The organism is Arthrobacter sp. P1_H7 (genome assembly GCF_056405215.1).
The window spans coordinates 55609-113279 of sequence record NZ_JBFUCO010000005.1; the positions used below are offsets into that span (position 1 = coordinate 55609).

At 65.1% G+C, this 57671-nt stretch carries 41 protein-coding genes, 2 tRNA genes and 5 pseudogenes (2 of these 48 only partly in view); 40 read left to right on the forward strand and 8 right to left on the reverse strand.

Going from position 1 to position 57671, the window contains the following annotated elements; genetic code table 11:
• The 11 genes from AC1DXI_RS06670 to AC1DXI_RS06720 form a co-directional block, all read left to right on the forward strand.
• Nucleotides 1-2018, forward strand: the 3' portion of a protein-coding gene (locus AC1DXI_RS06670; protein WP_476937962.1) for an ABC transporter permease. Its footprint begins 769 nt before the window's first position; only the last 2018 of its 2787 coding nucleotides appear in the window; its start codon lies beyond the left edge, outside the window; its stop codon occupies nt 2016-2018.
• Nucleotides 2015-2782, forward strand: a complete 768-nt coding sequence (locus AC1DXI_RS06675; protein WP_018773527.1) for an ABC transporter ATP-binding protein — start codon at nt 2015-2017, stop codon at nt 2780-2782. The genes AC1DXI_RS06670 and AC1DXI_RS06675 overlap by 4 nt, the downstream gene beginning before the upstream one ends.
• Nucleotides 2783-2791: 9 nt before the next feature.
• Nucleotides 2792-4351 carry a methionine--tRNA ligase gene (metG, locus tag AC1DXI_RS06680; RefSeq protein WP_476937963.1) on the forward strand — a complete coding sequence of 520 codons (1560 nt, stop codon included), beginning with the start codon at nt 2792-2794 and terminating at the stop codon, nt 4349-4351.
• 134 nt (nt 4352-4485) lie between these two features.
• The gene (locus AC1DXI_RS06685; RefSeq protein WP_476937964.1) at nt 4486-5538 is read left to right on the forward strand and encodes a 3-isopropylmalate dehydrogenase; all 1053 of its coding nucleotides are present in this window, start codon (nt 4486-4488) and stop codon (nt 5536-5538) included.
• Nucleotides 5539-5688: 150 nt separating this feature from the next.
• Nucleotides 5689-6801 (forward strand): branched-chain amino acid aminotransferase, encoded by a 1113-nt coding sequence (locus tag AC1DXI_RS06690; RefSeq protein ID WP_026538929.1) that lies wholly within the window; start codon nt 5689-5691, stop codon nt 6799-6801.
• A 124-nt stretch (nt 6802-6925) separates the two neighbouring features.
• Nucleotides 6926-7300 carry a DUF1304 family protein gene (locus tag AC1DXI_RS06695; RefSeq protein ID WP_476937965.1) on the forward strand — a complete coding sequence of 125 codons (375 nt, stop codon included), beginning with the start codon at nt 6926-6928 and terminating at the stop codon, nt 7298-7300.
• Nucleotides 7301-7325: 25 nt separating this feature from the next.
• Nucleotides 7326-8111 carry an MBL fold metallo-hydrolase gene (locus tag AC1DXI_RS06700; RefSeq protein WP_476937966.1) on the forward strand — a complete coding sequence of 262 codons (786 nt, stop codon included), beginning with the start codon at nt 7326-7328 and terminating at the stop codon, nt 8109-8111.
• A gap of 10 nt (nt 8112-8121) precedes the next feature.
• The gene (locus AC1DXI_RS06705) at nt 8122-8898 is read left to right on the forward strand and encodes a fumarylacetoacetate hydrolase family protein (RefSeq protein ID WP_026538927.1); all 777 of its coding nucleotides are present in this window, start codon (nt 8122-8124) and stop codon (nt 8896-8898) included.
• Nucleotides 8899-9044: 146 nt separating this feature from the next.
• Nucleotides 9045-10580: a glutamate--tRNA ligase gene (gene gltX, locus AC1DXI_RS06710; RefSeq protein ID WP_476937967.1), complete on the forward strand. Its 1536-nt coding sequence runs from the start codon at nt 9045-9047 to the stop codon at nt 10578-10580.
• A 1-nt stretch (nt 10581) separates the two neighbouring features.
• Complete coding sequence (locus tag AC1DXI_RS06715) at nt 10582-11304, forward strand: HAD family hydrolase (protein ID WP_476937968.1); 723 nt, start codon at nt 10582-10584, stop codon at nt 11302-11304.
• A 178-nt stretch (nt 11305-11482) separates the two neighbouring features.
• On the forward strand, nt 11483-14221 hold the full coding sequence (locus AC1DXI_RS06720; RefSeq protein WP_476937969.1) for a sialate O-acetylesterase: 2739 nt from the start codon (nt 11483-11485) through the stop codon (nt 14219-14221).
• 222 nt (nt 14222-14443) lie between these two features.
• On the opposite strand, the pseudogene AC1DXI_RS06725 reads toward AC1DXI_RS06720, so the two are convergent.
• Nucleotides 14444-15490, reverse strand: a pseudogene (locus AC1DXI_RS06725) (IS110 family transposase).
• Between the two features lie 419 nt (nt 15491-15909).
• Between AC1DXI_RS06725 and AC1DXI_RS06730 the strand changes: the two are divergent.
• The 4 genes from AC1DXI_RS06730 (at nt 15910) to AC1DXI_RS06745 (ending at nt 19778) form a co-directional block, all read left to right on the forward strand.
• Nucleotides 15910-15981 (forward strand) — tRNA-Gln (locus AC1DXI_RS06730).
• Between the two features lie 129 nt (nt 15982-16110).
• Nucleotides 16111-16183: transfer RNA gene (locus AC1DXI_RS06735), tRNA-Glu, on the forward strand.
• A 158-nt stretch (nt 16184-16341) separates the two neighbouring features.
• Nucleotides 16342-18114: a dynamin family protein gene (locus AC1DXI_RS06740; protein ID WP_476938116.1), complete on the forward strand. Its 1773-nt coding sequence runs from the start codon at nt 16342-16344 to the stop codon at nt 18112-18114.
• Entirely contained in the window at nt 18111-19778 is a 1668-nt protein-coding gene (locus AC1DXI_RS06745; protein WP_476937970.1) for a GTPase, read from the forward strand. Before AC1DXI_RS06740 ends, AC1DXI_RS06745 begins: the two co-directional genes overlap by 4 nt.
• A 34-nt stretch (nt 19779-19812) precedes the next feature.
• On the opposite strand, the gene AC1DXI_RS06750 is transcribed toward AC1DXI_RS06745, so the two are convergent.
• Nucleotides 19813-20349, reverse strand: coding sequence for a DUF1697 domain-containing protein (locus AC1DXI_RS06750; RefSeq protein WP_476937971.1), 537 nt, complete (start codon nt 20347-20349; stop codon nt 19813-19815).
• A 13-nt stretch (nt 20350-20362) separates the two neighbouring features.
• Complete coding sequence (locus tag AC1DXI_RS06755; RefSeq protein ID WP_026266447.1) at nt 20363-21082, reverse strand: IclR family transcriptional regulator; 720 nt, start codon at nt 21080-21082, stop codon at nt 20363-20365.
• Nucleotides 21083-21212: 130 nt separating this feature from the next.
• Between AC1DXI_RS06755 and leuC the strand changes: the two genes are divergently transcribed.
• Entirely contained in the window at nt 21213-22667 is a 1455-nt protein-coding gene (leuC, locus tag AC1DXI_RS06760) for a 3-isopropylmalate dehydratase large subunit (RefSeq protein WP_476937972.1), read from the forward strand.
• A gap of 103 nt (nt 22668-22770) precedes the next feature.
• Nucleotides 22771-23373, forward strand: a complete 603-nt coding sequence (gene leuD / locus AC1DXI_RS06765) for a 3-isopropylmalate dehydratase small subunit (RefSeq protein ID WP_476937973.1) — start codon at nt 22771-22773, stop codon at nt 23371-23373.
• A gap of 163 nt (nt 23374-23536) precedes the next feature.
• On the opposite strand, the gene AC1DXI_RS06770 is transcribed toward leuD, so the two are convergent.
• The gene (locus tag AC1DXI_RS06770; RefSeq protein ID WP_476937974.1) at nt 23537-25078 is read right to left on the reverse strand and encodes an HNH endonuclease; all 1542 of its coding nucleotides are present in this window, start codon (nt 25076-25078) and stop codon (nt 23537-23539) included.
• A gap of 82 nt (nt 25079-25160) precedes the next feature.
• Nucleotides 25161-25826: a hypothetical protein gene (locus AC1DXI_RS06775; protein ID WP_476937975.1), complete on the reverse strand. Its 666-nt coding sequence runs from the start codon at nt 25824-25826 to the stop codon at nt 25161-25163.
• A gap of 371 nt (nt 25827-26197) precedes the next feature.
• On the opposite strand from AC1DXI_RS06775, the gene murA reads away from it, so the two are divergent.
• The 5 genes from murA (at nt 26198) to AC1DXI_RS06800 (ending at nt 31557) form a co-directional block, all read left to right on the forward strand.
• On the forward strand, nt 26198-27523 hold the full coding sequence (gene murA, locus AC1DXI_RS06780) for a UDP-N-acetylglucosamine 1-carboxyvinyltransferase (protein ID WP_476937976.1): 1326 nt from the start codon (nt 26198-26200) through the stop codon (nt 27521-27523).
• Between the two features lie 10 nt (nt 27524-27533).
• Nucleotides 27534-28280: a lysophospholipid acyltransferase family protein gene (locus AC1DXI_RS06785; protein ID WP_476937977.1), complete on the forward strand. Its 747-nt coding sequence runs from the start codon at nt 27534-27536 to the stop codon at nt 28278-28280.
• Nucleotides 28277-29344: an NAD(P)H-dependent glycerol-3-phosphate dehydrogenase gene (locus AC1DXI_RS06790; RefSeq protein ID WP_476937978.1), complete on the forward strand. Its 1068-nt coding sequence runs from the start codon at nt 28277-28279 to the stop codon at nt 29342-29344. The genes AC1DXI_RS06785 and AC1DXI_RS06790 overlap by 4 nt, the downstream gene beginning before the upstream one ends.
• A gap of 17 nt (nt 29345-29361) precedes the next feature.
• Nucleotides 29362-30492, forward strand: coding sequence for a D-alanine--D-alanine ligase family protein (locus tag AC1DXI_RS06795; protein WP_476937979.1), 1131 nt, complete (start codon nt 29362-29364; stop codon nt 30490-30492).
• A gap of 105 nt (nt 30493-30597) precedes the next feature.
• A complete protein-coding gene (locus tag AC1DXI_RS06800) occupies nt 30598-31557 on the forward strand; it encodes an IS481 family transposase (protein ID WP_476937980.1) in 960 nt (319 codons plus the stop codon).
• A 46-nt stretch (nt 31558-31603) separates the two neighbouring features.
• Here AC1DXI_RS06800 and AC1DXI_RS06805 read toward each other — a convergent pair whose 3' ends face one another.
• The gene (locus AC1DXI_RS06805) at nt 31604-32104 is read right to left on the reverse strand and encodes a DUF3515 family protein (protein ID WP_476937981.1); all 501 of its coding nucleotides are present in this window, start codon (nt 32102-32104) and stop codon (nt 31604-31606) included.
• A gap of 571 nt (nt 32105-32675) precedes the next feature.
• Here AC1DXI_RS06805 and AC1DXI_RS06810 point away from each other — a divergent pair.
• The 15 genes and pseudogenes from AC1DXI_RS06810 to AC1DXI_RS06880 all read left to right on the forward strand — a co-directional run.
• A complete protein-coding gene (locus AC1DXI_RS06810; protein ID WP_476937982.1) occupies nt 32676-32981 on the forward strand; it encodes a hypothetical protein in 306 nt (101 codons plus the stop codon).
• A gap of 5 nt (nt 32982-32986) precedes the next feature.
• Nucleotides 32987-34246, forward strand: a complete 1260-nt coding sequence (locus AC1DXI_RS06815) for a glycosyltransferase family 4 protein (protein WP_476937983.1) — start codon at nt 32987-32989, stop codon at nt 34244-34246.
• Nucleotides 34243-35979, forward strand: coding sequence for a glycosyltransferase family 4 protein (locus AC1DXI_RS06820; RefSeq protein ID WP_476937984.1), 1737 nt, complete (start codon nt 34243-34245; stop codon nt 35977-35979). The genes AC1DXI_RS06815 and AC1DXI_RS06820 overlap by 4 nt, the downstream gene beginning before the upstream one ends.
• Nucleotides 35976-36887 (forward strand): ABC transporter permease, encoded by a 912-nt coding sequence (locus AC1DXI_RS06825; RefSeq protein WP_476937985.1) that lies wholly within the window; start codon nt 35976-35978, stop codon nt 36885-36887. Before AC1DXI_RS06820 ends, AC1DXI_RS06825 begins: the two co-directional genes overlap by 4 nt.
• Nucleotides 36874-37764, forward strand: a complete 891-nt coding sequence (locus AC1DXI_RS06830) for an ABC transporter ATP-binding protein (RefSeq protein ID WP_476937986.1) — start codon at nt 36874-36876, stop codon at nt 37762-37764. The genes AC1DXI_RS06825 and AC1DXI_RS06830 overlap by 14 nt, the downstream gene beginning before the upstream one ends.
• Nucleotides 37765-37767: 3 nt before the next feature.
• Nucleotides 37768-39690: a glycosyltransferase family protein gene (locus AC1DXI_RS06835; protein WP_476937987.1), complete on the forward strand. Its 1923-nt coding sequence runs from the start codon at nt 37768-37770 to the stop codon at nt 39688-39690.
• Between the two features lie 7 nt (nt 39691-39697).
• The gene (gene wecC, locus AC1DXI_RS06840; RefSeq protein WP_476937988.1) at nt 39698-41008 is read left to right on the forward strand and encodes a UDP-N-acetyl-D-mannosamine dehydrogenase; all 1311 of its coding nucleotides are present in this window, start codon (nt 39698-39700) and stop codon (nt 41006-41008) included.
• A 13-nt stretch (nt 41009-41021) separates the two neighbouring features.
• The gene (locus AC1DXI_RS06845) at nt 41022-41837 is read left to right on the forward strand and encodes a hypothetical protein (RefSeq protein WP_476937989.1); all 816 of its coding nucleotides are present in this window, start codon (nt 41022-41024) and stop codon (nt 41835-41837) included.
• Nucleotides 41838-41841: 4 nt separating this feature from the next.
• Nucleotides 41842-43800 (forward strand): glycosyltransferase family 2 protein, encoded by a 1959-nt coding sequence (locus tag AC1DXI_RS06850; RefSeq protein ID WP_476937990.1) that lies wholly within the window; start codon nt 41842-41844, stop codon nt 43798-43800.
• Between the two features lie 12 nt (nt 43801-43812).
• Nucleotides 43813-46104 (forward strand): glycosyltransferase family 2 protein, encoded by a 2292-nt coding sequence (locus tag AC1DXI_RS06855; protein ID WP_476937991.1) that lies wholly within the window; start codon nt 43813-43815, stop codon nt 46102-46104.
• Complete coding sequence (locus AC1DXI_RS06860; RefSeq protein WP_476937992.1) at nt 46101-47012, forward strand: hypothetical protein; 912 nt, start codon at nt 46101-46103, stop codon at nt 47010-47012. Before AC1DXI_RS06855 ends, AC1DXI_RS06860 begins: the two co-directional genes overlap by 4 nt.
• A gap of 168 nt (nt 47013-47180) precedes the next feature.
• On the forward strand, nt 47181-50222 hold the full coding sequence (locus AC1DXI_RS06865) for a glycosyltransferase (protein WP_476937993.1): 3042 nt from the start codon (nt 47181-47183) through the stop codon (nt 50220-50222).
• Nucleotides 50223-50845: 623 nt separating this feature from the next.
• Nucleotides 50846-51952: a glycosyltransferase family 61 protein gene (locus AC1DXI_RS06870; protein WP_476937994.1), complete on the forward strand. Its 1107-nt coding sequence runs from the start codon at nt 50846-50848 to the stop codon at nt 51950-51952.
• 550 nt (nt 51953-52502) lie between these two features.
• A pseudogene (locus tag AC1DXI_RS06875) lies at nt 52503-52850 on the forward strand (helix-turn-helix domain-containing protein); the annotation flags it as partial.
• Nucleotides 52851-53305: 455 nt separating this feature from the next.
• Nucleotides 53306-53458: pseudogene (locus AC1DXI_RS06880) on the forward strand (DDE-type integrase/transposase/recombinase); the annotation flags it as partial.
• 42 nt (nt 53459-53500) lie between these two features.
• On the opposite strand, the gene AC1DXI_RS06885 reads toward AC1DXI_RS06880, so the two are convergent.
• The gene (locus tag AC1DXI_RS06885; RefSeq protein ID WP_476937995.1) at nt 53501-53935 is read right to left on the reverse strand and encodes a transposase; all 435 of its coding nucleotides are present in this window, start codon (nt 53933-53935) and stop codon (nt 53501-53503) included.
• A gap of 192 nt (nt 53936-54127) precedes the next feature.
• Nucleotides 54128-55386 (reverse strand): annotated as a pseudogene (locus AC1DXI_RS06890) (IS256 family transposase).
• A 44-nt stretch (nt 55387-55430) separates the two neighbouring features.
• Here AC1DXI_RS06890 and AC1DXI_RS06895 point away from each other — a divergent pair.
• The 3 genes and pseudogenes from AC1DXI_RS06895 to AC1DXI_RS06905 all read left to right on the forward strand — a co-directional run.
• Nucleotides 55431-55592: pseudogene (locus AC1DXI_RS06895) on the forward strand (IS256 family transposase); the annotation flags it as partial.
• Between the two features lie 319 nt (nt 55593-55911).
• Nucleotides 55912-56727 (forward strand): hypothetical protein, encoded by an 816-nt coding sequence (locus AC1DXI_RS06900; protein ID WP_476937996.1) that lies wholly within the window; start codon nt 55912-55914, stop codon nt 56725-56727.
• A 901-nt stretch (nt 56728-57628) separates the two neighbouring features.
• On the forward strand, nt 57629-57671 hold the 5' end (the start) of the coding sequence (locus AC1DXI_RS06905; RefSeq protein WP_476937997.1) for a UDP-glucose dehydrogenase family protein. It continues 1334 nt past the right edge of the window; the window shows 43 of its 1377 coding nt (coding positions 1-43); its start codon is at nt 57629-57631; its stop codon lies beyond the right edge, outside the window.

Consider the following 57671-nt stretch of genomic DNA (forward strand, 5'->3'; position numbering starts at 1 on the left):
TGGAGAAGGCCCCGCCCGCGGACGCCCGCAACGCCGGCGCGATCGGCCGGCACTTCGAGAGCCTCTTCACCAACGGCATCAGCATGGACGAACTCAAGGAAGGCCCGGACTTCCTCGGCGTCAAGCTCAAGTACTGGGCACCGCTGATGACCCAGTACCAGCAGGCCAAGCGCGACGGCCAGCTCACCGACGATTCGCAGGCCATCCCGCTGATCGTGCGCTCGGGCACCGCCCTGGACCTGAAGTACTCGGTCAAAATCGAGGAAATCGACGACTCCGGCAACGTCACCAAGGACGTCGGGACCGTGACCCGCTCGCTGGACAAGGACTACCTGCCGTTCGTCTCCAAGTCCCCGTTCGCCCTCGCCTGGCCCGGATCCAAGGACCTCTCCCAGCTCATGGGCGACACCGGATCCTTCAGCCAGGGCCTCTACAACCCGGCCACCTGGACCACTAACTTCGCTGCCGCCCCGACGTACAAGGACGGCGAAACCGCCGCCAACGGCGCCGTGGACAAGAGCGCCACGCCCGGTGACTGGGTCACCGTGAACCGCCTGCCGGACAAGGCCGCCAACGGCGAAGCCGTCGACCAGACCCAGCGCGAGCCGGTAGACGAGCGCTCCTACCGCCAAAACCTCGAAACCGGCAAGAAGCTGGCCACGCCGCTGGCCATGGTCTACGGCACCTTCGACGCCGCGAACGTCAAGGAAGCTGCCGGCGACGTCAACCGGCTGCCCCTGGGCGGCTACGACCCCGCGCCGTTCACCCTGACCAAGGACGCGTCCGGCAAGGACGTCAACACCGAACTCAAGCCTTCGCTGAGCGCCACGGGCCTGGTCAGCCAGTCCGCCGGAGCCATCACCGACTACTACGGCCTTGCGGCCGCCCGCGGTTACGACACGAACGCCAACGTGATCGACGCCGTCCGGGTCCGCGCCAAGGTCCCCGGCAGCTGGAAGCAGGCGCAGCCCGAGGTCGAGAAGCTCGCCAACGAGATCCGCGACATGGGCCTGCAGGCCACCGTGGTGGCCGGTTCGGCCCGCGAAGACGCCAGCATCGCCGTTCCCGGCTACTCCAAGGACGACGCCGGGAAGGAATCGCCGCTGGGCACCGTGCAGCAGTCGTGGGTCCGCCAGGACGCCGCGGACGCCGTTTCCGGCTCCCTGACCGCCACGAACCTGACCCTGCTGTTCCTGACCCTCTGCGGCGCCGCCCTCCTGACCGGCGCCTCCACCGTCAGCTACATCCGTAAACGGCGCAGCGAGGCCGGAACCCTCCGCGCCATGGGCTGGACCCAGCGCAAGATCCGTTCCTGGGTGCTGGCCGAATTCGGCGTCGGCGCCGCGCTGCTGGCCGTCGTCGGAATCGTCCTGAGCCTGATCAGCTGGAGCACCGCCACCGCGGTGGTCTCGGCGTCGGTCCTGGCGCTGTACGCCGGTGCGGCGTTCGTCGCCGCGCAGCAGCTGCGCCACCGCGACGTCGTGGACCAGGAGCCGCAACACGATGAACGGCTCATCGCGGTTGATTCCCCGCTGACCTTCGCCAACCGGCAGCTGAGCACGAACAAGTTCAACACCATCTCGCTGGCCGTTGCCGTCGGTGTCTTCGCCGCGGCCGTCGGCGGACTTGTCGCCCTGCTGATCGATATTCCGCGGGCCGCGGGCGCCAGCGCCCTCAGCGGGCTGGCCGCGGCCAGCATCGCCCTGCCCAGCATCATCCTGGGCGTGTCCGGCGTCGCCGTAGGGCTGCTGCTGACCATGGTCACCGGGCGCTTCGAGCTGCAGGCCAAGCGCCAGTACCTCGGCACGCTGCGGGCCATGGGCTGGAACCCGGACATGCTGGGCCAGGTCCGCTTCTTTGAAAACGCCATGGTGGGAACCGTCGCGCTGCCGCTGGGTGTTGTGGGCGCCCTCGGCATCGGCCTCCTCCTGGCCCCTTATGCCGCGCTGTGGGCCGCAATTGCCGGTCTCGTAGCTGTACTTTGCTGGATTCCGATTGCAACGAAAGTGGTCCAATGACTAACGAGCTGAACCTTGACCGGGAGGCACACGACCGGATGACCGCCAGCACCCGTCGCGGTGCGCACAAGACCCGCGCCAACACGATCGTGAAGGCCACGGACCACGCCACCCCGCTGGAACTGAGCAACATCACCATCCACTACGGCGGCGGCAAGGGTGGTGCCGAGGCCGTCAACGTCGTGGACGACTTCAACATGACGCTGCATGCCGGCGAAATGCACTGCGTCGCGGGCCGCTCCGGCTCGGGCAAGACCAGCATCCTGACCGTCGGCGCGGGGCTGACCCTGCCGACGTCGGGCCGGGTGTTCTGGGAGGGCGACTCGCTTGAGACCATGGGCGACGACGAGATCGCCGACCGCCGCCGGGCCCTGATCGGCTACGTTGACCAGGGCGGTGCCCTGATCGACGGGATGAGCGCGCTCGAGAACGTCCTGCTGCCGGCCGTGCCGGACGGTGAGGTCGAGAAGCGCCGCGACATGGCCAAGGACCTCCTGGACCTCGTGGGCCTGGGCCGGCGCATGCGCCACCGCCCCGCGCAGCTTTCCGGCGGTGAACGCCAGCGCGTCGCGATCGCCCGGGCGCTCATCCTCGGCACCCGCGTCCTGGTGGTCGACGAGCCCACGGCCAGCCTGGACCGTGCCGCGGCCAACCGCATCATCAGCATCCTCAAGGACACCACCTCGGACGGCATTGCCGTGCTGGTGGCTTCACATGACCACGAACTGGTCCGCCAGAGCGATACCCTCACAGAACTGATCTAGATTTAGACCGTGACTTCAACTGACAAGACCCCGTTCTACATCACCACGGCCATCACGTACCCCAACGGGGTACCGCACATCGGCCATGCGTACGAGTACATCGCCACCGATGCGATGGCCCGGTTCAAGCGCCTGGACGGGTACGACGTCTTCTTCCTGACCGGCACTGACGAGCACGGCATGAAGATCGCCCAGACCGCCGAGAAGGAAGGGCTGGCGCCCAAGGAACTGGTGGACCGGAACGCCGAGATCTACAAGGCAGCGCACGCGGCCCTGGGGGTCTCGTACGACCGCTTCATCCGCACCACGGACGCCGACCACTACGCGGCGTCGCAGGCCATCTGGAAGAAGATGGAAGCCAACGGGGACATCTACCTGTCCAAGTACGAAGGCTGGTACTCGGTCCGCGACGAGGCGTTCTACGTTGAGGACGAGACCGTGGTCAAGGACGACGGAATCCGCTACTCGTGCGAATCCGACACCGAGGTCACCTGGACGGCCGAGGAGAGCTACTTCTTCCGGCTCTCCGCCTATCAGGACAAACTGCTGGCGCTCTACGAGGCCCACCCCGAATTCGGTGCCCCGCAGTCCCGCTTCAACGAGGTCATCAGCTTCGTCCGGCGCGGGCTGGAGGACCTGTCCATCAGCCGCACCACGTTCGACTGGGGCGTTCCCGTGCCCGGCAACGACAGGCACGTCATGTACGTATGGGTCGACGCGCTGACCAACTACCTCACCGGGGTCGGCTACCCGGACGTCGACTCGGACTCCTTCAAGAAGTTCTGGCCGGCCGACGTCCACGTGATCGGCAAGGACATTTCCCGCTTCCACGCCATCTACTGGCCGGCGTTCCTCATGAGCGCCGGACTTGAGCTGCCGAAGCGGATCATGATCCACGGCTTCCTGCAGAACAACGGCGTCAAGATGTCCAAGTCGCTGGGCAACGTGGTGGCCCCCGCGGACTTCGTGGCCCAGTACGGCCTGGACCAGGTGCGCTACTTCTTCCTGCGCGAGGTCCCGTTCGGCGCGGACGGCAACTACAACCATGAGGCAATCGTGGGCCGGATGAACTCCGACCTCGCCAACAACTTCGGCAACCTGGCCCAGCGGTCGCTGTCCATGGTGGCCAAGAACTGTGAGGGCCGCGTGCCCGCGCCCGGCGCATTTTCCGCCGAGGACACCGCGATTCTGGCCCAGGCCAACGGACTGCTGGACACCGCCCGGGCCGCGTTTGAGAAGCAGGAGTTCAGCCGCGCGCTGGAGGCCATCTGGGCTGTCCTGGGCGACACCAACGCCTACTTCGCCGAGCAGGCCCCGTGGGTGCTGCGCAAGACCGACGTCGAACGCATGAACACGGTGCTCTACGTGACGCTCGAGGTGCTGCGGATCGTCGCGATCCTGGCCCAGCCGGTCATGCCGGTGGCGACGGCGGCGATCCTGCACACGCTCGGCCAGCCCGAAGGCGGGGCGCGCCAGTTCTCGGCCCTTGGCACGCCGATCGCCGCCGGCACGGAACTGCCCGCCCCTGCCCCGGTGTTCCCGAAGTACGAGGAACCCGCCGAGGCCTGAGCCCTCACAGCCTGACGCCCCCGCACCCCCTGATCCGGGGGAGCGGGGGCGTTTGCTTTTTTTCCCGGGAGGAGGGGTGATCGAATAGTGAGACAACTTGACCAGAATGTGGATCACTTGGCTACCCTGAAAATATGAGCGCATCCACGATTGATCTGGCAGTCATCCCGGGCGACGGCATCGGCCCGGAGGTCACGGCCGAAGCCCTGAAGGTCCTTGAAAAGGCCGCGGCCGCGGAGGGGATCGTGCTCCAGCAGACCCACTACAAGCTGGGTGCGGAGCACTGGCTCGCGACGGGCGAGACCCTGCCGGCGGCCACCCTCGCCGACCTCCGCACCCGCGACGCCATCTTGTTCGGCGCAGTCGGGGCGGCGCCCGGCGATACCCGGATCCCCTCCGGAATCATCGAACGCGAACTCCTGCTCAAGCTGCGCTTCAGCCTGGACCACTTCGTCAACCTGCGCCCCTCCCGCCTGTACGCCGGCGTCGGCAGCCCGCTCGCGAACCCCGGCGAGATCGACTTCATCGTGGTCCGCGAAGGAACCGAAGGCCCCTACGTGGGCAACGGCGGCACGCTGCGCGCCGGCACCCCCCACGAGGTGGCCACCGAAGTGTCCCTGAACACCGCCCACGGCGTGGACCGCGTGGTCCGCGACGCGTTCCGCCGGGCCAACGACCGCCCCCGCAAAAAGCTCACCCTCGTGCACAAGCACAACGTCCTGGTCTTCGCCGGCCAGCTCTGGAAGCGCACGGTCGAGGCCGTGGCCCAGGAGTTCCCCGACGTCACGCACGACTACCTCCACGTGGACGCCGCCACGATTTTCATGGTCACTGATCCGGCCCGCTTCGACGTGATCGTCACCGACAACCTGTTCGGCGACATCATTACCGACCTCGCGGCGGCCGTGACCGGCGGGATTGGCCTCGCCGCGTCCGGCAACCTCAACATGGACCGCACCGCGCCGTCCATGTTCGAACCGGTCCACGGGTCCGCCCCGGACATTGCCGGCCAGCAGAAAGCCGACCCCACCGCGGCCATCCTCTCTGCGGCGCTCCTGCTCGACCACCTCGGCTTCGCCGGGGCCGCCCGGAAGATCGAGGCGGCCGTTACGGCCGACGTCGAAGCCCGCGACGGCGCCGTCCGCACCACCAGCGCGATCGGCGACGCCATCGCGGCGGCGCTGTAGGACCTGGCTGCATTTCCTGCACTGCAGGCGCCGCCATCACCGCAAAACCCTGCTGCCAACGGGCGTAAGCTTGTTTCGAATCACCAATATGCTGCCGTGGTCCGAGGGGGAACCACGTTCCCACACCAGGCAGCCGATCGTGGAGGAACCATGACTCAGACTGCCCATGGCGTCGAATTCACCCAGCACCTGTCGGAGACCCCGAAGTCTGCTGAAGAGCGTGCCGCCATCCTGGCAAACCCGGGGTTCGGCGACTATTTCACCGACCACACCGCGATTGTGGACTACAGCGTCGACGCCGCCGGCAACGGCGGCTGGCACGACGCGCGGGTTGAGCCCTACGGCCCGATTTCCCTTGACCCGTCCGCCGCAGTGCTGCACTACGGCCAGGAGATCTTCGAGGGCCTCAAGGCCTACCGCCACGCCGACGGCTCGGTCTGGACGTTCCGGCCCGAGGCCAACGCCGCCCGGCTGAACAAGTCCGCGCGGCGCCTGGCCCTGCCCGAACTCCCGGAAGAATACTTCCTCGGCGCCATCCGCGAACTCGTCGCGGCAGACAAGGACTGGGTCCCCGCCGGCGACGGCGAAGCCCTGTACCTGCGGCCCTTCATGATCGCCACCGAGGCGTTCCTGGGCGTGCGGGCAGCGCGCGAGGTCTCCTTCCGCGTGATCGCCTCCCCGGCCGGCAACTACTTCGGCGGCGAACTCAAGCCCGTCTCCATCTGGATCTCGCGCGAATACGCCCGCGCCGGCCGCGGCGGAACAGGCGCCGCCAAGTGCGGCGGCAACTACGCCGCCTCGCTGATCGCCCAGCAGGAGGCCGAGGCCAACGGCTGCAAGCAGGTCCTCTTCCTGGACCAGTTCAACGACAACGCCGTCGAGGAACTCGGCGGCATGAACGTCTTCTTCGTCATGAAGGACGGTTCGCTCGTCACCCCCGCGCTCTCCGGCACCATCCTGGAGGGGATCACCCGGATGTCCGTGATCCAGGTGGCCCGGGACATGGGCCGGGAAGTCACCGAACGCAAGATCACCCTGGATGAGTGGCGCGACGGTGTTGCCTCCGGAGAAATTGCCGAGGTCTTCGCCTGCGGCACCGCCGCGGTCATCACCCCCATCGGCGTGCTCAAGGACGCCACCGAGTTCATCGGCTCCGAGGACGCCAAGGCGGGGGAGACCACCCTGGCCATCCGCGCCCAGCTGCTCGGGATCCAGACCGGCACCGTGGAGGACACCCACGGCTGGCTAACCCGTCTGGCTTAGCCACAGCATGTCATAGCGCACGACGGCGGTCCCCACCTTCCGGCGAGGGCCGCCGTCGGCGTCCGGGCGCGTCACGGTCCGGAAGCCCCTGTTCCCGCAGCACCGCCGGGGCCACACTGGGCCCATGACTGGACCGATACAGGTATTGGGTGTCGTCTTCGGGGTGGTCCTGCTTGCCGTCGGGATCCTCGAGTCCTTTTTCTACCGCGACCAGCGCTTCCACCGCCTCTTCCTGATCAAACCCGAAGACGTCGCGGCCGTGAGGATGTGGACCTTCAACCTGGGTTTCTACAACATGATCTGGGGTGTTGGCGCGATCGCCGGCGCCGTTATGCTGACTTCGGCGGAGGCCGCGGCCGGGCGCGCGCTCCTGCTGTTCACCGCCGTGGGCCACGTGCTACTTGGCATCATCCTGGTCCTATCCGAGCGTCGGCTCTGGGCCAGCGCCATCGCGGAGGCGCTGCTGCCCGCGGTGATTGTGGTCCTGCTGCTCCTTTGAGCGCCGCCGGTGGGAAGATGGAAGGGTGATCCCTGACGATGCCCGCGCCCTGGTCCGAAGCACGGAGTTGACCAGGTTCCGCCTTGCCCCGAACCCCGGCCCTATGAGCCTGCACGGCACCAACTCCTACGTGGTGGCGGCCCCCGGCTCGAACGGGGTCGTCGTGGTGGACCCCGGACCGCTCGACGAGGAGCACCTGCGGGAACTGACCCAGTACGGCGCCGTTGAACTGATCCTTATTACGCACCGCCATGCCGACCACACCGCCGCCGCGGCCCGTTTCGCCGAACTCACGGGTGCTCCCGTCCGAGCCGCGGACCCCGCGCATTGCCACGGGGGAGAACCGCTCCGGGAGGGCGAAGTGGTGCACGCCGCCGGGGTGGAAATCCGGGTGCTCGCGACGCCGGGCCACACCTCCGACTCGGTCTGCTTCCATCTGCCGGCCGACGGCGCCCACGGCGCAGTCCTCACCGGCGACACAATCCTGGGCGTCGGCACCACCGTCCTGGACTACCCCGACGGCAAGCTGGGGGACTACCTCGACTCCTTGGACCGGCTGGAACGCCTGGGCCCGGCCACCGTCCTGCCCGCCCACGGCCCGATGCTGCCGGCGCTCGACAGCATCGTGCGTGCCTACCGTGACCACCGGCAGGACCGCCTCGCGCAGATTCGCGCCGCCCTCACGCAGCTCGGGGCCGGAGCCGGCGTGGAGGAAGTGGCGGAAGCTGTTTACGCCGCAGTCGACCCCGCGGTGCGGCCCGCGGCCGAACTCTCGGTCGCCGCGCAGCTGGAGTATCTTCGCGGACGGTAGGCTGGGAACCATGCGTATCGCCCGGTTTGTAGTCGATTCTGATCCCCTCTACGGCATCGTGGAAGGTGAGCCCGGCAGTGAGGAAGTCACTGTCATCAAGGGCGACCCCTTCTTCCACGGCGTGGAACGAACCCCCATGAAGCACAAGCTGGAGGACGTCCGCCTGCTGGCTCCGATCATCCCGCGCAGCAAGGTGATCGGCGTTGGCCGCAACTTCGCCGAGCACGCCCGGGAACTCGGCAACGAGGTCCCGGCGCAGCCCCTGCTGTTCCTCAAACCCAACACGTCCGTGATCGGGCCCAACGATCCCATTGTCCTTCCGGAGTTCTCCGAGGACGTCTCCTTCGAGGCCGAGCTGTGCGTCGTCATTGGCCGGATCTGCAAGGACGTGCCCGAGGACCGGGTGGATGACGTGATCTTCGGCTACACCTGCGGCAACGACCTCACCGCCCGCGACGTCCAGAAGACGGACCTGCAGTGGGCCCGGGCCAAGGGCTTCGACACCTCGGCCCCGCTCGGGCCGTGGATCGAGACTGAGCTCGACACCGAGGACCTGCAGATCCAGGGCCGGCTCAATGGCGAACTGCGCCAGGACGGCAGCACGAACCAGATGATCCGCGGCGTCCGGGAGCTCGTCTCCATCGTCTCGCAGGCCTTCACCCTGCTGCCCGGCGACGTCATCATGACCGGTACCCCGGCCGGCGTCGGCGCCGTGCAGGCAGGCGACCGCTATGAGGTCGAGATCGAGGGCATCGGACGGCTCTCCAACCCGGTGGTCCGCCGCTAGAACCTTCCGCCGGGAAGAACCCGCGCCTTTTTCGGACAGCCGCACCGTGGATCTGGACTAGTTCAGATCCACGGTGCGGCTGTCTGTCTTGGTGGCGGAATTCCGGGCGGGTGGCGCTGGGAGAGATTGGTAATGTTGGTACCACTATGACTACTGCTTCCGCGGCCGACGCCGTTTCCAGCTCCGCCCTTGCTGCCTCCACCGGTGAAGTCACCGCTGACACCCCGGTCCGTGTCCGGTTCTGCCCGTCACCCACGGGCACCCCGCACGTCGGCCTGATCCGCACCGCCCTGTTCAACTGGGCCCACGCCCGGCACACGAAGGGCACCTTTGTGTTCCGGATCGAGGACACGGACGCGGCCCGCGACTCGGAGGAGAGCTATCAGCAGCTGCTCGAGGCCCTCAAATGGCTCGGCATCACCTGGGAAGAGGGCGTGGAAGTCGGCGGCCCGCACGAGCCCTACCGCCAGTCACAGCGGCTGGACCTCTATAAGGACGTCGTGGCCAAGCTGATCGACGCCGGCTACGCCTACGAGTGCTACTCCTCGCCGGAGGAAGTCGAGGCCCGCCACCGCGCCGCCGGCCGCGACCCCAAGCTCGGCTACGACAACTTCGACCGCGAACTCTCCGAGGACCAGCTCGCCGCGTTCAAGGCCGAGGGCCGCCAGCCCGTGCTGCGCGTCCGGATGCCCGACGAGGACGTCACGTTCACGGACATGGTCCGCGGCGAGATCACCTTTAAAGCCGGCAGCATCCCGGACTACGTCATTGTCCGCGCCGACGGTTCCCCGCTCTACACGCTGGTCAACCCGGTGGACGACGCTCTCATGGGCATCACCCACGTGCTCCGCGGCGAGGACCTGCTTTCCTCCACGCCCCGCCAGGTGGTGCTGATCCAGGCGCTGATGGACGTCGGCGTCGCCAGCTACATGCCGGTCTTCGGCCACCTGCCGTACGTCATGGGCGAGGGCAACAAGAAGCTCTCCAAGCGCGACCCCCAGTCCAACCTGTTCCTGCTCCGGGACCGCGGCTTCATCCCCGAAGGCCTGCTGAACTACCTGTCCCTGCTCGGCTGGAGCCTCTCCGCCGACGAGGACATTTTCACCGTGGACCAGCTGATCGAGCACTTCGACGTCAATGACGTGCTGGCCAACCCGGCGCGCTTCGACATCAAGAAGGCCGAAGCCATCAACGGCACCCACATCCGCATGCTCGGCGCTGAGGACTTCCGCGGCCGCCTGGTGCCCTACCTGCAGGCCGCCGGCTTCGTCGGGGAGAGCCTCACGAAGCGCGAGGAGGAGATCCTGTCCGAGGCCGCACCGCTGATCCAGGAACGCATCTCGCTGCTGGGCGAGGCCCCAGAAATGATCGCGTTCCTGTTCAAGGCCGACGACGCCATCGACGTCGCCGACGACGCCCGCAAGGGCCTGCCGGAGAACCTCACCGAGGTGCTCGACGCCGCCCTGGCCGCCCTCGAGCCCGTTGCCGACTGGACGGCCGAGAACATCCAGGCCGCCCTGAAGGAAGCCCTCGTGGAAGGCCTCGGCGTCAAGCCGCGCCTGGCCTTCGGCCCGGTCCGCACGGCCGTCTCGGGCCGGCGGATCTCCCCGCCGCTGTTCGAGTCCATGGTCATCCTGGGCAAGGATTCATCCCTGGCCCGCCTGCGCGCCTTCCGCGGCTGACATGCTGGCGGCAGGCCTTGGCGGCGGCGCAGTCCAGGGGGTTCTGTTCGACATTGACGACACCCTCGTGGACCTCGAATTCGCCATGACGACGGCCCTCCGCGACGTCAGCGAGCACCTCCTGCCCGGCCTGGACGAGGCCGGGTGGGAGAGGTTCGGGCGGATCTTCACCCGCGAGACCACCCACTTCTACGACCGCTACCTGGCCGGCGAGATCAGCTTCAATGAACAGCGCCTGCTCCGCGGCCGGGCGGCACTGGGGTACTTCGGCGTCGAACTTGCCGACGGCGAACAGGCCCATCACTGGGTGAGCTCCTACGCGAGCCGCCAACACGGCTACATCCGGGCGTTTGACGACGTCGGACCCCTGCTGGACGCCCTGGACGCCGCCGGCATTCCCTACGGGGCCGTGAGCAACAACGTCCACGACTACCAGCGCGTGAAGCTGGACGCGGCCGGGCTGGCACGGATTACCGTTCTGGTCGGCACCGACACCGTCGGCGCCGCAAAGCCGGACCCGGCCATCTACCTCGAGGGTGTCCGGCGGATCGGTACCGGCCCCGGCCAAACGCTGTACGTCGGGGACAACCGGCTGCTCGACGCGGAAGGCTCGACGGCGGCCGGCCTCCTCGGCGTCTGGCTGAACCGCGGCGGGGAACCGGCCCGGGGCTTCCTGGGCCGCGAGGTGGGCTCCCTGCTGGACCTGCTGGCGCAGTTGGCCTAGATGCCATGTGCGGGACCCGGCGCCGGGAACGGTGCCCTTGGCTGTGCGGCACGGTTCCTTGGGGAAAAGCCGCTGCGTTTCCAGAAATTGTCCACACAATGTAGTATGCCAGGGACTTTAAATATGATTAAGTCAATAGCGGGACGGGCGGGCACGCCCAACAACGGATGGGGGATCCGTGTTTAAGGTTATCGCCAAAAATCTTCGAGGGTTCGTGATCGGCCTTGCGGTGGTCGGACTGATGCTGGCAGGTGTCGCGCCCGCGCAAGCACTGAAGTCCGTCAAGGTCTTACACGTCTTCCTGGCGGCAGGCCAGTCGAATATGTCCGGCCGTGGGCTTCCAGTAGGTGGCCCGCCGGACGCGCCGGATCCGCGGATCTTCCAGTACGGCGCAAAGGAGCGCACTTTGCGGGCCGCGACGGTCCCATTGGACATGCATGACACGGCCACTGGGCTCTCGCCCGCTACCGCCATGGCCCGGAATTACCTGAAAACCCAGCCCGACAATGTCGGGGTGCTCATCATTCCCGCCGCGCACGGCCAGACCGGATTCACTTATGCCCCGGCCACACTCACCTGGACTCTCGGCGCGGCCTCTGCTCCGGAGTTCGATCTTCCCACCTTGGCCGTCAATCAGGCTCTCGAGGGAATCGCGGCGGCGAGGGCGGCCGGCTACATTGTTGAGCTCAAAGGCATCCTGTGGCACCAGGGCGAAAACAACTCGGGGATGTCCACGGTGGCATACAGCGCAAAACTGGATCAGCTGATCGCCTTCTTCCGGACATCGCTCGCTGTGCCGGAACTACCGTTCGTGGTCGGGCGCATGTCACCGGAGGGAATCGCGGCGTCACCGGGTCGGATTAACGTGGACACGAGCCACCAGGACACTCCCGCCCGTGTTCCCTACACAGGATTCGCGCCCTCCATGGTCGGCGGAGTATATGCGAACGACACGACTCATTTCTCCAGGGTCGGGGTGGAGTATCTGGGGGAAACGTACCTTTCCGCTTTCTGGCAGGCGTCGCACATTAGCGTGATTCCAGTCAGCGCCGGAGAGGTTGCGATCAGCGGGGCGGCGAAAGTGGGGTCGATACTGACCGCGGTGCCGGGGGGTTGGAAACCCGAGGATGTTTCGCTGGCTTATCAGTGGTATCGCTCGGACGTCGCGATCAGCGGAGCCGCCGGCCCCACGTACGCTCCTGGAGTTGCTGATCTGGGTGGAACGATCTCGGTGACGGTGACCGGCTCCAAGGCGGGCTACACATCTGTTTCGAGGACTTCTGCCGACACGAGCGCGGTCGCCAACGGCACCCTCACGCCCGCGGTTCCCGTCATTCTGGGCACCGCGCAGGTTGGGTCCGCGCTCACTGCGGTTCCCGGTGTGTGGGGTCCTGGAAAGGTCGCCCTGGCTTATCAGTGGTACCGGTCGCAGGTCGCAATTACAGGTGCAACGAGTGCCATCTACACTCCCGTGGCTGCTGATGCGGGCCGAACGATTACGGTGAAAGTCACAGGCTCCCAGCCGGGCTACACGTCCMTRTCGAAGACTTCGGCCGGCACAAGCCTGATCGCCAACGGAACCCTCACACCCTCGGTTCCATTGATTCAGGGCACCGCGMAGGTGGGGTCCACACTCACTGCGGTACCTGGCACGTGGGGTCCGGGAACTGTCACGCTGGCTTATCAGTGGTACCGGTCACAGATCGCAATTACAGGTGCCACCGGCGCCACCTACACTCCCGAGGCAGCTGATGCGGGCCGAACGATTACGGTGAAAGTCACAGGCTCCCAGCCGGGCTACACGTCCCTGTCGAAGACTTCGGCCGGCACAAGCCTGATCGCCAACGGARCCCTCACACCCTCGGTTCCATTGATTCAGGGCACCGCGCAGGTGGGGTCCACGCTTACGGCGGTGCCGGGTGTATGGGGTCCGGGAACTGTCACGCTGGCTTATCAGTGGTACCGGTCGCACGTCGCGATCGTCGGTGCCACCAGCGCCATGTACAGTCCCCGGGCCGCCGATGTGGGTGGCACGATCTCGGTGACGGTCACCGGCTCCCAGGCGGGCTACACGTCCCTGTCGAAGACTTCGTTGGGCACAGGCCAGGTCTCTAAGGGCACACTGGACACTTCCGTTCCCTTGATTCAGGGCACCGCGCAGGTTGGGTCCAAGCTCGCAGCGGTGACGGGCGTTTGGGGTCCTGGAACTGTCACGCTGGCCTATCAGTGGTACCGGTCGCAGGTCGCGATCGTTGGAGCCACCGGTGCAACCTACAGTCCCGGCGCGAGTGATGTCGGGCAAACGATTACGGTAAAGGTCACAGGCTCCCAGGCGGGCTACACGTCGGCTTCGAAGACTTCGTTGGGCACAGGCCAGGTCTCTAAGGGCACACTGGACACTTCCGTTCCCTTGATTCAGGGCACCGCGCAGGTTGGGTCCAAGCTCGCAGCGGTGACGGGCGTGTGGGGTCCTGGAACTGTCACGCTGGCCTATCAGTGGTACCGGTCGCAGGTCGCGATCGTTGGAGCCACCGGTGCAACCTACAGTCCCGGCGCGAGTGATGTCGGGCAAACCATTACGGTAAAGGTCACAGGCTCCCAAACGGGCTACACGTCTGCTTTAAAGACGTCGGCCGGCACAAGCCTGGTCGCTAAAGGCATCCTCACCGCTCCGGTGCCCTCGATTCGGGGCACCGTGATGGTGGGGTCCACGCTCATGGCCGTGACGGGAGTGTGGGGACCTGGCACTGTCACGCTGAAGTATCAGTGGTACCGCTCGCACGTCGCGATTGTCGGAGCCACCGGTGCCACGTACACGGCCCGTACCAGTGACGCGGGACGAACGATCACGGTGAAGGTCACGGGCTTCAAGGCGGGCTACACGTCCGTTTCGAAGACGTCGGCCGGAATATCCTAAATCGCCCGATAGGGCTGGCCGCCGACCGTCCGGCGCGACTTCTCTGTGCCTGCCCGGCCGAGCTGTATTGCATCTGCAAGCGGACCACCGCTAATGCCCAAGCGGTCCTTTGTGTCGTGCAACTAACACCGCAAGGTAATCCAGACCTTCAGGCAGAGGACCAGCGGAGGGGTTGGCTGGAGACTGTACGCGTGCCGGTCCGGGGGTGTCCCTGTGCTTTGGTCAAGCGGCTTGGGGAGTCTTTTCCTGGTAGAGGGTTCCGTTTTGAGCATGGCGAAGATGACGTCGCAGCGGCGCCGGGCGAGGCAGATGACGGCGGCGTTGTGTTTCGTGCCTTGGGTGCGTTCCCGGTCGTAGTAGGCCTTGGACGCCGGGTCGTGGCAGGGGGGATCCAGGCCGGATCGGAAGAGCGCGTTCTTGAGTTGTTTGTTGCCGGAGCGGGCAGGGAATTCGCCGCGGAGGGAGGTGCCGGAGCGGCGGGTGACGGGTGCGATGCCGGCGTAGGCGGCGAGATGGCCGGAGGTGCGGAAACTGCTCGCGTCGCCGATGGTCAGGAGTACCGTCGCGGCGGTCTTGATGCCGACTCCCGGCATGGACATCAAGACCGTGGAAAGAGGGAAGTCATCGAGGAGCTTTTCGACTTCGGCGGCGACGATGGTGCGTTGGTGTTTGACTTCCTTGATCTGGGCGGCAACGCGGGGATGACGAGTTCGACGGCTCTGGTTCCGGTGACGGTCACGGTCTGCTCTCCGAGCGCGGTGAAGATGGGCGTCGATGAGGACCCCCGGGTCTTTGCGGCTGTGGTTGCGGGGCCCAGCGCAGCACGTTCGACTGTCCTGCGGCGCGCAGCCCGGTCGGGCCGGCGTATTTGACCAGCAGGTCCAGGACGAGGGGACGGGTAAAGACGGTGCCGGGAAAGGCGCGTTCCAGGGCCGGGAAGATCTGCAGCAGCAGGGACCGCAGCCGGTTGATGGCACGGGTGCATTCGTGGGTCAGGTCGGCATTGACCCCGGCGAGTACCTTCAGCGCGGAGAGGACCTCGCTGTCCCGGTCCACGGCCACGGGCAAGGCGCCGATGGTGTTCGGCTGGTCCACGACCATCAGCACCTTCCCGTGCTGCTGCAGCGTCGTGAAGAGCTCCCGCAGCCGGGCTTCATCCTGGGGGAGCGGTTTATCAAACAGGCGTTCGCCGGCGCGGTTCAGCGCGGTGGCATGGTGTTCGCTTTTGCCGACATCGAGTCCGCAGTAGACGTCGAATCCCTGGTCCATGCCGGCGCTCCTTTGCACCCCTATATGGCCGCAGTCACGACACACGCTGCCGGCACCCACGTTACGAAGGGACCTGGACCCGCTGGGCCGGCCTTGTCCCTATCATCGGTCAACAAGTGCCTCCGGACCCGGCGACAACACGCCCGGATCATCAGTGACAGGGCAGGAAAGTCATACCGGGTCCAGCGACCATGCCCCCGGCACTCGGGACCCAATAAATGTGACGGGCAGGTGCCGGATTCGCTGCGGTTTCCGGGGCGAACCGTCCTCGTACGGCCACATATGGAACTTTCGCCGGGGCACGCGACACCTCCCGACAGCCGATTTGTGTAAGTGAAAAGTCTCGGGTAAAGTAATTACTCGTGCTGAGGCGCCGGGAGCGAGGGTTTAGGCCCAAACATCCGGAGCGAAAGTGCCTTTGGGATATGGTGTAATTGGCAACACTACGGTTTCTGGTACCGTCATTCTAGGTTCGAGTCCTGGTATCCCAGCTCTGAAGTTCCGCGGGTTTCCGCTGAAATTCGGAAGTTTTGAATCGGCTGGTTCGATTTGAAACGGCGGCCAAATGTATGAAACAATCATTTGGCTTGAATGGCACAAATGCTGTTCAGGAAGTACGCGGCCCCATCGTATAGCGGCCTAGTACGCTGCCCTCTCACGGCGGTAACGCGGGTTCGAATCCCGCTGGGGTCACAATGGAAACGGTCCCGGGCATCAGCCCGGGGCCGTTTTTCGTTTCCCGGAATTGCTGGGCTGCCGGCCGCCGTCGATAGGCGGCGGCTGGCCGGGGGCGCCGACTCCCGATGCATGGCGCCTTGGTCCCGCGGAGCGGTGCCCGCAGTAACCCCGTCCTGAACTGGCATGATGATGCTGTGAGCTCCCATGAAACCGGCCCCGAGGCCGCAACCGGCGTGGCCCTCCTTGAAGCAGTGCGGCAGGACCTGGCGGCCATCCGGCTGCCGCTCGCGCTGCCCGGGACGGACCACACGCGCCTGGAGCTCCGGAGTGCCGTGGCTCAACTTGATGACTACATCCTGCCCCGGTACCGCAGCCTCGATGCGCCACTGCTGGCCGTGGTGGGCGGTTCCACCGGGGCGGGGAAATCCACCCTGGTCAACGCGTTGGTGGGCCACCCCGTCACTCGGGCCGGTGCGATCCGCCCCACAACCCGCCAGCCCATCCTGCTGCACCATCCCGCCGACGCCGCCTGGTTTGAGGGCCAGCGGGTGCTGCCGGCCCTGGGCCGCATCCGGGGTGCCCTCGTGGATGGCACGGCGCCGGCCCCAGCTGATCCGGCGTTGGATTCCGGCCCGGTGACCTCCCTGGTCCTGGTCTCCGACTCCGCGGTCCCGCCCGGAATCGCCCTGGTGGACGCGCCCGACGTCGACTCCATTTCCGAGAACAACCGCCAGCTGGCCGGACAGTTACTTGCCGCCGCCGACCTCTGGGTGTTTGTCACCACCGCCAACCGCTACGCCGACGCCGTGCCTTGGCGCCTACTCCTGGATGCGGCCTCCCGCGACATCATGGTGGCAGTGGTCCTGGACCGGGTGCCGCCAGCGGCGGAAGCGGAAATTAGCGCGGATCTGCAGGCCATGCTCAGCCGGGAAGGCCTGGGTGCAGCCCAACTGTTCGTGGTGCCGGAACTGTCGCTGGATGCCGCAGGGATGCTTCCGGCAGAGGCCGTCGAGCCACTGCGCGTTTGGCTCGGGAAGCTGGCGGGGGACGCCGCCGGACGGGCCGGAATTGCCCGGCGCACCCTCAACGGCACCCTCCTCGCACTCGCCCACCGCGTCGACGCGGCGGAGCAGGCGCTGTCCGAACAGCAGCACGCAGCCGATGTTCTCGCAGCCGACGCCCGCAATGCCTATGACGACGCCGTGGCCAGGATCCTTGAGGCCACCCGCGACGGCGCACTGCTGCGCGGCGAAGTGCTGGCGCGCTGGCAGGACTTCGTCGGGACCGGGGAGTTCTTCCGCGCCATGGAACAGAACATCGGGCGCTTCCGGGACCGCGTGGGCGCGTTCGTCCGGGGTGAACCGGCGCCCGCGGTCAGGGTGGAAACCGCGATCGAAACGGGACTGCAGGCCGTCATTGTCGATCAAGCCGCCAAGGCCGCGGAGCACACCGACCAGCGGTGGCGTTCAGACCCTGCCGGCAGGCAGTTGCTGGGCACCGGCGATCTTTCCGGTGCGTCCGAGGGCTTCGCGGACGCTGTGGCGGCCGAGATCCGGGCTTGGCAGGGGAGCCTGATGGAACTCATCCGCACCGAAGGCCAGGGCAAGCGCACCCAGGCCCGCTGGTTGTCCTTCGGCATCAACGGCCTCGGCGCTGCACTGATGATCGTCGTGTTCTCCATGACCGCGGGCCTGACCGGGCTTGAGATCGGAGTCGCCGGCGGCACCGCCGTCGTGGGGCAGCGCCTCCTGGAGGCAGTATTCGGGGAGGACGCCGTCCGCCGGCTCGCCCGGACCGCGCGCGAAAACCTGCATCTGCGGTGCCAGGGCCTCCTGGCCGCGGAGTGCCAGCGGTTCTTGACCCTGCTGGAGGTCGACGGCGGCGTGCCGCCGTCAGCGATTGCAGGACATGCGGCAGCACTGCGCCGGCTGGCGGCCACGTCATGAGCCGTCATGGCGCCGCCCGCGAGGCGTCCCAGCTCGATCGCAGGCTGGAAGCGCTCGACAGCGCCAGGGAGCTTGCGTCCGGAGTCCTCCCGGAGCAGACCTTGGCCGGTGTCCTGCAGGTGCTCGACCGCGCGAGTTCGCGGCGGTCGCTGTCCGGAGACCACACGGTGGTTGGGTTTTTTGGTGCCACCGGCAGCGGCAAGTCATCGCTCTTCAATGCCGTAAGCGGCGAGGAGGTCGCGACGGCGGCCGTGCGCCGGCCGACCACCACCGAGCCGCTGGCTGGCATTTGGGGCGTCCAGGGCAGCGATCCGCTGCTGGATTGGCTGGAGGTCCACAAGCGCCACGCTGCGGCGCCCATCAAGGGGTTCGCCGACGACGACACCGGGCTGATCCTTCTGGACCTGCCGGACTTTGACTCGACCAGGGCCGCCAACCGGGAGATTGTGCAGCGGATGGTGGGGCTCGTGGACGTCCTCGTCTGGGTCCTCGATCCGCAGAAATACGCCGACGCCGCCGTGCACAACGACTTCCTGGCGCCGCTGTCCTCGCACGGGGCCGTGACGATCGTTGTGCTCAACCAGATCGACAGGCTCCCGGACCACGAGGTCCGGCCGGTCCTGGAATCCCTCACAGCTATCCTGGCGCGTGACGGGCTGGGCAAAGTGCAGGTCCTCGGGGCTTCCGCGGTGCTGGGAACGGGGGTGGACAAGGTGCGGGCCGCGATCCGTGAGGTGGCGATGCAGCGGCAGGCGATGTCACAGCGACTTGCGGCAGATGTCACGCACGCCGCCGCCCGGCTGGCCGAGGCGTCCGGCTTGTCCACGGGTGGCATGAAGCCCGCTGGGCGGGGGACGGCGGCCGGCACGACGGCGGCCGGCACGACCGCCGCGTCCAAGGCCCGGCTGGCGGGGGAGTTGGCCGTGGCCGCCAATGTGCCGCTGGTGGTCGACGCCGTAGCCCGGTCCTACCGGCTGGAAGCAACCCGGCGCACGGGCTGGCCGGTGACCCGCTGGCTGGCCAGGTTCCGGCCGGATCCGCTGCGGCGTCTGAACTTGCGCAGCGAGGGCGCCAAGCCTGAGCTGAACCGGACGTCGCTGCCTCCTGCGGGGGCGCCGGAGCAGGCGCGGGCCGATGCCGCCGTCAGGGAATTCGCTGATGCGGCGTCCGCCGGTGCCCCCGGGCCGTGGCGGGCGGCCATCCGCGGCGCCGCGCGGGAAGGAAGCGGCCGGCTGCCGGACGCCCTGGACCAGGCGATTGCCTCCACAGACCTGTCCGCTGGCAGGAAGTCCTGGTGGTGGGGTGTGTTCAATGCGGTTCAGTGGCTCGCCCTGGTGACGGCCCTGGCCGGGTTCGCGTGGCTGGGAGTCCTGGCTGCGCTCGGCTACCTGCAACTGCCAGTGCCGGAGGTCCCGCGGGTCCAGGGCTGGCCGGTTCCTACGGTGATGATCGCCGGGGGAGTGCTGCTGGGCATCGTCCTGGCGATTGGGGCGCGGTTCATTTCCGGAGCCGCGGCGGCGTCACGGAGTGCCGTGGCACGGAAGCGCCTGACCGCCGCCGTCGCCGCCGTCTCGGAGGCACTTGTCGTGGCGCCCGTGGAACGTGAGGTCGGCCGCCTGGCGACATTCACCGCTGCGCTGAAGGCCGCCGCGGGGCGGCAGTGAGCCATCCGTGCGGGGCCGCCCGGCGAGAGCCCGCCTAAATCCCGGCCGCGGCGTCGCGGACCTTGATCATGGTGCGGAGGTTGCGCGTGGTGGTGGCAGCCTTGTACTTCGCCTTCGAGGAGAGCTTGCTGAAAGGGCTGTCCAGGGTGCCGCCGGCGGGGGCGAGCCAGGCCAGGGCTTCCGGGCCCAGCCGGGTAAGCTCGGCCCCGTCCAAGGCACTGCCTGACTCGAAGAGCTCCGAGAGCACCGCCTCGTCAGAGGCGAGCGTCAGGTACGTATGGGTGGAGGCGTCGTCGGCCGGGTAGGGGCACGCGTCGACCAGCGTTGCCACGCGGTCCGCGGTCAGCACCACCACCCAGGCGTCGTAGCCGAAAGATTCCCTCAGGCACGTCTCAAATTCCTGCTTCACGCCGGCGGGATCCAGCTCGCTGGCCAGCACGACATTCCCGCTGGCCAGCAGGGTCAGGACGCCCGAAAACGGCCGCGACTTCAGGGCGTTCTTGAGATCGGCCATCTTGATATTGATGCCGCCCACGTTGATGCCCCGCAGGAAGACTGCATAGCTGTTCATGGGCACAGCATACTTAGTCGTTGGTCTTGCGCAGGGCTTCTGTCAGGACACGGCCGGCATTGCAGACCACTTCGGCGTGCAGCCGCCCCGGCTGGCGGGTCAGGCGCTCAATCGGGCCGGAGATGGACACCGCGGCAATCACGCGGCCGGACGGCCCGCGGACGGGGGCGGAAACGGAGGCGACACCGGGCTCGCGTTCGCCGAGGCTCTGGCCCCAGCCCCGGCGTCGTACTCCCGCCAGGACGGTGGGGGTGAAGCGGGCGGACTGGAGGCCTTCCAGGAGGCGGTCGTGGTCCTCCCAGGCCAGCAGCACCTGGGCGGCGGAGCCGGCCTTCATGGACAGCTGGGTGCCGACGGGGATGGTGTCGCGCAGCCCGATCGGGCGTTCGGCGGAGGCCACGCAGACGCGCCAGTCACCCTGGCGGCGGAAGATCTGGGCGCTTTCGCCGGTGGCGTCGCGCAGCTGCATGAGCACGGGGCCGGCGGAGGCGATGAGGCGGTCCTCGCCGGCGGCGGAGGCCAGTTCCACAAGACGGCTCCCGAGCACGAAGCGGCCCTGGATATCGCGGCTCACGAGCCTGTGGTGCACCAGCGCGAGAGCCAGCCGGTGCACGGTGGGCCGGGCCAGTCCCGTGGCCGCCACCAGCTGCGCCAGGGTGGTGGGGCCGGCCTCAAGTGCGTCAAGCACATGGGCCGCTTTATCGATGACACCGACTCCACTAGAATTGTCCATGTAATGATATTGACGTCTCATTATCTGAGATGCAAGTCAACGCGCTGGCGTATTACTTGGCTGTGCTGGTTCAGTGGAAGAGATAGTCCGTCGGAACGCACAATACTTACCGCAGTGAAGGGAGCAGGCCGTGGCAAAGACACTGGCCGAGAAAGTCTGGGACGCGCACGTTGTGCGCAAGGGGGACGGCGAAGGAGCCAACGCCCAGCCGGATCTCCTCTTCATTGACCTCCACCTGGTGCACGAGGTGACGTCGCCGCAGGCCTTTGAAGGCCTGCGGCTCGCCGGCCGCAAGCTGCGCCGGCCGGACCTCACCATGGCCACCGAGGACCACAACACTCCCACGCTGGATATCGACAAGCCAATTGCCGATCTCACCAGCCGGACCCAGATCCAGACCCTGCGCAACAACTGCCAGGAGTTCGGCGTCCGCCTGCACTCCCTCGGCGACGCCGAGCAGGGAATCGTGCACGTGGTGGGCCCCCAGCTGGGCCTCACGCAGCCCGGCATGACCGTGGTCTGCGGCGACTCGCACACCTCAACCCACGGCGCCTTCGGGGCGCTCGCCATGGGCATAGGCACCTCCGAAGTGGAGCACGTCATGGCCACCCAGACGCTGTCCCTGAAGCCGTTCAAGACCATGGCCATCAACGTTGAGGGCACGCTGCGCCCCGGCGTGAGCGCCAAGGACATCATCCTGGCCGTCATCGCCAAGATCGGCACCGGCGGCGGGCAGGGCTACGTGCTGGAATACCGCGGCTCCGCCATCCGTGCGCTGTCCATGGAAGCCCGGATGACCATCTGCAACATGTCCATCGAGGCCGGCGCCCGTGCCGGGCTGGTGGCTCCGGACCAGACCACGTACGACTACATGCACGGCCGCCCGCATGCGCCCGAGGGCGCCGACTGGGATGCCGCCGTCGAATACTGGAATACGCTGCACACCGACGACGACGCAGCGTTCGACGTCGAGGTGGACCTCGACGCCGACACCCTGGAACCGTTCGTGACGTGGGGAACCAACCCGGGCCAGGGCGTGTCCCTGTCCGCAAAGGTGCCCTCGCCGGATGACTTCGGCGATGAAAACGCCAAAGCCGCCGCCGAACGCGCCCTGCAGTACATGGGCCTCGAGGCGGGCACCCCGATGAAGGACATCCGGGTGGACACGGTGTTCCTGGGCTCCTGCACGAACTCCCGGATGGAGGACCTCCGGGCCGCCGCCGACATCATCCGGGGCCGTACCAAGGACCCGGCCGTGCGGATGCTGGTGGTGCCCGGCTCCGCCCGCGTCCGGCTCGAGGCTGAAGCCGAGGGCCTGGACAAGGTCTTCAAGGACTTTGGTGCCGAATGGCGTTTTGCCGGTTGCTCCATGTGCCTGGGCATGAACCCGGACCAGCTGGAGGTGGGGGAGCGCTGCGCCTCCACGTCCAACCGCAACTTCGAGGGGCGCCAGGGCAAGGGTGGCCGCACCCACCTCGTCTCGCCGGTTGTCGCTGCGGCGACGGCGGTCCGCGGCACCCTGAGTTCGCCGTCGGATCTGGACCCTGCTCCGGAGTCCGCGGCGGTCCGAGTCGACGCCGCGTAGTTTCCGCCGCGTAGTCACCGACTTCCCCGCCCAGATCCGAAGCCTCGATCCACACAGCCTCGATCCACACAGCCTCGATCCACACAGTCCCGAAGGATCCGCCATGGAAAAGTTCACCAGTCACACCGGAATCGGTGTCCCGTTGCGCCAGAGCAACGTCGACACGGATCAGATCATCCCCGCCGTGTACCTCAAGCGCATCACGCGTACCGGCTTCGAGGACGCCCTCTTCGCCGCGTGGCGCAAGGACCCGTCCTTCATCCTGAACCAGGCACCGTTCAACGCAGGATCCGTTCTGGTGGCCGGCCCCGACTTCGGCACGGGTTCCTCCCGCGAGCACGCCGTCTGGGCGCTGAAGGACTTCGGCTTCAAGACGGTCCTGTCCTCCCGCTTTGCCGACATCTTCCGGGGCAACTCCGGCAAGCAGGGCCTGCTCGCCGCGGAAGTTGCCCAGGACGATATCGAGCTCATTTGGAAAGAACTCGAAAACGCCCCGGGCACCGAGGTGACGGTGGACCTCGTGTCCAAGACCGTGCAGTGCGGCAACATTGTGGCGCCGTTCGAGATTGACGACTACACACGGTGGCGCCTCCTCGAGGGCCTGGACGACATCGGGCTGACCCTGAAGCACGAACCCGATATCACCGCGTACGAGGCCACCCGGCCCTCCTTCAAGCCCAAGACGCTGCCTGCCCGGTTGTCGTAATGTTCCAGACCTGAGACTTCTGGGGCATGGGCCGGGGGCTCCGGGGTGGCGAGCAAGGGCCCAGCGATGCGCCTGGCAATGACGTGCCGTCGTCGAGTTGAAAGACTCGACGGCGGCACTCGTGTTTGTGTGGTGCTCGTGTTTTGTTCGGCACTCACCGCGCTCAGGCCGCCGCGACGGCAACGCGTTTGCGGCTCTTGAGGGCCTTCGCCCGAACCCGGATCAGGTGAAGCTGGCGGGGCCCTGGCTGATCTGTGGCTGATGGGCGAAGCGGTGTCCCCGGCAGGGGTGGTGCGGTGGAGTGGTAGGTGTGGCCGGTGGGGGTGCTGAGTTCGATGGTGTGCCGTAAACCGGGTGCGGGGCGTGCTTTCCAGCCGGGGGTTTCTTTGGTGTGGTTGCAGGCTTCGCAGAGGCCGGCGGCGTTGTCTGTGGTGGTCGGGCCGCCGGTGTGCCAGGGAATGATGTGGTCCAGGTGGCGGATCGGTGCGTCGCAGTAGGGGGTGCGGCAGGTGTCGTCCCTGGTTTGGATGAAGCGGCGCAAGCCGGGCGGGAAGATCCGGGCGCGGGAGTCCATGGCGATGAGCTCTCCGGTGCCGGGGTGGGTGTAGAGCCGGCGGAGCCAGAGCCGGAACGCGCGGCCATCGGCTCTTCCGGCGCTGCCGCCCGGGTGAGGGGGACCACCGCGCCCCGGGGGACTCCCGCCGTCGCCGCCGTGTGCCCTGCCCGGCGCCGGGTTGATGAGGGTGCGGGCCCAGCCGGCGGGGACGGTGCCGTAGCCGGGGAGCCGGGCCGGTTCGGAGTCGGCCTGGAACAGGGTGCGGTCGGTCATGATGACCTGGATTTCGACGCCGCTGATCCCGCCGGCGGTGCCGGTGGTGCGGTCGACCAGGGCATCGGCCATCAGCTGCCCGCGGCCCCTCGGGTCCCCGGCCGCGTGGAGGGTGTCGGCGTGCCCGCTCAGCGCCTTGTAGACGGCGACGCCGGCGGCCACGGGCAGCAGGGCGGTCAGGTGGCACATGGTGTCGGGGGCCGGTCGGAGGCTGACGTGCCGTTCGGATACGGCGTGCGCGGCGCGCTGGGTCACGGAGCGCGGATCACGCCGGCAAGCGGCGGCCCGGGCCGCGGCGACCAGGGACCGGTCACCGGCCCCGGCGAACGTCCCGGCGTCGGCGGCGAGTTCGGCGTCGACGGCGGCCCGGTCCGCGGCGGTCAGGCACGCGGTTTCGCGCACCAAAAGGGTGGCGCGCCATTCGTTGAGCTGCCCGGCCTGCAGCGCGGCGAGGGTGTGGGGCATTTCGGTCACGAGGGCTTTGGCCAGGCCCAGGAGCCGGCCGCCCCGGGCGGGGGATTCGCGCCGGGCGAGGGCGAGCTGAGCGCCGATCCCGGCGCCCAACTTCTCCACGGGAATTCCGGCGGCGGCCTGTTCGCGGCGCTGGAGCAGGTCGAAGGCCACGGCAAGCCGGGCCTGTTCCGCGGACGCGGCGGACTTCAGGTCTTCCAGTTCCCGGATCCGGTCAATGATCCCGGCACTGTCCGTGCCCGGGCCGACGGCAGCCAGCAGGCCCGCCACGTCCGAGACGGCCGTGTCCACGGGGGCCGGTCCGGCGCCCAGCAGGCCGGCCGCGGCGGCAAAGGATCGGGCGCGGCCGAGGCCGCCGTCGCCGTGTCCCGCCGGAACCACTTCGGGCCCCTGATTGCCGTCCATGAACCCAGTGTTTCAGGGACCCCTGACAATAATGGCCGCAGGGTTCCGCCCCGGGTGCCAACTGCCGGCGGCGGCCAATTCGTTAGCGAATGATGGCGGCTGTCGGTGCGGACGTCTTGGAGGCGGTTGCGTATCCGGTCTTCCGGCCAGTTACTCGGACTGTGATCGACTTTCCGACGTCGCTGGCCGTGAGCTTGTAGGTCGGTGAGGTGGCTCCGGTGGTGGCGACACCTGATCGATACCAGTGGTAGGTGAGTGCCACCGGCGCCGGTGACCAGGTTCCCGGGACGGCGGTGAGGCTGCCGCCGACCTTGGCTGTTCCCGACACCGTGGGGGCGGGTATTGCTGAAAGAGTGGGCAGAGATGCCGTGACGTTGAGGGTGGCGAGATGCTGGAAGCCGGTGGATCGGTTTCCGCGGGTGTCGGTCAGGGGGAAGAGTTTTACGGTCCAGGCCCCGGTGGCGGAGCCTTTGGGGATGGTCACGGACTGCTGCCAGGTGCCGTCGCGGGTGGTGCCGGAGACCAGGGTCATGGCGCCGAAGCCCTGGCTCTGTCCGGTGGCGTCGTGGCTGATGACCAGGAAGGGGGTGTCGACCGCGGTCCGGTCGGTCAGCCGGACGGCGACTTTGACGGTGGCCGGTCCGGTGGCGATGTTCAGGGACTTGGGTGTGACGGTGGAGCTGACCAGGACAGGCCCGGTCATATCCGAGGCAGCGCTGGCGGCAGGCGCCATTGCAAGAGAAAGCATTGTGAAGATCGTCAGACAAAGGGTCAGAACGGTATTTCTTGATTTCAGGTTGGTGATCACCAACGGTCCCCAAGGCTTGTGCGGCCCGTTGGCCGCAGTGAATGGGTCCGCGAGCGGCGGACCTCGTGATTGTAGCGGGCGCCACCCACACCGAAGGCTCCGGCACGCCTCCCGCGCCTTTCTGCCACGCCGAGGACAATGAGATTGTGCAGCGACACCTGCGCCAACAATAGGGTGCCGTATCCGTGTAGCCGGAGCCACTGTGAGGCCGCTGGAACCGCTCTGTATTTCGGATCGGTAACGGATACTCCTATGCTTAGCTGGAGCCTTTGTAAGGATTTGGGGGCGAGTAGTCGTGAGGAAACCGGTATATGAGTAGTGTTCTGACAATCCGCGGAGGCGTCCCGCTAACTGGCCGCGTCACCGTTCGCGGGGCTAAGAATCTTGTCCCCAAAGCCATGGTGGCCGCCCTTCTGGGCAATGAACCATCGGTGTTGCGCAACGTCCCGGAAATCAAGGACGTCGAGGTTGTCACTAGCCTGCTCCAACTCCATGGCGTCAGGGTTGATAAGGACCCCGTCACCGGTGATCTGACGCTTGACCCGAAGGGTGCCAAGACCGCCTCCAGCACGGCGATCGACGCCCACGCCGGCGATTCGCGCATCCCGATCCTGCTGTGCGGGCCGCTGATCCACGCCATCGGCGAGGCCTTCATTCCGGACCTGGGTGGCTGCAAGATCGGTGACCGTCCGATCGACTACCACCTCAATGTCCTGCGCCAGTTCGGCGCCGTCGTGGAAAAGCGCCCCGGCGGCATCCACATCTCCGCGCCCAACGGGCTCAAGGGCGCCAAGATTGCGCTGCCCTACCCGTCCGTGGGCGCCACCGAGCAGGTCCTGCTGAGCGCCACGCGCGCCGAAGGCATCACCGAACTTTCCGGGGCAGCCACCGAGCCGGAAATCGTGGACCTCATCGCGGTGCTGCAGAAGATGGGCGCCATCATCAGCGTCCAGACTGACCGCACCATCCGCATCGAAGGGGTCCGGGACCTCGGCGGCTACAACCACCGCGCCCTCTCGGACCGCAACGAGTCCGCCTCCTGGGCTTCCGCGGCCTTGGTCACCCGCGGAGACATCTTTGTCGAAGGCGCCACGCAGCGCGACATGATGACCTTCCTGAACACGTACCGCAAGGTCGGCGGCGGCATGGACATCGGCGACGACGGCATCCGCTTCTACCACCGCGGCGGCAAGCTCAACCCCCTGGTCCTCGAAACAGATGTGCACCCCGGTTTCATGACGGACTGGCAGCAGCCGCTCATCGTCGCCCTGACCCAGGCCGAGGGCGTTTCGATCGTCCACGAGACCGTGTATGAGAACAGGTTCGGCTTCACCGATGCACTGATCCGCATGGGCGCCAATATCCAGGTCCACCGCGAGTGCCTCGGCAGCGTGCCGTGCCGCTTCGGCCAGCGCAACTTCCTGCACTCCGCCGTCATCTCCGGTCCGACGCAGCTCAAGGGCACCGACATCGACGTTCCGGACCTGCGCGGCGGATTCAGCCACCTCATTGCCGCCCTGGCCGCCACCGGCACCTCCCGCGTCACGGGAATCGACATCATTAACCGCGGCTACGAGCGCTTCACCGAGAAGCTCGCCGGCCTCGGCGCCGATTTCGACATCACCTCGGTCAAGTAGCGGGGGACCTGTGAAGGAATCGGCCAAGAGCCACGTCACGTTCGTGACAGTCGCCGGGATCATCCGTCCCGTGATGAACCTCCTCATGGGAAAGAAGTGGGAAGGCCTCGAAAAGCTCCCCGCCGGGGGCTTCATCGCCGCGCCCAACCACTGCACTGAGATCGACCCGCTGGTGGTGGGGCACATGCTCTACAACCAGAAACGGATGCCGCACTTCCTTGCCAAGGCCGGCCTCTTCAAGGTTCCGGTGCTGGGCGCTGTCCTGCGTTCCACCAAACAGATCCCGGTGGAACGTTCGACGACGGGGGCGAACCGTTCGCTGCAACTCGCCAAAGAGATCGTGAACGAAGGCGGGGCGATCATCATCTACCCGGAGGGAACCCTGACCCGGGACCCGGCACTCTGGCCGATGAAGGGGCACACCGGTGCCGCGCGCATGGCGCTGGAGAGCGGCATTCCCGTGGTGCCCATCGCCCACTGGGGTGCCCAAGAGGTCTTCCCGCGGTATGCGAAGCGTTTCTATATTTTCCCCCGCAAGACCTCCCGCCTGGTGGTCGGGGATCCCGTGGACCTGAGCGCCTTTGAGGGCCGCCCGCTGGACAAGGCGACGCTCGCCGCAGCCACGAATGCCATCATGGACGCCATCACCGGCCTCCTGGCAGGACTGCGCGGAGAACAACCGCCCGCCCAGCGGTGGGACCCAGCAGCGCACAACCAGCCCACGCACGGCCGTATAGACCCGGACGTCACAGCGTGACGGCGGATATTGCGACGTCGGTCAGCCGCGGATCCGGGTCCGCCACTACCGTGGCCGTCCTGGGGGCAGGCTCCTGGGGCACGACCTTCGCCAAGGTCGTTGCCGACGCCGCCACGGCCTCCGGGGTCGAACGAACCATCCGCCTCTGGGGCCGGCGGCCCGAAGTCGTGGACCAGATCAATACCATGCACCGCAACGAGCAGTATCTGAAGGGCATCACGCTGCCGTCCAGCATCACGGCGTCGAAGGACGTTTCCGAGGTCCTGGCGGGCGCGGAGCTGGTCATTCTGGCCGTGCCGGCACAAACCCTGCGGCCGCAACTGAAGGCCTGGAAGGAGCATCTGGCGCCTGGAGCCGTCGTGGTGTCCCTGATGAAGGGCCTCGAGCTCCACACCGACGCCCGCATGAGCGAGGTCATCTGCACGGAGCTGGACCTGCCCGCGGACCGGGTTGCCGTGGTATCCGGCCCCAACCTGGCCATGGAGATCGCCCGGGAAGAGCCAACGGCATCCGTCGTGGCCTGCACGGAACCGGTCACCGCAGGCTGGATCGCGCGCAGCTGCACCGCGCCCTATTTCCGCCCGTACACCACGAGCGACGTGATCGGCGTCGAAATCGGCGGGATCGTCAAGAACATCATTGCCCTGGCCGTCGGCATCTGTGAAGGCAAGCAGATGGGCGACAACACCAAGGCCTCGGTCATCACCCGCGGCCTGGCGGAGACCTCCCGGCTGACACTCGCCCTGGGCGGCGAAGCCCGGACCATGGCAGGGCTTGCCGGACTGGGTGACCTGGTAGCCACCTGTTCCTCACCCCTGTCCCGAAACCACACGGCCGGCAGGCTGCTGGGCAAGGGGCTGACCCTCGAGCAGGTCACCGCCGAAATGAAGCAAACGGCCGAAGGCATCAAGTCCAGCCAGGCGGTCCACGAACTTGCCGGAAAGCTCGGCGTCGATATGCCGATCACGGCCGCCGTCGTCGCGGTCCTTGCCGGAAAACTGTCCGTAGACGAACTGGGGCCGCTGCTGCTGTCCCGGGACCTGAAACCCGAAGGCGATCACTGAGAGTGTCAGAGAACAACATGACCACAGAAGGCCGTACGGGCCAGCCCAAGCCCCGCGTGGCGGTGCTGTTCGGCGGCCGCTCCAGCGAGCACGCCGTCAGCTGCGTGACAGCTGCCGGCGTGCTGGGCGCCATCGACAAGGACAAGTACGACGTCATCCCGATCGGGATCGCCAAGACCGGCCAGTGGGTTTTGGCCTCCGGCGGGACCGACGAGTGGTCGCTCTCCGCCTCGTCGTTGCCCGAGGTGGCACCCTCGGCGCAGACCGTGACCCTGGCCGAGATCGGCGGCGAGCACCAGCTGATCGTCGCAGCCCCGAATACTGTTCCGCAGGAGCTCGGCACCGTCGACGTCGTCTTCCCGCTGCTGCACGGTCCCTTCGGCGAAGACGGAACCATCCAGGGCCTCCTGGAACTGTCCGACACCCGATACGTGGGCGCGGGCGTGCTCGCGTCCGCCGTTGGCATGGACAAACACTTCATGAAGGTGGTCTTTGAATCGGCCGGGCTCCACGTGGGACCCTACATCGCCGTGACCGACCGGCAGTGGCGCAACGATCCCGAGACCGTCCGCAAGCGCGTGGATCAGCTCGGCTTCCCGGTCTTCGTCAAGCCCGCCCGGGCAGGGTCTTCCATGGGCATCTCCAAGGTGGATTCCCTCGATGGCCTCGACGCCGCCATTGAGATCGCCCGCGAGCACGACCCGAAGCTGGTTATCGAGGCCGGCATCACGGGCCGCGAGATCGAATGCGCCGTGCTGGAGGGCCGGGGGACCGATGCTCCCCGGACATCGATGCCGGGCGAGATCTCCGTCGCGGGCGGCGGGCACGAGTTCTATGACTTCAACGCCAAATATGTGGACGACGCCGCGGCCCTCAGCTGCCCGGCCGACCTCCCCGAAGAAGCGATCACCCGCGTCCGGGAACTGGCCGCCGTCGCCTTCGACGCCGTCGGCGGCGAGGGACTGAGCCGGGTTGACTTCTTCTACACCCCTGACGGCGAACTGATCATCAACGAGATCAACACCATGCCCGGGTTTACGCCCAAGAGCATGTACCCGCAGATGTGGAAGGCCTCAGGGCTGGGCTACGCCGACCTGATTGACGAGCTGATCCACTTGGCCCTGCACCGCAAGACCGGCCTGCGCTAGATGTACTGGGCCGGGACGTTGTTGACACGTAGGGCTTGAAAACGAGGAGGACCTCCGGGCTAAGTGGAGCTGTCTAGTTCACACACTTTGCGCTCGGAGGTCCTCGTGTCCCACGTTAATGCACGTCTGACAGTTCATGGAAGACTCCTGATTGTTGACCGTGTGGCCGCCGGCCGCCCGGTCGCTCACATCGTTGCGGAGCTGGGCGTGTCCCGGCAGACCGCCTACCGGTGGGTCAGACGCTTCCGGGCCGAGGGCGCGGCCGGGCTGCCGGACCGCTCGAGCCGGCCCGGGACAACACCCACCCGCACGAGTCCCGAACGCGAACAGGCCGTCCTGGACGCCCGACGGTTCTTGAGGTTCGGGCCGCTGCGGGTCGCCGCGGCCACCGGGGTTCCGGCACGGACCGTGGGCCGGATCCTGCGCAGGCACGGGGTCCCGCGGCTCGCGGACTGCGACCCGCTGACCGGTGCCCCAATCCGCGCCGCCCGGACCACGAACAATCGGTACGAGCGGGCACGGCCCGGGGAACTCGTCCACCTGGACGTCAAGAAACTCGGACGCATCCCGGACGGCGGCGGCTGGCGCGCCCACGGCCGCTCGGAGCAGGTCAAGGGACGCGGGATCGGGTACGACTACGTCCACGTCGCGATCGACGACCACACCCGCATCGGCTACGCCGAGGTCCTCCCCGACGAAAAGGGCGCCACCGCCGCCGGGTTCCTCACCCGCGCCGCGGGCTACTTCGCAGGCCACGGCATCCGCCGGATCGAACGCGTCATCACCGACAACGCCTTCGCTTACCGCAACTCCACAGCGTTCCGTCAGGCCGTCACAGATCTTGGAGCAGTCCAGCGCTTCATCAAGCCCCACTGCCCTTGGACCAACGGCAAAGCCGAACGCTTCAACCGGACCCTGCAAACCGAATGGGCCTACCGGCAGGTCTTCACCAGCAGCAACCACCGCCAAGCCGCCCTTGCACCCTGGCTCGAGCACTACAACACTGAACGAATCCACACCGGCATCGGAACCCCACCCATCACCCGGGTGTCACCAACCTCATGACCCATTACACCTAGAACCGGGCAGGCACGGACGCGCCTGCCCGGGTCTATTTGCTGGTGGGCAGGTTCTGCAGGTCCTCTTGGCCCACGCAATTCCGGGTTGCCGGGATCTTCAGCGCGGCGGCGGAGAGGTCCGCCAGCACGGTGGCCGAACTGATCTTGTCCGGATCCATCAGGATCTCCGTGGCCGGTTCGCGGCCGAACGTGGTCAACGTCCACACGGGGTTGCCTTCTTTGATGACCCAGTCGACGTCGTTGACGCTCACGCAGCGGTCCGTCGTGGGGCCGGGAACGTTGACGCCGCAGCGCAGGATCACCAAGGACGGATCGCCCCAGGCCGCCGTGGCCTGGGCATTGGTCTTGCGCAGCTTGGCATCGCCGATCGCGTCTGGGAGCGCCAGCATCATCGGTGCGCAGGCCGCGTTCGCAGCGTCCTTCGCGGGCGTGACGTCGACTGCCGGCGAACAGGACGTCAACGCCAGGCCGGCTGCGGCAGCCGCCGCCAGAAGGGGAAATCGCGCGGAAAGAGGGCGGCTGAACGGGAGCATTTATCCAGCTTAACCCGCCCCGCGTGGCGCTCCTGCCACGCTCCAGGGACGGCGGGTAGTATCTCTTTGAACAGACTGACTCTAGCCTTCGAGTAGACTGGGACCTCGTGCACCTCTGTGGCTCTGCCGCCAATGACGTTAGTGTTGGCCGCATAACGCACACCTGATTCAATCTCGCACTGTGGGGGAGGGACTGTCGATGACGTCGTGCAGCCGAAAGAAAACTATACGAATGGGGCTGGGAGCTTTGCTCCTGGCCATCTCAGTCATGGGCGCGGCGACAACCGCCAATGCCGATGACCAGGTAATCCCTAGCCCGTCGGAAACGGCGATTTCACCCTCGCCAACGCCGTCCGTACCGGGGCCGGTACAGCCCTCACCGGATCCTGCGCCGACTCCTCCGACTGAACCGGTGATCGTGCCCCCGCCGGCGGAAACTCCGGCGCCGCCCGTTGGGACATCGGCGCCAGTGGACCCCGCGCCTGCACCGGCAGTGCCTCCCGTCGCGCCGGTGGAGTCGCCGGCTGTTCCACTCGAAACGCCGGGGCCCGTAGTCGAGGTGCCGCCCGTCATGGCGCCCGTAGTCCCGCCACCCGCTGCCCCGGCTCCCGCGGTTGAAGAAACCCCTTCGGAGACGCCCMCCCCCTCGCCCACCCCGACGTCGCCGCCGTCAACGGCCCCCGCCGTCATCGCAACCCCCACCGATCCTCCTGTGATGGTGAAGTCCGAGGTCCAGGCCGCAGTGGCAGTCGCCACCGGTAGTCCCTTGGCCGTTCAGGCCATCACGGTGCTGCTCCTGCTGGGCCTGGGCTTTGCTTACTTCCGGTTCATCGGCTCGAAAAAGGTCACTGGTCTTCCGCGCACCCGTAAGTCCTGACGCCCATGCAAGATCACGTCTTGATGGAGTCCGCCGCGGTCAAAACCACGAGAGATGGCCTGCAAATCACCTTGATCACCCATTCCTACTGGCCCGAACAGAGCCCGCCGCAGCGGCGCTGGACCGCCATGATCAAGGAGTTCTCCCATTCCGGCTGGAACGTCGACGTCGTGACCCCGGTGGCGCACTATCCTTTCGGCCGGCGCGCCCTCCCGCGCTGGATGGCGGGCAGGCCGTTCCGGCTGCGCAACGGCCAGTTCACCGAGAAAATTCTCCACGTCCCCTACCTGCGCCACGGCAACTCCCGTGCCGCACGGCTGCTGGATCAGTGCTATTCGGCACTTTTGTCGGTCCCTGCCGGAATGATGGTCCGCAAGCCCGATGTCGTCATTGTCACGGCACCCGGCCTGCCGTCGCTGGCTGCCGGCTATGCCCTGGCCAAAATGCGCCGCGTCCCACTGATCGTGGAAATGCGCGACGCCTGGCCGGACCTGGCCCGCGACGCCCGCCTGGTCCAAGGCAGTGTCAAAAGCGTTGTGGAACATGTGGTGGACTTTGTCCAGCACCGGGCGGACCTCGTGGTCACCGTCACGGACGGATTCGCCGCCACGCTGCGGTCGCGCGGAGTCCGGAATGTGGCCACCGTCAGCAACGGCGTGCACTTGGACTCCATCCCCGTCGTCGGACCGCCTGAACCCGAGCGGGACGTCTTCGAGGCCCTGTACCTGGGGAACCACGGCGAGAGCCAGAAGCTCGACGTGGCGATCCGCGCGAGCGCCCTCGTGGGGGACTCCATGCACCTGCACCTGGTGGGCCACGGAACGCAGAGGCCTGCGTTGGAGAAGCTGGCACGTGAGCTGAAGGCCCCTGTCACCTTCCACCCGCCCCTGACCGGGGACGACATGCTGGAGCGCTACGCGTCGGCCGACACCTGCATCGTCTCCCTGCGGGACGACTGGAAGTCCTTCGAAACCACCGTGCCGTCCAAGACCTACGAGGTCTTGGCTATCGGCCGGCACATCACGGCCGTGGTGCGTGGAGAGGCCGCCAGAATCGTCTCCGACGCCGAGGCCGGCGACATCGTGGCCAGTGATCCGGAAGAGCTGGCGGCACTCTGGCGCGAGCTGGCTGCCGACCGCGGCCGCCTGGTCCGCAATGGCGACAGCCGCCAGTGGGTCAAAGCGAACGCCGAATACGAGCAACTCGCCGGCCGCTACATGGAACTGATCACTGAACTGCTCGCGGAAACCCGCGATAACCGATGATGCAGCTTCTCAACAACGTCAGGCTGGCCCAGAGCGTCGTCAGGCAGCACCTGACCGACGATCCTGTCATCCTGTTCCTGCAGCTTTCGCGCAGGATGCCCTCGGCCGTCCTGCCGATCGCGAAGCGCCTGTGCCAACTGGTCCCGAAGAACTCCACCTCCGCGGCCGTGCTGTTCGCGGCACTCGCCGCCGGAGACGGCTCCGACGCCGAACGCCGGCTGCGCATCGCCGCCGGAGGCAGCGTCGAAGGTGAGCGTGCGCGGCGCCTGGCCGACGTCGCCCTCGCCGCGAACCTTCCGGAGATGTCGGATGTATTTCTGGCCAAGGCAGGCGCCGCGCAGCACGTACAACGGGCCCGGGCACGGCGACTCTGGTACGACGGCGCCGTCAGCGAAGCTGTGCAGGCGCTCGACGGAGCGGGAGCGGCGGGCTTGCGGCAACGGGCGCGCCTGTCTGCTGAGGCGGCAATTCTGGCGGACGCATCGCCGTCGCTGGAGTACCGGGACTACACACCGGTTCCCGGCCGGATCCTTCATCTGCTGACAAATTCGCTGCCGCACACCGCCAGCGGTTATGCTCAGCGTTCCCATTCCTCGCTGCTGGCGCAGCAGGCGGCCGGGTGGGAAGTGCTGGCGGTGACCCGGATGGGCTATCCCGTGCAGGTTGGGAAACTCCTTGCCAAAGCCACAGACAGCGTGGACGGCATCCGGTACCACCGGCTCCTGCCTGCGACTATGGCCCAGAACATTGACGCCCGGCTGCAGCAGCAGGCGGAAGAACTGCTCGCCGTGGCCCTGGACTTCAGGCCCAGCGTCCTGCATACCACCACGCACTACGTCAATGGACTGGTAGTGCGGGCCGTGGCCCAGGCCCTCGGCATTCCTTGGGTCTACGAGGTGCGCGGCCAGCTGGCCGACACCTGGGCCTCCACCCGCGGGCCCGAGGCCCGGAACAGCGAGAAATACCGGCTGTTTCAAAACCGGGAAACGGACGTCATGCAGGACGCTGACCTGGTGCTGACCCTCGGGACAGCCATGAAAGCGAACATAGTCGCCGCCGGGATCCCGGGCAGCAAAGTCCTGATTGCCCCCAACTCTGTTGGCGGTGACTTCCTCACGGAGCCCCTGGACAAAGCCTGCGCTCGGCGTGAGCTCGGTCTCGCAGAGGACGGGCAATTCATTGGCACAGTCAGCAGCTTGGTACCCTATGAAGGGATCGAGGACCTCCTGGCCGCGTTCGTGCTGCTCGCCGAGGATATGCCTGAACTCCGGCTCCTGATCGTCGGCGACGGTACCTCCCTGCCGGCGCTGCAGATACAGGCGCAGCGAAGCGGCTACGCCGATCGCATCATCTTCACAGGCCGCGTGCCCCGGAGCCGGACGGCCCTGTACCATCAAGCGCTGGATGTATTCGTTGTGCCGCGCAAGGATCTGGAGGTGACGCGATCAGTGACGCCGCTCAAACCCGTGGAAGCTATGGCTTGCGCCCGGCCCGTAGTGGCCAGCGACTTGCCGGCATTGGCGGAAATTGTTGAAGACCGCGTGACCGGTCTCTTGGCGGAGGCGGGGGATCCTGCGGCCTGCGCCAAGGCTGTCCGGGAGTTGCTTTCGGACCCGGAGCTGGCTGCCGGGTTCGGAGCTGCCGGCCGGGAACGTGTCTTGCAGGAAAGAACATGGGCCGCCAACGCGGTTGCCCTGGCACGAGAGTTGGAAATGCTGGGAGTAACCAAATGAGCATCCAAGAAAAATCGGAAGCAGAACAAACCAAAACCGCGCAGACGGAGACACCCGCCACAGTCTCGGTGCCCGTGAATCTTGTCCGGTTGAGCAAGGTTGGGCAGCGGCCAGATTTCCTCGACTACCTCGTCCAGCTGTGGGACCGCCGCAGTTTCATCTTGTTCGACGCCCGGGCCAGGGTGCAGAGCGGAAACGACAAACACCATTTGGGCTCAGCGTGGCTGGTGTTGACACCAGCCCTGAACGGCCTCAGTTTCTACCTGATCTTTGGCGTGTTCCTGGGTACCAGCAAGGGCATCGAGAACTTCATCGGCTACCTGATCGTCGGGGTGTTTACGTTCTCGATGTCCACCCGTTCCATCCTTGGCGGGGCAAAGTCGCTCACCAGCAACACGTCCATGATCCGGGCCTTCCAGTTTCCCCGCGCGTCCCTGCCCATCGCCCTCAACGTGAGAGAATTTCTCTCCAACGTTCCCGTGACCATCGTGATGCTGCTGTTTGTCATCTTCACGGCACCCGCCGAGGAAATCACGTGGCGCTGGCTGCTGATCATTCCGGCGATCCTGCTGCAGTTCCTGTTCAATTTGGGGATTGGAATGTTGCTGGCCCCCGTAATCCTGAAGATCCCGGACCTGACGCACCTGCTCTCGTTCATCATTCGATTCTTGATGTATGTCTCGGCGGTCTTCTTCGCGGAGGACCGCTTCGGCAGTTACCCCATCGTGCGCACCATCATGGATTACAACCCGATCTTCCAGGTCATCAAGGTCATCCGCGACTCGGTCCTCTACAACACCACGCCATCCTGGCGGTCCTGGGCCGTCTTAGGCCTGTGGGCGCTGGGTTCAATTGCCGCCGGGCTATTTGTCTTCTGGCGCGGAGAGGAAAGTTATGGACGTGTCTGAAATTTCAGGCAGCCCCATGTCGGAGCCCACAGTGGTGGTGGACGATATTTCGGTCGTCTACCGGACCAAGAACCAGACTCCCGGGCGTACCAACTCCCGGACCTCGGTGCTGAAGAGACTACGGACGCCCCGCCGTGGCGACAGTGTTGTGCGCACGACCGCGTTGAGCCGGATTTCGTTCGTGGCCAACCAGGGCGATTCGATCGGCGTCATAGGGCGCAACGGCTCTGGCAAGAGCACCCTCATGAAGGTCCTTGCCGGCCTCATCATCCCCGACTCAGGCACCGTTTACGCTGCGAGTAACCCCATCCTCCTGGGCGTCAACGCAGCCCTAATCAGTTCCATTTCAGGTGCGCAGAATATCCGGCTCGGTTGTCTTGCCATGGGCATGAGCCACGCGGAAATCGATGCAAAGTTCGATGACATTGTGGAAATGTCCGGGCTGGAGCACGAGGTCTACCACCCGATGAACTCCTACTCCTCGGGCATGGGAGCGCGACTGCGCTTTGCCATCGCCGCTGCTGTGGATCCTGAGATCCTCCTCATCGACGAAGCCCTCAACACCGGCGACGCCCAGTTCAAGGAACGCTCCAAGAAGCGGATGGAACACGTGACGAGCCAGGCCGGAACCGTATTCGTGGTCAGCCACAGCCTCACAACGATTACTTCCATGTGCAACCGAGCCTTCTGGATTGACAAGGGCGACTTCATCATGGACGGAACGCCCGACGAAGTTGCCAAGGAATACCGGAACTTCATTTGGCGGATCAACGAGGGCAACGCCGACTACGGGCGCAAGATCCGGGCTGAGCTGATGGCGAGCCTGCCCGAAATGCGGACCACGCTGCTTCCCAACGGTTGGAAGCGGTCCAGGTAAACTATGAGTTTTCGAGACAGGACGGCGTACTGGCGCCGTGCCATGTGGCACGCCCGCCGGGGCGGTATGGGGCAGGTCAAGAGCTACATGCACCGCAGCACGGCCGAGCGCGATGAGGCCAGCCTTGCAGGCGTCCGGGGTGCGGAGGGGGCCTGGCGCGGCCTCGGACGCGGCCGGCACCTGATCTTCCGTGAAGCCGAGGTTGGCGTTGCTGAGCCGAGGAACCCCCAGTTGCGCGTGGGCATCATCATGGACGATTTCTCCGCTGCCGCGTTCTCCGCCGAGTGGACGGTCGTGGCGCTCAGGCCGGATGGCTGGGAAGAGCAGCTGCGTGACGAGGCCTTGGACTTCGTCGTCGTCGAATCCGCCTGGGCCGGCAACGCCGGTCTCTGGCGGGGAAAAATCACAAGCCCGGCAGGGCCTTCGACGGTTTTCCGCGACCTCGTTGAGGGCTGCCGGGCGGCCGGACTTCCGGCGGTCTTCTGGAACAAGGAAGACCCGCCCCACTACGAGGACTTCCTGCCTGCTGCGAAACTCTTCGACCACGTCTTCACCACTGACTCCAACATGCTTGCCCGCTACCGTGAGGACCTGGGCCACAACAGGATTTCCGTTCTGCCGTTCGCCGCGCAGCCGCGTATCCACAACCCGGCACGGCCCAGGCACGGCTGGCACGCACGGGAGATCGCCTTCGCCGGAATGTACTTTGCGCATAAGTACGAGGACCGCCGTCGGCAGATGGAGTACTTGCTGGGCGCGGCCATTGACGCGACGGCGGGCAAGCGCCCCGGCTTTGAGATCTTTTCCCGGCAGCTCGGCCGGCAGCCGCAGTATCAGTTCCCCGGGATCCTGAAGAAGCATGTTGTGGGCTCCTTGTCTTACAAACAAATGCTGACCGCCTACAAGGCGTACAAAGTCTTCCTAAATGTCAACTCCGTCACGGACTCGCCATCTATGTGCGCACGGCGAATTTTCGAGATTACCGCGGCGGGATCCTGCGTTGTCTCGACCCCCAGCGCCGCCATCACGGAATTCTTCCCGGGCAATGAAATCCCCACCGCAGGCACGCGCGAAGATGCCGCACACCTGCTGAAGGCACTGACCGCCAATCCGGACTATGCCCAGCGCCTGGTCCACAAGGCCCAGCGCAGGATCTGGGCCGAGCACACCTTCAGCCACCGGGCACAGACCATCGCGGCCGCGGCCCGGCCCGAGCTGGCCCCCCGGGCTCCCCGTGCCCAGGTGTCGGTCCTCGTGTCGAGCTTCCGGCCGCAACAGCTGGAGCATGTCATCGCGGGGGTGGCCGCCCAGCAGGGCGTGGACGTCCAGCTCGTGTACCTCGCCCACGGGTTTGAGATCGACGAAGCCGCGTTCCGGCGCAAATGCCTGGAAACGGGGATTCTCGACGTCGTGGTTCTTCAGGAACCGCAGCAGACCATGCTCGGTGCGTGCCTCAATTCCCTAGTGGCGAAGGCCGACGGCCAGTTCGCCACCAAATGGGACGACGACGACGTATACAGCCCGCTGTACCTGGGCGACCAGGTCCACGCCATGATGTACTCCGAAGCCGAGGTTGTCGGCAAGCGGGCGCACTACATGCACCTGGCCGGGGCCGGGGCTACTATCCTGCGCAACCCGCAACTGGAACACCGCTACGTCGAAGCAGTCTCCGGACCGACCATCTTCGCCGCCACGGACACCTTCAGGCGTTTTCCGTTCCAGCCCGTGCCACGCGGAGAGGACTCGCGTTTCCTGAGCGACATCATCGAGGCCGGCGCACGGATCTACTCGGCAGACCGCTTTAATTACTGCCAGATGCGCGGCGCCGACGTGGCCTCGCACACCTGGCCCATCACCAATGAAGAGCTCCTGGCTACTTCAAAAATTCAGTTCTTCGGTTCGCCCGAAGACCACATCTTAGTTTAGGGAAGACATGGACGAGACGATTTTTGATGTTGCCGTCATCGGGCTCGGCTACATCGGCCTGCCCACCGCGGCCAGCTTCGCCGCCAAAGGCAAGCTCGTGGCCGGCGTCGACGTGAAGCAGTCCACCATTGACGCCGTCAACCGTGGAGAGGTTCCCTTCGTGGAACCCGACATGGGCGTGGTGGTCTCTGGCGCGGTCAGCCTCGGTAACCTCGTGGCCATGACCAGCGTGCCTGCGGCCGATGCCTACATCATTGCCGTACCCACCCCGCTGGCTGAGGGCAACGGCGCCGATCTGTCCTACCTGCGCAGCGCGGTCGAGGCCCTCGCGCCGAAGCTCCGCGGTGGCGAATTGGTGGTCCTGGAATCGACGTCGCCTCCCGGCACGACCGAACGCCTTGGGGCCCACCTCATGGAACTGCGGCCCGACCTGTCGCTCGACGCCGCTCCCGGAAAGAAGCAGGTCCACGTTGTGCACTCCCCGGAGCGCGTTCTGCCGGGCCGGATCATGATCGAAATCGTCACCAACGACCGCGTGATCGGCGGCCTCACCGAGGAAGGCGCCCAGCTGGCCAAGCGGCTGTATGAGGTCATCTGCCAGGGCGAAATCCTGCTGACGGACGCCACCACAGCAGAGATGACCAAGCTGGTGGAAAACACGTTCCGCGACGTCAACATCGCCTTTGCCAACGAGCTCTCGCTGATTTGCGACAGCCTCGGCATCGATGTCTGGAGGCTGATCGAGCTGGCGAACCACCACCCCCGCGTGAACGTTCTGCGCCCCGGCCCCGGCGTCGGCGGCCACTGTATCGCCGTCGACCCCTGGTTCATCGTGGACGCCGTCCCGGAGCACTCCGGACTGATCCGGACGGCGCGTGAAGTCAACGACTCCAAGCCCCACCACGTGGTCCGGCAGGCAGTTCAGGCACTGGCCGATCAGCCGGGCGCCACCGTGGCTGTCCTCGGACTGGCCTTCAAGGCCAACATCGACGACGTCCGTGAGTCGCCGTCGGTGACGATCGTCCAGGAACTGGTCCGGCAGCTACCGGACAGCACCGTCCTGGTGGTCGACCCGAACGTTGAGGAACTCCCCGCCGCCCTGAAAGCGTCCGGACTCGCACGCCTCCACGGCATAGAGGAAGCCGTAGCCGAGGCAGATCTCGTGATGCTCCTGGTGGACCACGACGAATTTCTGGCTCTTGACTCCATGGCTTTGGAGGGCAAGCAGGTCATTGACACCAAGGGCATCTGGAACCAGCAGGAGCCTGCAGATCCCAGCCGGCCGCACACCCCTGTGGGGGCCAGCGTAGGTGGATAGGGGAAGCCACGCAGTGACAGCATCCATTGAAGAAGAGCTGCGCGAGGCCGGCTTTGCACTCAAGGCCCTGCACACGCCGCAGCGGGAGACTCCTCTTGTCCGGATCCTGATCCGGGCCGCGAAAGCTACGGACCTGGAGATTGCCGGGACCGTCGCATCGCTATTCGGCTCGGCGTGTCAGGACTTCGCCGCGGACATTCTCGTGGAAGACAGCGGCCGGCCCAAGCTCGAGGAATGGCTGGCCACCGACCGCCGCTTCGCCTTTGTCCGGACCGACGGACAGCACATTGCCGAGTCCTCCTACACCTTGGTGCTCAGCGCCGGGACGGCCGTGGCCCTGCACTCGCTGGAGGCCATGATCGACACCCTGCGGCAGACGCAGGCACTGGTCCTCAGGGCACTGGTGGACGGGCAGCCAGGCGCGATCGAACTCTGGCCCACGGACACCCTTCGGGAGCTGTCCGGCTCCGGCGATCCCGAGCGATCTGCGCGCAGCACCGGCGGCGAGCGATGGGTCTCCGGCAGTGCCCTGGGCCTGCACGACTTCCGTCGACCCAAGCCCAAACTCCATCTGCGCAAAGGCGCCGCCGCCAGCCTTGACCTGAATATCGTGGTCCGGGACTTGGCAGACAGCGCCACGCGCCACGACTATGAGCAGCAGATCCGGCAGCTCGAGGCACGGCTTAAGAAGTCCGAGATCGAACGCCGCCGCCTGGAGCAGGGCCTTGCCCCGAACCGGGGCCTCTCCCGTGCCCGCGCAATTGTCCGCAAGGGCCCGGCTTACATCCTGGGCCGGCTGAAGGCCCGCACGGGCCGGGCCGGGAGCTAGGAGCATGCAGATCAAGAGCGTCCTTGTTAGCTCCATGGACCACTCCATGGCTGAGCTGGCGCTGGACCTGGGACTCAACTACGCCCGCACGGACTGGGAACACCGTGATCCCCGGAGCGGGTCCGGCTGGCAGCACGCCGTCCCCGCGGACCAACTCTGGTGGGCCACCTACGTTGTGCAGGCGGGGTCGCTGGCAGAGGCCCGGTCACTGCTTCCCCTGTTCCGCAGCGAGGGACGGGCGCAACGGTTCGTGCTGGTGATCCGCGGACTCTTCCCGGCCGCCGATCTCCCTGTCTGGACCCCGCGCAGCCTCCGGGACAAAGCCGGCACAACCGCGCTCACCGTGCCCGGGCTCGGCTTCGCGGTGGTGGTCGAGGGCGGCAAATGGGTGAATGTGCATGCAGCGGCCCTCGCGGCGCTGGGCTGCTGTTCGCCTGCTGCGCCGCGGCCGGTGCTGGGCGGACTCCGGCTCGGCTTTACTGAGCCCGCTGCCAGCGCCTGGCTCGCCGGGGACGCCCTGGGAAGCTTCATGACGGAGCAGCTCCTGTGCCCCGAGCCGGATGACATCTATTCCGTGGACGTGCTGATTGGGCGCAGCGAGCTCGCGCAGCAGCTCAGCGAGCAAATTGCAGGCCACCCCGGGCGTGTGATCCCGCCGGTCTGGACTCCGCCGGGGACCGTATTGCCTCCCGTCGATACCGCGGTCGTCTCACCCATGGGGTTTCTGCCGTACCCGGAGAAGGCGTCGCGGGCGCTCGAGCCGGACGATCTCGGGCTCGGGGGAGACTTGCGCGAAGCCGACGTCGCCGCCCTGCGGCCGCATGACTACCTTGAAGTGGATGGCGCCCGCTTCGGCGGTCTCGACTGGCAGTTGGCGCGGCGTCTGAGTCAACTGGCCGTCGCCGGCGTGCCGCTGCTGACACGGGAGTTGTCAACCCCGGTGCGGTCCCTGCTCGGCCATCAGGTGGTGGACTGCCTTCAGGCTTTCGACGCCGACGACCCGCGGGTGCTGCGGGAATCGAAGTCGATTGAGCTTCGCCGGACGGCACTGGACCGTTTCAGCCCGAAGGCCGTCTGGAACACTCTGCTGGGCCAGCTGGGCAAGCCGCTGCTTCCCTCGCCTTCCGTGAGCGTGATTCTGGCTACCCGCCGGCCCGAGAAGCTGGCGTCGGCATTGGATCAGCTGGCCCGCCAGAGCTGGGAATCGCTGGAAGTAGTAGTGGTCCTGCACGGCTTCGACACGGATATGCCGGAGGTCCGCCGCGCCGTAGAGGCCTACCCTGGCGAACTGCAGCTGCGCTCCGTTCCGGCCGACATGATTTTTGGCGATGTACTGAACGCCGGGGTCCGCGCCGCCCGCGGCGATCTCGTCTGCAAGATGGACGACGACGACTGGTACGGCCCGCACCACCTGCGGGACCTCGTCCACGCAAAGGACTTCAGTGGCGCCACCCTGGTCGGGGCCCAGGTCGAGTTCGTGTACCTGGAGAGCCTGGACATCACCACGCGCCGGCCCCCTCTCGGCGAGCAGTATTCGGACCATGTTGCGGGTGGCACCATGATGATCGGCAGGGACGAGCTGCGTCAGCTGGGCGGATGGCGGCCCGTCCATCGCGCCGTTGACCGCTGCCTCCTGCAGGCAGTCCAGGCCGCCGGGGGACTCATCTACCGCTCCCACGGCCAGAACTACATGATGCAACGCCACTCCGGTGCAGATTCACACGGCGGCCACACCTGGAATCCGGATGACAGCATCTTCCTGCAGAGTGTGGCCGAGCAGTGGGATGGCTTCAGGCCGCCGCCGCAGATCGGCGCCGTGCCGGGCCCGCCGGCCGGTGCGCGGCTCGAGGACATGCGCAGCCACTTCGCTTCTGCCGGGCCGTTCACCGCTTCTAGCGACTTCACAGGGCTCCCGGGCCCGCTCTTAGCTCCATCCGCCTGCACAACTTATCCGCATATTTAGAAGGCTCAGGGAATGAAATTTCAACAAGCTCTCCGCAGACTTGCGCGCCTGTCCCCGAAGAAAAAAGCGGCCGCCGCTGCTTTCGGCGTCCTCTTTACCTTGGTCCTGGTGGCCGCCTACGCCCGCAACCCGTGGCTCCTGGGGCTGCTGGCACTGGCCTTCGCGGCCGCGCTGGCCGCGGGCGCGCTGTACATGGACCGGCTCCTGAAGAAGTCCCGGCAGGCAGCCAGGCGGGCAGCCGCTGAACTGGAGAAACCGGCTCCGGTTCCAGACCCGCGTCCCGGTGCTCTCGTCGAGTGGGGTGCCCGCTCCCGGATCCCCGAGGCCCGGCTTGCCCAGCGCTTGACCAAGCTGCGCTCCGTTGACGGCCGCGACGTCCTGGTCAGCACGGCAACCTCGGGACAGTGGGGCTGGAGGGACCTGGCCGTTGCACTGGAAATGTACCGGATCGGGGGGAAGACCCGGCGCAGCGTCCAGCCCGTCCTGGACAAGACACCCCGCTCCGTGTTGCTGCACCTGGGCGACCTCTGCTTCCGGCAGAACATCCTCCAAGACGACATCCTCAACGCCGCCACACTGTACAAGTACGTTTTCCAGCGCCTCGGTGCCAAGCCGTTCCGCGAAAAGCGGCGTGGCGAGTTCTTCCTGGACGCACTGGCACGGACCGGCCAGGGTGAGGAAGTCATCAGGCTTCAGCATCTCTACAAGGCCGACGAAAACAACGCCAACGACCTCCACTTGTACCGCGCCAACGCGGCAAACCCGTTCAAGGACAGTTCAGCCGACGCCGAGCAGTGGCTCGCCGAGATCAACGACATCTATGAGCGGGCTGGGCTGTCCAGGCTTTCCCTGGCCGAAAGATCCGCCCCGGCATTTCTCCGCCTGAGGGCAGAGGTAACGACCCCGGTGACGGACGGCCCCCTCGTCAGCATCGTCATGCCCGTCTACAAGCCGGACGAGTACACGGACCTCGCCATCCAGTCAGCCCTCCACCAGAGCTACCGCAACATCGAGATCATCATCGTGGACGACGGCTCCGGCGGGGACGCGGCCGAGCGGCTCAACAAATGGCTGGCAGTGGACGGTCGCGTCAAGGTGGTCCTCAACGAGCCTAACGCCGGCGCCTACACCTCGCGCAACATCGGCTTCTCCATGGCTCAGGGCGAGTTCATCACGATATTCGACGGCGACGACTGGCAGCACCCGCAGAAAATTGACCTCTTGGTCCGGGGCGCCCTGCAACAGAGCGACGGACGGTTGGTTTCCGCGCCCTGGACGCGCGCGGACGAGGACCTCTTCTTCCACTACCGCGGTTGGCGCGGAGCCTTCATCACGCCGGCCCACGTATCCACTATGTTCCACACCCCCACCATCCGGGAGCACCTGGGCTACTGGGATTCCGTCCGTAAGGCCGCCGACACGGAGTTCATTCTCCGTTACCAGACTCTCGTTAATGATGAGGAGCCGTTTGAAGTCACCGAGGCTCCCTTGACGCTGTCCCTCGTTGGCGCCACGAACCTTTCCATGGAAGATTTCCGCCTAGGGTACAGGTCGCCTGACCGGGTGTCCTACCGCGACTCATACGAGCACTGGCACAAGAAGATCCAGGCGGGCGAACACTCCGGATACCTGGAGTTCCCGCCTGCGGAACGGGCGTTCCCGGCGCCGTCGCGGTTCCTGCCGTCGGGCGGCAAGCAGCCGGACTTGGAACTTGATATTCTGCTTGTCGGCGATTTTGGCGCTGACTCCTTGGTGTCCGTGCTGATGATGGAACATCTGGCGTCGGCGGAAGGGGAAGGGCAGAGAGTTGGCGTTATGCACTATCCGAGCATCCTCCATACGGCAGCCATCGACCGGTCATTCCCGGCCGTGCTTAAGGACGCCTTCCATGACGGGAGATTGGTCCGGGTGGAGCTCACGGACCGCGTGCGGTCTGCGGCAGTCAACGTCTACGATCCCACGGCATTCCAGTACAGCCGCGAGCTGCGCAGCGGACACACCGCGGACCGTGTGTCCGTCTGGACGGACGAGCCCCCATACAACTGGGAGACGGACGAACACAAGTATGAGGTCGGGACTGTTGAACGCAACCTGCTGTCCGTGTTTGGCGGCCCCGTCCGGTGGATTCCGCTCAACGAACGGACCCTCCGGGTCATCGCGGAGTCCGGGCATGGCCAGAAGTCCATCGGTGACCACGTGGCACGGCCGGAAAAGCTGACCATTCCCGACACCCCAGCGGAGGAAGCTCCGCTTGCACTGACAAGCTCCACTGTGGGCGCTTTTGAAGCAGGAGAGAATTCGTGAATTTGCAAGACACAACCCAAGAAATGGCCTGGGACGAGCGGAACAATGTAGAAATCCGCCGTTTTGGCTCGGCCAGCGAGATCGACCACCAGGCGGCTGAGGCGTACGAATTTGTAGTGCCGGGGCGCTCGGGGGGACCCCTCGATATCGTGGCCCTGTACGCACCCAAGGCGTCAAAGACGCTGATCGTGACGTTCCATGGCTCGCTGCAGCGGTCCAAGTACCAGCTCCCGCGCTTCGAATGGCGGAAGTCGCTGGCGTCCATCGACGCCGCCCAGCTATTTGTCGCGGACTCCAGCCTCAACCTCAGCAACAACATACCCCTGGCGTGGTACGTCGGCAATGAAGCACAGGATCTGACCTCGGATGTGGCAGAGCTGGTTAAGGAGATCGCGGCGGCCGCCGGATACGAACGAATCCTGCTGACCGGCTCCAGTGGAGGTGGCTTTGCATCACTGGCGGTCTCGCGGCAGATAAGCGGCTCGCTGGCGGTGTGTTTCTCACCGCAAACCCGCGTGGGGGACTACGAGCGATCGGCCGTCGGCACCTTCACCCGGGTCTGCTTTCCCGAGTTCGACGGCTACGACAGTATCGAGGAGAGCAACCGTCTGCGGCTGGACCTTCGGCACCTTTACACGAACACGCGGGACCGAAACTTCGTGTGGTACGTCCAGAACACCCGTGATTCCTCGCACTTCGAGAAGCACTACACCCCCTTCGCCGAGGCGCGCGGGGTGGATCCCGCACTGGGCGGACGTGACGCTTCCGGCCGCATTGAGTTCGTGCCGCAGGAGCTGCAGGAAGGGCACGAGCCGCCGTCCCGGGGACGGTTCCGTGGCCACGTCATGGACGCGCACAAGGCTTTCTTCGGTGAAGACCTGGTGGTCCTCACCGACGAAGGGAAATGAGACTTACGCAGAGTGCCCTGCATTAAACGTGGTCAGCGTCGCTGAGGCCGGCTGACCACGGATCGCTGACCGAATCACGGGCAGCGAATTGGAGCCAGATTGATGGTGACTGCGCCCGCCGGACGGGCAGGTCAGTTAAGATTGCAACAGACCAAGGAAGAGTGACTAATGAACGCCTCGAGCCAAGTCCTAGACCCCATTTCGGCCCGCAGTTTGCGGTTGATCAAGACGGAAGTGTTTGACGCCGAGTACTACGCCGCAGAGTGCGGGAAGGACTTTGTCTCCAAGACGGCGGCTGCACGTCACTTCGTTCAATATGGAATGAAGGCGGGCCTCAGCTTCCATCCGCTGTTTGATCTTGGAATGTTCCCGGCGCCCCTCCGTGATCGCTACAAGGCCGGTGATGTCGAATACCTGCTTGCCTACCTGCGAGGCCCAGAGTCGCGGGAGCACAATTGGTCTTGGCTCTTCGACCCCGCTGGCCTCACGGATTCAGGCGTCGGGTCCGTCTTGCTGTCACGGTACCGGCCCGGCAAGGCACGTGCCCTTCCGGTCCCGAAGAAGTTGTCGGGCGCAGCTCCTGCTTGGCCTGAAGTTCGGGCTCTCATCATCGCGCATGCCCTCACTGCGAAGACTTACGAACTGAGCAAGAAACCCCTACGTCTTAACACATGGTCCGAGACTGACGAGAGTCAATGGCTTCATAGCGTCAAGCACGTCCCTTTGGCGTCAGATGAGGCCCCGGCTGTGGTCAGCGTCGTTATGCCTGCTTGGAACCGGGAGGTGCCGATTCGCGATGCAATCGAGTCAGTGCGCCGGCAGAGCCTAAGGGCGTGGGAACTTATTGTTGTCGATGACGGCAGCACGGACGGAACGCGCGAAATTGTGAGTGCCTACGCGCGCCTTGACAGTCGAATCCGCCTCGTTGAAGCGGATCACCTGGGAGTTTGTGCCGCTCGCAATCGCGGTATCGAAGAGGCGCAGGGAGAATTCCTAGCGTTCCTCGATTCCGACAATACCTGGCGTCCAGACTTTCTTCGGAATATGTACGCGGGGCTGACCGCCAATGGAGGAACTGCCGCCTACGCCGCCATCCGCATGTTGAATGGTCGCGGGGAATTCATGGGGCAGAACATCACCGCTACCCAGCTCCTGGTCCGAAATTACGTCGATCTCAATGTCTTGGTAGTTCGGACTTCAGTTGTACGTGAATTGGGGGGGTTCGACGATTCTCTACGCCGATGGGTCGACTATGACCTAGTCCTTCGAATTACCGAGGCTACGAGCATCGAGTTCTTCCCCTTCATTGGTTGCGACTACGTGGACGACGACAGCGATGACAGGATAACGCGCAGGGAGTCTGCGAACTGGGAGTACGCCGTCCTGGGCAAGAACGTGCAGGATCGGTTTGTCCCCGACTCCGTCAGCGAGCGAACGCAGGTTCCGCTGCTGTCCGTGGTCATGCGCATTACTGACAGTGTGGACTTGGCGCTTCGAAACATCCACAGAATTCATGAAACTATCGACGCTGATAAACTCGAATTGATTATTCTCGACGAAGTCCAGGGATTCCGCACTTCCGTGCGTTTGCGCGCCGCTCTCTCAGGTCTGCCCGGGCTAAAGTACATCAAGCTTCCGCGACGATACACAGAAGCAATTTCCTTCAATATTGCCTCCGTCCACGCGGACTCCGCGAACCTCCTATTCGTCAAGGAGAGCGTTGAGTTCCGTGCCGGCGCCCTAGAGAAACTCTTAGAGCAGTTTGACGACGCAACCGTGGTTGCCGCCCAGCCCCTCGTCACCGATCCCTCCGGAGTCGTCATTTCCGCTGGCGCCGCAGGGCACCGTAACAGCCTTGCCATACCGCTGTTCCGGGGCCTGAACATCGCCGATGCTCGGCGCCACAGCGGCGGATCGGTTGACGAGCTGGCGTCCTCCGTCTTCGTGGTCCGAGCTGAGGCATTTGAGCGGCTCGGACGCTTCAACGCGATTTTTGTTGGCGAGGCGGCAGCTACGGATTTCCTGCGGAGGCTCGGTAAATCCGGAACAGGGGATTTCGTCGTCCACACAGGGGCGATCGCGGTGGATCATTCGGCGGATGCCTTTGCTGAGCACCCTCCCTTGGCCGCGGCGGACGCCGACTGGCTAAGCGATGCTAGGGAGCCCGCCAGGTCGATAGATGCTCACTACCAGGACATTGGCCTGGATGTCGTCGCAATCACCGCCCCCCGAAACCCCAGGCTGCAGCCGGCCGCGCCGGTGGTCGTCAGGCGGAACTCGGGGGCGGAATCGTCGGTGGGCCTACGTTGGGCGATCAAAATCGGTGCCGATTTTAGCGTTGGCGGTGACCGCTGGGGCGATGTTCCGTATGCGGCTGATCTCGCAGAAGCGCTCACTGCCCGCGGACAGGAGGTTGTGGTCGACAGGGCTGGGGCGCTCGCACGTCCCTCAAACCATTTGGACGACGTTGTGGTTGTCATCCGCGGACTGCACCGCTGCGATCCACAGCCGGGCAAGACCAATATTCTCTGGGCAATTAGCCGCCCGGACTTGATCACTAAGGAAGAACTCCTTGGCTTCGACATCGTTTTTGGCGCGTCCAGAATCTGGTGTGAATATGTCCGAAGCGAGTGGGAGATCGAAGCCCACTACTTGCCCCAGGCAACGAACCCGCGTCGGTTCCGTCCGGCCACTCCCGGTTCGGACCTCGCGACTTACGACCTGACTTTCGTGGGTGGTCCGCGAAAACCCACTGGACGCAAGATTGTCGCCGATTGCATCGAACTTGGCCAAAAGGTCAGTGTGTGGGGCCCACGTTGGGAGCAGTTCATTCCGGCAGACATGGTCGTGTCCGATTTCATCGACAACGACGATCTCTATGGCGTCTATAGCTCATCCAAGATCGTCCTCAACGATCACTTTGAAGACATGGCCAGATGGGGGTTCGCCAACAACCGCCTTTACGATGCCGTGGCCTCAGGCGCGCGGGTGATCAGCGATGAGGTGGATGGCATTGATGAGATCTTCAAGGGAGCTGTTCGAACATACACTTCGATCGAACAGCTCGCCGAAATCCTGAGCGATCCGAGCGGTTTCCCAGATGATTCGGAGATGGTGGCCATCAGCGAGATGGTCAGGCAAGAACACAACTTCGACAAGCGGGCCGAGTCGCTGCTTGATGCAGTTCAGGGGAACCTGGGCCGGCTATAGCGGCACATTTATCGACCTCCGTTCGCCGTCATCATAGGCGAAGACCGCGCCAATGCCTGCCGCTCCATCATTGATTGGGCGGTCTGTGGGAGTCGCTGCAACTCCCAAAAGGCTGGTGAATGCCTGTGGTTGTGATTAGGGTCGGCCTGCCGAGTCCTGCGTGGGGGGCGCAGGCCGCACTAAGGATCCGCCGGTTTGGGGGTGCCCAAGTTTGGGCCGTCCGGATCGTCGTGAATGTTGACATTTTCATCGGACCTGTGCTCACGGCGGTGAAACCTGCGTTTGGGGAGAGGACTGCAAAACTCGACTGGGCTGGGTTTTCCGTGACATGGGCGGGGCCGTGGATCGCCCCCGCGAGAAGACTGATTGTCAGATGACGATGCAACTCAGCGACGAGTCGGCCCGAAACCGCGTATGGCCCAGAGCGAAGGCATTGATTTCGAAGCGAAACCGACAGATGCTTGTCTTGATCGTTCTTAGGGGATTCTCCTGACTCTCGTTTGAATGGCATCAAGTCGGATGGTGGTGCGATTCCGGCTGTGGTGAGCTCACGTAACACATTCCGCTATGATTGACGGGCCGCTGTCGTCCGCGGTTCTGCCAAAATTAAGGATCGATGCTTCATGAACCAGGTCGAAACAATCGTGGGCTCAGGATGGAGACATGCTGCTTCGGTTGCCTGTGCTTCCGGCTACCTAGTTGAAGATGAAGGCGCCGGAAACTTCCAGCTGAGACCGGGGGCCTCGATTGACGCCAAAAAGCAGCATTCGCTGGCCGGACTCCAGAACAAACTCTCGGAAGTCACCCCGGCCGCGACAGCTTTCATGATTCATGATGGCCTTGTCTTAGGGAATGGCTTTATTGTTTGTTCGACGGACGGGCTGGTGACCGAGTCGCGGTATCTGGTCAATAATCTTGAACGGCGCGTTGAAATGTCGTTGCGTGATGAATCTATTATTCTTGATGATTCTAGAATATGGATTGTTGCCGGGAATGCCTCATCGAAGAATAACTATTGGCATTGGTTCGCACAGATTCTTCCCGCCATTCTCCATTGTCGCGACTTTGGCGAGTCTCTTGGTAAACGCGGCTTTGGTGTAATTACGGAACCTCTTAAGGGCTGGCAACTGGAAAGTCTTTCGGTCTTAGGCATCTCTAAAGAGTCTGTCGTAGAGATCAACCAATTTCAGAATGTTCGGGTTAGAACTTTTCTTTATAGTTCGCTTTTGTCAGGTAATTCCGTTTTTGCCAACAATCGGTACAGAAAAGAAATTTGCAAGAGTTTTGTTTCTTGGGCCGGTGGTGTCGTTCCAGGTTACGAAAAATTGGTTATCTCAAGAAAAGATACAAATAAACGACCCCTGCTTAACGAAGACTCATTGCAGGCCGAGCTTGTTGCCGATGGGTTCAGAGTCGTGACAGGAGGAACAATGTCATTGAGCGAACAGATCCGAGCCTTTCACAGTGCATCCGTGATCGTCGCCCCCCACGGTGCGGGCTCAACCAACGTATTGTTCGGCCATCCTGGCGCGATTTACGTTGAGTTGGCCCAGCTAAGCTACCCAAACGCCGGCCCGCTTTCGCTTTGTAAGACATCGGGCATGCACGCTTGGCTAGATCTCTTCGACGACGACGGGAAAGGGCAGTCAACCGATGGATGGACGGCCCAAGCGGAAACCGTCCGCGCTACCATCGCCAGAGCTGAGTCAGAGATGGCAGTACAGGCTTAGCAACTTCCGAGTTCGACTGCGGGGCCGAACTGTTCACGAGAACCTGTTTCGGCACAGATTGGGTCATCGCTGACGAGTTCCATTTCAGGGCACTTCAGTCGGAGGGCATGTCTCGGCTGGCCAAGAGGTGGGTTCGAGGTGGCTTGCAAGATTGGCGGCCTGTGTCTATTAAGAAGTTGTATCTCGTAAGCACCCCCTGTTGAAGTGGGTTGGTCGGCGTTCACGGTGGCCTTGGGAGGGGCCGGGGTGGTTCCGGGCATCGTCCGGGCGGCGGGCACCGGATGACTCACAAGCGCGGGAGCTGTATCCGACGCTTCCTCGGTAGTTGCGGGCGTGTGCGGGAGATCGCGAAAGCCGCCGGACAGATGCCGCATGATCGTCCTCCGCCCTTCGCATTTGGCTATGGATAGGGCTGTCTAAGAGTGCCGCCGCGGGGTTGGCCGTTTTCAGTGCGGCGTGGTGCGGGGGGAAGAAGTCAGGGCCGCTTTGTGAACCGCACCCCGAAAGTTGGACTTGAAATTTAGAGTCTAGATTTCGGAGGTGCGGTTCAATGCCATCTGGTGGACAGCATGAAGTCAAAACGCGCCGGGCCGCTGTTGAGCTGTCGGAACAGGGGCACGGAGCGTGGGCGATAGCCAAACAGTTGAAGGTGCCGCGAAACACGGTCGTACGATGGGTCGGGCATTATCGTCGTCAGGGTGACGAAGGATTGGAACCAGCGGCAATGAAGCAGAAGTACTCCATGGAGACGAAAGTTGCCGCGGTCGAAGCTCTCCTGGGAGGGACCGTCCAATCCCAGGTGATGAAGGATTTCGAGATCCGCAGCGATGCCTCTTTGGAGCGGTGGGTCAGGATCTATCGTAAGGACGGACCGGAGGGGCTCCAGCCAAAGCCCATCGGACGGCCCCGCAAGCAGCCCGCGCCAGCTGCGCAGGAAACACTCGAAGAGAAGGTGCATCGGCTGGAGATGGAGAACGCTGCACTAAGAAAATTGCAAGCTTTGGCGGCCCGAAGGCGACTACGCGGACAAGTACGCCGCCCGCAGGACATTGATCAAGGAGATTTTCGACGAAACCCGGGGCCGATATGGGCACCGAAGGTCCGGATCGAACTGGTAAAGCGGCACGGCATCCGCATGAGCGGCAAGACAGTGCTCAGGGAAATGACGCGGTCCGGCTGCCCCTGCCGCATCCGCCGACGGAAATACCAGTCCTACAAAGGCGAGGCCGGCAAGACTGCGCCAAACGTGCTGAAACGAAACTTCCACGCTAAGAAGCCGAACAGCAAGTGGGGAACGGACGTCACCGAGTTCAAAGTAGCCGGCCGGAAAATGTACTTGTCGCCCTCATCGACATGTTCAACGGCGAAGTTGTCTCCTACAAGGTCAACACCAGTCCTTCGATGGCCATGGTCACTGACATGCTCAGGGACGCGCTCGGACGGCTTGGTCCGCAGGATCGCCCTATCCTGCACTCGGATCAGGGCTGGCAGTACCAGCATCTGGCCTACCGCCGAATCCTGGAGACGCACGGACTGAAGCAGTCGATGTCACGCAAGGGAAATTGCGACCGCGATAGTGGCCTGGGTGTGGCAGTGGCCGTGTTCGGTCATGAGCCGGTGATAGAACGCGGCCAGCTGGGGATCCATGGTCCGGGCGACGCTGCCGGCCTGGTAGAAAGCAAGGCGCAACGGTGCAGGCCCTTCCTTGCTGATGGCCCGTCGAGACTGATTCATCGTCCCGGAGGACCAGTTCGAAGGGGTGATGCCGACGTAGTTCGCTGCTTTTTTCGCGCTGTCGAACCCTGATCCGTCGCCGAAGTAGGCGCGGATGCAGGGACCCGTTGCCGGGCCCACTCCGGGCAGGGAAAGGATCAGCGGGTCATCGCCGTAGAGGTGTGCCCACGACTGGCGTGCGTGGGAGACGAAGCGGTCCAACCCTGCCCGGAGTACGGCCAGGTCGGTGAGGTGCTCGGTGACGTCCACGGCCAGTGCATCCGGGTCCAGGGCGGCGGGTCGAAGATCTCCCCGGCGTGGGTGAGCACCTCGGAGTCGATGACGTGGGATTTGTCCTTGCCCATGATGGCCCCGCACAGCCGTGAGGAGTGGCGGACCCCGATCACCTCCATCTGCCCGCCGGCGGAGCCTGTCAGTTCTTTGTGCAAGTGAGGCGGGGTGTCATCGGTTCACGTGGGGTCCGAGCCGGTCGGGGTAGTTCAGGACGAGGATTCCGAGGGCTTCGCCCCAGCCCTGCGTGGTAGTGCTTTCGATGAGTTTATGCAGAGATTTGGAGCGGCTCTCACGGCTCTTGCCGTGCAGCTTCGCCCGTTCTTTGGTGCGATTGTCTTCGATGTTGCAGATGGCGAGCCAGAGCAGTTTCAAGGCTGCGGCCTGGTCGTTGGGGAAGTGTCCGCGGTTCTCGGTGATCTTGCGCAGCTGGTAGTTCAGCGACTCGATGGCGTTGGTGGTGTAGATGATCCGCCGGACCGGTGTCGGGAAGGCCAGGAACGGGATGAACTTCTCCCAGCCGTTGCGCCAGGTCCGCACCGTTGCCGAGTATTTCCGGCCGAGCTCGGAGGCCTCGAAGTCATCCAGTGCGTCCTGGGCGGCGTCGGCTGTCGGGGCGGTGTAGAAGGGCCGCAGGGCCGCGGCGACATTCTCGCGGTCCTGGTAGCCGATGAGGCGCATCGAGGCGCGGATCAGGTGCACCACGCAGGTCTGGACCGTCGCGGCCGGCCAGGTCGCGGCGATGGCCTCGGGGAAGCCGGTGAGCCCGTCGCAGCACACGATGAGCACATCCCTGACGCCGCGGTTGGCCAGTTCTGCGCAGACGCCGGCCCAGAATTTCGCGCCTTCGGTGGCCTCGACCCAGATGCCCAGGACGTGCTTGAAGCCCTCCATGTCCACGCCCACGGCGATGTGAGCGGCCCGGTTCTGGACCTGGTGCCCGTCACGGACCTTGATGACGATCGCGTCCAGGTAGAGGATCGGATAGAGCGGGCGCTTCTGCCATTCCAACACCTCCTCAAGGACCTCGTCGGTGATCGTCGAGATGGTCTCACGCGACAGCTCCGTCCCGAGTGTGGGCTCCAGGTGATGGGCGATGTCACGGACCGTCATCCCGCCAGCGTAAAGGCTGATTATGTCATCCGGGCCGCCGGTCCGGCGCGAGCCCTTGGGAGCCAGATGCGGGGAGAAGGACCCGTCACGGTCCCGCGGAACGTCAAGATCCACGTCCCCGGCAGAGTCCCCAGGGTCTTCGGATAGGATCCGTTGTGGGCATTCGGCAGGAACCGCCCGACCGGGTCGCCTTTGTCGTAGCCCAGGTGCCCGGACAGCTCGGCCTGCAGCCCGCGTTCCAGCGAGGCCTTGATCAGCTGCTGGATGAAGCCGTCTTTGCCATCGAGTTCGAACTGCCCGGAATCGATCTGAGCCATCAGCTCATCAAAGGCGCCGGAGGCCTTCAAAGCACGGCACCACGCTGATCCGGCTCGTCGGCGCCGTGCTGGCCGAACAACACGATGAATGGATCGAAGCCCGCCGCTGCCTCGGCCTCATTCAACAATCACAGACCGTCGGGACCACGCTCGCGGCCACCACCGAACAGGAGGACACCAACCCCGAACTGGCACTCAGCGCCTAGGCAATCTCAAGAATCACGCAGCAACCCTGCTAGACCACGAAAATGGAATTGACCCCTTCGTGGCCGCCTACGGGCAGCTTTCAGGACCGCTAACAGTGCGACCGAACTGAGCTGGCCATTGCACGATGGCCTAACTCGGCTGAAACCAATGAGGGGGTAGATCTCATCGGATGGTCGCGTGGTCCGGAAGACTCCAGTGTGGCCACGCACACCAGTGTCAACGCCAGCATTGCAGCGGCCTTCGTGTTGCCTCGCATGTATGAGCGATGCAACACATGAATCCCACCGAGTTCCTCCCCGCAAGACCCACCATGGATACGTGGACGCCATTTCGGAAGACATGTCGACTGTCGCCGGATGGATCGGTGTCCGCGATGGCGAGGTGGCCCCATTGCTCGATGCCCTCGGAAAAAATGTTGAGACACGAAAGGCCAGTATTGGCGGGGAACGCACCGACGTCACTGCTGCAACGGGCGTCGCAAACCGCAGCTTCAGACTTCAACTCAGTCGCCCTGTGACGGCTCTGGAAATCCTCTCGGGAACCCTTCAGATCGTATCCCGACTCGATGTCTGGGAGACGCCCGTGCCCTTTTCCGGAGGTATCATAGGGCGAGCCAAGCGTGAGACCCTCGGACAGCTAATTAAAGAATGTCCGGACGACGCGCAGGCCTTGGGCCTGCAAGGGACTGACGAGTTGGATGCTCTCCGAGCGAACGCCTATAAGGTTGAGGCGGCGGCCAGAGACGGCAGCCTGGCACGGGTCGCTTTCCCGGTCGGTTTGGAATCACGCGACGGCTCCGCGATGCTCGGATACAACGGCTACATCTACTTGGTTAAGGGCTCAAATAACCTTCTTGCCCAGTACTGCAGGCCGGAATCCGTTGAAGGAGCGAAGGCTCTGGAGGGAAACGCCCAAGCCTGGGCCACGCTCGTGCGGACTCCGCTTCTTGAGCGTGTCAACGAGCTATTATGCGAAGAGCCCTCGTACGTGGACGGCGTCAAGGTGTTCGACGCTAGGGCCGGGCCGGCCGCGCCGAACCAACGCAACGATTCGCATTGTTCTCCGGCAGGTTCATTGGCTGCCGCAGGCGCCAATGCTGGGTGCACTCCCCGGATGCGGGACCGGATTCCTTGACCAAGTGCGTCTGACCCACACGGCTTTCCGCGGCGGCGACCTCACCGATAGATTCTTCGGGATCCCCATGTGGGATGAACACAGGGAGCCGGACCCGGAGGCCTTCGCCGAGCTTTTGCGGGCTGTGAGCGTGCGACACTCGTCACGGCCGGGTGAGCGGGTGATGGGAACCCATATGGTTTTGGAGAACCCGGAGGCGCCAATCAAGAAGACGGTAATTGTCTTCGGCAACTCGTACTTCGGATGGGGAGTTGGATCGGCCCTCGAACCTCAGTGGATGGTTCGCCCGCTTGTTCACGGAGTACCACTTCAAGTGGGAAACCGACATCGATTATTCCTACGTCGAGGAGATCAAACCAGACTTCGTAATCTGCCAGAGCATCGAACGCTTTCTGGGGCGGGTGCCGGGGCAGTAAATGACTGACACTCCACCATCTCACCGGTCCGGATCGACGCAACATGGCTGGTCCAGCGCTCGTCGACGGGAATTTTCAGCGACACAATAGTGGGTGGGCCTTGGAAGTTCCGAGTGTGCTGACTGGAGGTCATGACGGTCACGCTCCGCGTGTAGGCACAAGTGACCATCCTGGTAAGAACACTTCGGCCACCGCACTTCCCGGATGTCCTTGTCCCCTTGGCCCTCGATTACCGGCGTTGCCGGTCGATAACCGGCGCCCTGCACCGCTGTCCTTCGGCCACCAATTGTCTCGAGCGGCCCCGTGCAATCCCGGCCCGGGCTTGGTTGTCGATGCGAGTTAGGCTCATTCGCAGCACAGCAGGATTAGCGCCCGTCAGAAGGCGCAAACCTATGTACTACGTCACTCTCGGCTCCGGAAGTCGGACATTGCGGCCGGACGATATATAGTAGACCCGTTTGGTTGCGCCAACTGCGCCCAAGGCAATGAAATCAACTGCGGCTACTGGGGGACTAGTGACACTACGAC

Coding starts and splice junctions, on each gene's coding strand:
- AC1DXI_RS06675 (WP_018773527.1), top strand. CDS start 2,015: ATGACTAACGAGCTGAACCTTGACCGGGAGGCACACGACCGGATGACC.
- AC1DXI_RS06685 (WP_476937964.1), top strand. CDS start 4,486: ATGAGCGCATCCACGATTGATCTGGCAGTCATCCCGGGCGACGGCATC.
- AC1DXI_RS06690 (WP_026538929.1), top strand. CDS start 5,689: ATGACTCAGACTGCCCATGGCGTCGAATTCACCCAGCACCTGTCGGAG.
- AC1DXI_RS06695 (WP_476937965.1), top strand. CDS start 6,926: ATGACTGGACCGATACAGGTATTGGGTGTCGTCTTCGGGGTGGTCCTG.
- AC1DXI_RS06705 (WP_026538927.1), top strand. CDS start 8,122: ATGCGTATCGCCCGGTTTGTAGTCGATTCTGATCCCCTCTACGGCATC.
- gltX (WP_476937967.1), top strand. CDS start 9,045: ATGACTACTGCTTCCGCGGCCGACGCCGTTTCCAGCTCCGCCCTTGCT.
- AC1DXI_RS06715 (WP_476937968.1), top strand. CDS start 10,582: ATGCTGGCGGCAGGCCTTGGCGGCGGCGCAGTCCAGGGGGTTCTGTTC.
- AC1DXI_RS06745 (WP_476937970.1), top strand. CDS start 18,111: ATGAGCCGTCATGGCGCCGCCCGCGAGGCGTCCCAGCTCGATCGCAGG.
- AC1DXI_RS06750 (WP_476937971.1), bottom strand. CDS start 20,349: ATGAACAGCTATGCAGTCTTCCTGCGGGGCATCAACGTGGGCGGCATC.
- AC1DXI_RS06755 (WP_026266447.1), bottom strand. CDS start 21,082: ATGGACAATTCTAGTGGAGTCGGTGTCATCGATAAAGCGGCCCATGTG.
- leuD (WP_476937973.1), top strand. CDS start 22,771: ATGGAAAAGTTCACCAGTCACACCGGAATCGGTGTCCCGTTGCGCCAG.
- AC1DXI_RS06770 (WP_476937974.1), bottom strand. CDS start 25,078: ATGGACGGCAATCAGGGGCCCGAAGTGGTTCCGGCGGGACACGGCGAC.
- AC1DXI_RS06775 (WP_476937975.1), bottom strand. CDS start 25,826: ATGCTTTCTCTTGCAATGGCGCCTGCCGCCAGCGCTGCCTCGGATATG.
- murA (WP_476937976.1), top strand. CDS start 26,198: ATGAGTAGTGTTCTGACAATCCGCGGAGGCGTCCCGCTAACTGGCCGC.
- AC1DXI_RS06795 (WP_476937979.1), top strand. CDS start 29,362: ATGACCACAGAAGGCCGTACGGGCCAGCCCAAGCCCCGCGTGGCGGTG.
- AC1DXI_RS06805 (WP_476937981.1), bottom strand. CDS start 32,104: ATGCTCCCGTTCAGCCGCCCTCTTTCCGCGCGATTTCCCCTTCTGGCG.
- AC1DXI_RS06815 (WP_476937983.1), top strand. CDS start 32,987: ATGCAAGATCACGTCTTGATGGAGTCCGCCGCGGTCAAAACCACGAGA.
- AC1DXI_RS06820 (WP_476937984.1), top strand. CDS start 34,243: ATGATGCAGCTTCTCAACAACGTCAGGCTGGCCCAGAGCGTCGTCAGG.
- AC1DXI_RS06825 (WP_476937985.1), top strand. CDS start 35,976: ATGAGCATCCAAGAAAAATCGGAAGCAGAACAAACCAAAACCGCGCAG.
- AC1DXI_RS06830 (WP_476937986.1), top strand. CDS start 36,874: ATGGACGTGTCTGAAATTTCAGGCAGCCCCATGTCGGAGCCCACAGTG.
- AC1DXI_RS06835 (WP_476937987.1), top strand. CDS start 37,768: ATGAGTTTTCGAGACAGGACGGCGTACTGGCGCCGTGCCATGTGGCAC.
- wecC (WP_476937988.1), top strand. CDS start 39,698: ATGGACGAGACGATTTTTGATGTTGCCGTCATCGGGCTCGGCTACATC.
- AC1DXI_RS06850 (WP_476937990.1), top strand. CDS start 41,842: ATGCAGATCAAGAGCGTCCTTGTTAGCTCCATGGACCACTCCATGGCT.
- AC1DXI_RS06855 (WP_476937991.1), top strand. CDS start 43,813: ATGAAATTTCAACAAGCTCTCCGCAGACTTGCGCGCCTGTCCCCGAAG.
- AC1DXI_RS06865 (WP_476937993.1), top strand. CDS start 47,181: ATGAACGCCTCGAGCCAAGTCCTAGACCCCATTTCGGCCCGCAGTTTG.
- AC1DXI_RS06870 (WP_476937994.1), top strand. CDS start 50,846: ATGAACCAGGTCGAAACAATCGTGGGCTCAGGATGGAGACATGCTGCT.